Origin of the sequence: Paenibacillus sp. Dod16 (assembly GCF_049893405.1) — a bacterium.
Lineage (GTDB): Bacteria > Bacillota > Bacilli > Paenibacillales > Paenibacillaceae > Paenibacillus_AQ.
The window spans coordinates 1-42,309 of sequence record NZ_JBNDYG010000048.1 but is presented as its reverse complement, the minus strand read 5'-3'; the positions used below and the strand labels follow the sequence as shown (position 1 = coordinate 42,309).

Sequence of the window (42,309 nt, the reverse complement as noted above, 5' to 3'; positions counted from 1 at the left end):
CGCCTCTTTCTTGATCTCTTCCGAATACGTTTTATACTTTTGTCCCTTAATTGCCATACAAAAATGCACCCCCTAGAATTTCATCGGATAAACCAGGGGTTTATTCCAATGTCCATTCTAAGGGGTGCACTTCAGAGCTAGCAGGTGTCTTTTTTCTGGGTTTACATTAACTGGTTTTTCATGTCATATAAGTTAACATTGTTTTCAAAAATACCTTACATAGGTATTGACGTCAGGTTATCTCCCGGCATATAATGACGAAAAGAAATCGAAAGATTATGAACATTGTTAAGCTGTTTAAGTCTTAATGTTCGGAAATTGGGAGGAAGAGACATGTCGGTAGAGAAAGTATTGCAAACCATTAAAGAGAACAATATTGAGTGGGTCGATTTTCGTTTTGTAGACTTGTCGGGACGGGTTCATCATATTAGCTTGCCGGCTTCAGAAGTAGACGAAGAAACATTCGTGAACGGGGTAGCATTTGATGGATCTTCTATTCCAGGATTCCGCGGCATTGAAGAATCGGATATGGTTATGATGCCTGATCCGGAGTCTTGCTATATCGATCCGTTTACAGCACATCCTACGCTTAACATTATGAGCAACATCTATACTCCGGAAGGGGATGCTTACGAGCGTGACCCGCGCGGTATCGCAGCTCGTGCCGAGCAATACCTTCAGGAGGCCGGTATCGGAACAGCGGCATTCTTTGCACCGGAATCCGAGTTCTTCCTGTTTGATGAAGTTCGCTATGAAAGCTCCATGAACAGCTCCAGCTATTTCGTAGACTCCGAGGAAGCGCATTGGAATACGAACCGTAAGGAGGAAGGCGGCAACCTTGGCTTCAAAGTTGGCGTTAAGGGCGGATATGTTCCAGTAGCGCCTGTGGATACGCAGCAAGATATCCGCAGCGAAATGTGTCGTTTGCTTGATGAAGCAGGACTTCACGTTGAGCGTCACCACCATGAAGTAGCAACTGCCGGCCAAGCGGAAATCAACTTCCGTTTCGATACATTGAAAAAAACAGCTGACAATTTGTTGATCTATAAATATATCGTGCATAACACAGCGCGCCAATATGGCAAAACCGCTACGTTCATGCCGAAGCCATTGTTCGGGGATAACGGAAGCGGCATGCACGTTCACCAATCCATTTTCGATGGCGACACTCCATTGTTCTACGAGAAAGGCGCTTATGCGAACCTGAGCGAAACAGCGATCCACTATATCGGCGGTATTCTGTACCATGCGCCTGCATTGATCGCTTTGACGAATCCGAGCACCAACTCCTTCAAACGTCTGGTACCAGGCTATGAAGCACCGGTTAACCTCGTATTCTCGAAGGGCAACCGCTCTGCCGCAGTGCGGATTCCGGTTGCGGCCGTAACGCCTAAAGGCTGCCGCATCGAGTTCCGTACACCGGATTCCACGGCGAACCCTTACCTTGCATTCTCCGCTATGCTGATGGCTGGCTTGGACGGTATCAAGCGCAAAATCGATCCAACCGCACTCGGATATGGACCATTCGATAAAAACATCTACGAATTGTCTGACGCCGAGAAGAAAGAAATCCGCAGCGTACCGGGTTCCCTGGATGAAGCTTTGGATGCACTTCAAGCAGACTATGAATTCTTGACAGAAGGCGGCGTATTCACGCAGGAATTCCTCGAGAATTTCATCGAATTCAAGCGTGCCGAAGCTAAAGCGGTTAATATCCGCGTTCATCCGCACGAGTACTCCCTGTACTACGATCTGTAATAAACAACGTTAAAAAGCCCAGGGCATGATGCCCTGGGTTTTTTTTTGTACACATATAAGTCTGGCTAGGGTTTAGGTGCGGATTACCATGCCAAATGAGATCAAGGGCTATTTTCAAAGGCATGCATTACTAGCGCTGCTCTTAGCTAAAACATACCCGTCACTAAAGCTTTACTCTCAAAAGTAACCATAGTTATGCGTATTGCTTCCGCAAGATTCACGGACGATGAGCTCAGGCTCAACGACGAAGGAGCTCACGGGTGATTGCTTATGGATTAGGTCGTAGAGCATGAGCGCTGCCAGGCGGCCGATTTTCTCTTTATTTTGCCGAATCGTCGTTAATTTGGGAGTTGTATATTTGCACGCTTCAATGTCGTCACAACCGATGATCGATACATCGTCAGGGACATTCAGACCGTGTTCCTGAAGCGCTTGGATGGCTCCAATCGCAATCTGGTCGGAGGCTGCAAAGATCGCGCGGGGGAGAGAACCCGCTTGAATCAGCCGCGTCATGGCTTTATATCCGCTTGCCTCATGAAAATCCTCACCGTTCAGGAACCATTCCCCACGGGCCGGAAGCCCGAAGCTTTCCATGGCGTTACGATAACCGGCCTCACGCATGTTGGAGATTTCAGACTCCTTGCTGCCTCCGATGAACCCCAAGTCTCTGAGGCCTTGAAGATAGAAATGCTCCACGACCTTCGAGGACATTTTGTAATTATCGGACATGATATGCCCCGACATTTCGCCGAACAGTTCTATATCGACCCCAATGCACGGAATGTCGCTCTCATCAAGCTCCTTAATGGAGGGCTCGATTTCCTCGCCGGATATAATGACACAGCCATCCACCTGATAATGACGGCATCGGCCGAGGTAGTCGGCGTCATCCCCTTGGAATTTCTCATTCGAAAAAAACAGCAGATCGTAACCGAGCACCCCCATTTGCTTCTTAAAGGAATTGAGAACTTCAACAAAAAAAGGATGGGTAAAATCGACATTCAGCTTTCCCGCAAATATGATGCCGATTAAATTGGATTTTTTGGTTGCTAATGTTTTCGCGGAGTTCGAAGGGGTGTATCCCGTCTCTTTCATAATTTCCAACACCCGTGCTTTGGTTTCCTCGGACACATCACTGTAGTTGTTGATAATCTTGGAGACGGTGGATACGGATACCCCGGCCATTTTAGCGATTGTTTTAATGTTTAACGCCATGCGAAACGCCCCTTATTCTGTTTATGATGTCACTTCATAATTTTCGTAAGTTTTCGTTAATCATGATTGCCAATGATCTGTATGTGTAAGGTTAAGGAGAGAAAGAGCCGTTCTATACGTGTTTTTTGCTCGAAATATGTGGTTTAAGAACAAGATTTTATATGATCCGATAGAGTGATAACGGAAAATATATCAATGGAGCCTACCATTGTGATCAGTATTATCCAATCCGGTTGCAACGTATACAGCACATATCCGAAACTGTTTCGTAAATTAGTGTATCTGCTTTACCTAGGTAAGTCAATGAAGAGAATAACCAGGATGCTTGTGATAGAAAGGAATTATACTGAAATATGTTCAATAATGAAATATTGCGATAAAGAGAAAAAAAGCTTTGACAAACAAAAAATTATGAGTAATAATAGGCCTTGCGAAACCGCTTTCGGTATATTTCGCTAAATTACGAAAATTTATAATGAATGTTTCGTAACATCAAGATTATACTGGGCGAGAAAAGGCGAAAATGATGAATCCGGTTTCATAATGAATTGCACTTTAATTTCAGGGGGTAAAGAAATGATTAAGAAATTATCAGCAATACTTTTGGCGGGTGCTCTGACTTTCTCGCTAGCGGCTTGCGGAAGCAGCGATTCGGCCGATAAAGGTACACCTGCGAAAGGTGATAAAAAGGTCATCAAAATTTTACACTGGAAACAAGATAACATCAATAAAGCGGTTGAAGAGATCAACAAGAAATTTGAAGAGAAATATCCCGAGTATAAAATCGAGTATACCACTACGGGTCCTGATGACGAATACAAACAGGCGCAGAGAGCGAGAATTACCGCTAATGACGTCGACGTTTTGGCTGATTTATCGGGTATGAGACTCTCCCCGCAGGAATGGACACCGGGTGCGAAAGTGCCTGATTGGCAGCAGTGGATCGATACAGGCTTGATCGCTGATTTGTCCGACCAAGCCTTCATTAAGAATTATAACGCTAACGATATCGAAAAAGCCGGAACTTATAACGATAAAGTGTATGCTATCCCAACGGGCAAGGTTGCGATGTCCGGTCTGTTCTACAATAAGGAAATCTTCGAGCAGAATGGTTTGAGCGTACCGAAAACATGGTCTGAGTTCATCAAGCTGAACGATGATCTGAAAGCCAAAGGCATTACCCCGATTGTTGTTGCAGGTAAAGACGTATGGCCATTGAAACTTCCTGTTTTCGCGCTGCAAGCAAAAATTCTGGGCGGCGGAGATCAGCAGAAATGGATTGAAGGCGTTTGGAAAGGCGAGACGGCTTACAACGATGAAGAGGCAATCGAAGTATTGGAAAAAATGAAGACGCTTCAAGACAATTACATGATTGACGGATTCATGGGGATTGATTACGCAACGGCGCCTTCCTATTTTGCCACAGGAAAAGCAGCGATGCTGGCTGATGGCTCCTGGGATGCTCCAACCGTCGCAGCAGCGAATCCGGAGCTGAAATTCGGTTACTTCCCGCTTCCGGCTACGGAAGATGCAGCCAAGAATTCCTCCTTTGTCGGCAAGTATGACGTAACCTGGTATGCTGCCGAGAAGGGACCGAACAAAGAAGGGGCTCTAAAATGGCTTGAGTTCTTCTCCGAGCCGGAAAATTACACGACCTTCGTGAAAGCTGCCGGCTTCATCCCGACACAGGATAACATTCAGACGGAGAGCGACTTTATTGACAATGAACTGACTCCATATCTCGGAGAGTTCGAATTGGCGTACGAAATCATGATGATTAACCGTCAAAATATCGGCGAGCATCTGGCTGCAGAAGGCGTTCATACGGAATTCCTGGCACCGGGCGGCCCGTACAAAACAGCAAAAGAGCTGGCTGACATTCAACAAAAAGAATGGGAAGCTGCCGCTCCAAAATAAAGCTTCTTCTATTATAAAGAGACCTATATAGAATGAACCATACTGTAGTCGGGGTCTGTGCAGCAGGCCCCGACATTTATTGAAATGGGATTTGCGAGGTGAGAGAGATGTATCCATTTGGAAAAGGATTTAACCGATTCATCCCCTTATTGCTGCTGCTGATACCGATGGCGCTTTACATCGTCTTTTATTTTGGACCATCGATCCTGACGGTCATCTATTCCTTTACCGATGTCAAGAACCTCCCGGGCAGCACGTACCAATTTGTCGGGCTGGATAATTATAAGGAATTATTTTTCTCTGGGAACTCAGGAGAGCGGTGGCGTTCCATCGTAAACACCCTGATCTTTATGTTCGTTGTTACGATCGTGCAGAACGGGGTCGCTCTGTTTATCGCCGTCATCATTAACCAGCGCCTGAAAGGCGATTACTTCTATCGTGCCGTATTCTTCCTGCCGGTGGTTCTGGGCGTAGCTGTCGTCGCTCTGATCTGGGGCATGATGTTCGATCCGTTAAACGGACCGGTCAATCGACTCTACGACGCGCTCTTCGGCTATCAGGACATGTTCTTCGGGAGCTTTACTCATGCGTTCGGCTATATTATCTTCGTCCAGATTTGGATGTACATGGGCTATTCCATGCTGATCTTTCTGACCGGGCTCCAATCGGTCCCTAAAGATTTATACGAGGCGGGGCATATTGACGGCACCAGCAAGTGGCAGTCCTTCCGTCATATTACATTCCCTTTGATCGCACCGTCCTTCACGGTGAATATGCTGTTATCCATCATTGGCGCCATGTCGACCTTTGATATCATTTTGGCGACAACGGACGGTCGCTTCAATACAAGGACGATGGCGTATGACGTGTACAAAGAGACATTCCGGGGAAGTTTGGAAATGGGCCTTCCTTCAGCGTTATCCGTTGTTCAGTTCCTGATTATTCTCCTCTTTGTTGTGGTGGCGGTCAGACAGACGCGTAAGAGAGAGGTGGAGTATTGATGCGAAATTCCAAAACCACGCAAATTCTTTCTTACGCCGTCGTAGGTTTGCTGCTGATTCTGTATGTCGTTCCGCTGCTGCTTGTATTCAATGTATCGCTCAAATCCTTCAACGAGTATCTGCTCAACCCGATCGGGATCGTTCAGAACATGGAATGGGGCAATTACACGCAAGCATGGTCTGAAGGCAATTTCGCCGGTTATTTTGCGAACAGCTTGATATATACGGTAGCGGCGACGCTGCTGACCATCATTGTGTCGTTGTTTGCGGCGTTTCCGGTAGCGCGCGGATATGTGATGTGGAGCGGCTTTATTTATATGTTCTTTTTGCTGTCCCAGTTTCTTCCGAATCCGATGGTGGCCCAGTATAAACTCATGCTGTCCTTCAAGGAGAGCGTATCGTTCTTCGGGTATGATACCAAGCTCGGTTATATCCTGCTGAAAACGACGGGAACGGGAGTTGTGTTCATGATGTTTGTCGGCTACATCAAGTCGATTAGCCGCGATTTGGATGAGGCGGCAGGCATGGATGGTTCCGGTTATATCCGTTACCTGTTCCAGATCATTCTGCCGCTGATGAAACCGGTTATCGCAACGGGCGTCATTCTGACCGCGATCGGAATTTGGAATGATTTTGTCGGTCCGATCATGTATCTCCCAAGTCCGTCCAATTATCCCATTACGTTCGGCCTGAAGGAATTCAGGGGGCAATACGGGAATAACTGGCCGCTGCTTGCATGCGGAATTACGATCGTAGCCGCACCGTTGATCATTCTGTACACGTTTATACAGAAATATCTGGTAGACGGGGCGCTGGCGGGAGCCGTCAAATCCTAAGGTATAGAGGGGAATAAATCGCGATATGAAATCAACAGGATGGAAGTTTGAGGGGAACCAGGGTGTCTTTAAGATAAGTCATCCCGAACATCATAACTATTTATATTTTCCTTTAGTGAATGAGGCCGGCATGATGTCGGCCGTCACGCCGAATCTTCACGGTGAAATGACCAGCAGTCATAATACGTTTTTCATGCCGCCCGTTTCGGTGGAGGATCTTCACAATTCCAAGTCCGCGCGTAACTTTTGGGTGCATGTTGACGGGCATGGCGCATGGTCCGTAACCGGCAATTCAGCCAAGCAGAATGCAAGCCGGTTCATGAACGAGGAAGATGAAAGCCAGTTGGAAGCCGGGTTTTTATGGCATAAGCTGACGCGGATTAATGGAGAGGCCGGACTGCAAGCGGAAGTAACGAGTTTCGTTCCGGTAACGGATGACCAGGTCGAATTAATGAAAGTGAAGCTGACCAACGTAGGCGAGCAGACGCTAAAACTAACCCCTACCGCGGCGATCCCGTTGTATGGCCGTTCGGCAGACGACCTGCGGGACCATCGCCATGTGACATCTCTTCTTCACCGGATATTTGTCCATCGTAAAGGGATCGAAGTGCAGCCTGCTCTCTCATTTGACGAGCGGGGTCACCGTATCAATCACGTATCCTACAGTGTGCTGGGTGCGGAAGCGCACGGTGCGGAGCCTATTGGTTATTTTCCGGTGCTTGAAGAATTTATTGGGGAAGGCGGTGCGCTCGATTGGCCTGAGGCGGTCATTGCCAATAAGCAAGCGGTCGCGCAAGCAGGAGATTCCTTGGCGGGATACGAGGCCATTGGAGGCCTGCGGTTTGCGGGGGTGCAGCTGCAGCCTGGTGAATCGAAGGCTTATGTTATGGCGATGGTCATTTCGGAAGGTCGCGCCGAGATTGGAAGACTTGCCGAAACGTATTTATCGGTGAGACGCTATGATGAGCTGCTTGCGCAGAATGAAGCCTATTGGAATGATAAACTGAATGCCATATCCTTCCAGACCGGTGATCAGCAGCAGGACCTGTGGATGAAATGGGTAACCTTGCAGCCGATATTGAGACGTCTTTATGGCAATTCATTCCTTCCTTATCATGACTATGGCCGTGGGGGACGTGGATGGCGTGACCTATGGCAGGACTGCCTGGCATTGATGATCATGGAACCGTCCGAGGTCCGGTATCTGCTGCTTAATAATTACGCGGGTGTACGGATTGACGGAAGCAATGCAACGATTATCGGAACGAAGCCCGGTGAGTTCATCGCTGACCGGAACAACATACCGCGGGTGTGGATGGATCACGGTGCATGGCCATTCATGACCACGCTGCTTTATATGGATCAGAGCGGGGATTTGGATTTCCTGAATCAGCCGCAGACCTATTTCCGCGATGTATTCGTGAAACGCTGCCAGGAGAAGGACATCGGATGGCTGCCTGAGCACGGGAATCAGCTCTTAACCGTGGACGGTGAGGTATATGAAGGTACGATACTGGAGCATATGCTGCTGCAGAATCTGGTTCCGTTCTTTAATGTAGGGGAGCACAATAACATCAAGCTTGAGGGGGCAGATTGGAATGATGGTCTTGATCTTGCCCCGGATCGAGGCGAGAGCGTAGCCTTTACTGCGTTCTATGCAAGCAATTTGATGCAGCTTGGCGATCTGCTGCTGGCATGGCGGGACAGCGAAGGCGTGGAGTTAATTGAAATAGCAGAGGAAATGGCCGTGCTGCTCGATTCGCTAACGGCTCCCGTCTCATACGACGATGTGCAGGAGAAGCTGGGGCTGCTTGATCAGTATTATGAGTCCGTTAAAGTCTCCGTGACCGGAAACAAACGAAAGTTTAGCGTGGCGGATGTTGTGCAGGACTTGAAACGGAAAGCCGACTGGACCATCCGGCATTTGCGCGACAAAGAATGGATGACGAGCCAAGAAGGATATTCGTGGTTTAACGGTTACTACAATAACGATGGAGAGCGCGTGGAGGGTGATCATCCCCTTGGCGTCCGGATGACGCTCACTGGTCAGGTCTTTGCTATTATGGGCGGAATAGCGGACAATGAACAGGTAGGGCAAATAACGAAGGCGGTTGATCGGTATTTAAAAGATCCGAGCATCGGCTATCGCTTGAATTCGAACTTTGGCGAGATTCAGCAAAATCTCGGGAGGGCATTCGGGTTCGCTTTCGGCCATAAAGAGAATGGAGCTATGTTCAGTCATATGAGCGTCATGTACGCTAACGCTCTCTATAAGAGAGGTTTTGTCCGAGAGGGATATGAGGTATTGCAATCGATTTACGATTTAAGCAATGACTTTAAACGCAGCCGCATGTATCCGGGTATTCCCGAGTACATCAACGAGAAGGGGAGAGGGATGTATCCCTATCTTACCGGGTCGGCAAGCTGGCTTTTGCTGACCATGCTGACCGAGGTTTTTGGAGTAAAAGGAAATCTGGGACATCTGCTCCTGGAGCCGAAGCTCAGGCCTTCGCAGTTCGGAGCTGACGGTACTGCCGTTGTTCATACGCGGTTTGCGGGTAAAGAGCTTCAAATTGTATACAGCAATCCGAAGCGGCTGGATTACGGAAGCTATACGATTCAATCGGTTACGCTGAACGGCGAGAAGGTTCAGCTGCGCAGTCAGAAGCAGGAGGCTGCCGAACTGGATCGCAGCTTGCTGTCCCCGTTATCCGATGACGAGTGTCAGCGGATTCTTGTCGAGCTTGCCTGACACACGAGCATACAATATTTCGGAAGCCCTGGCAGGCAAATCGGCCGGGGCTTCTTCATCATGAATGGAGCGATTGTTTTGGGACATCAATTAGTAAATGGACAATTGGAAGTTGATATTGCGGAAATCGGCCGTTATCAAGGCACGCGTTTTGACCGGACCGGTTTCATTACCCAGGTCAAATTGACCAAGAGCGGTCACACCTTCTGTGTGCATGAGTTTGCAGATGGGTTTAACGCTCAGGGTGGGTCCGGATTGTGCAACGAGTTTGGACTGCATGAGGGGATGGGTTATGCAGAGGCCGAAGTAGGAGGATGGTTTCCTAAATTAGGGGTGGGGCTTCTTAAACGGGTCAGCGAGGACCCGTATCATTTTCAGTATACGTATCCGGTGGAACCTTTCGATATCGATATGACTTCGGATGATGTGAGCATTTCCTATACGATTCATCCAAAGAACGTCAAGGGGTATGCGGCAAAGCTCGTTAAGAAAATCTCGATTCAGGACACGGCAATGACGATAGATTATGAGCTCTGCAATGAAGGAAGCCAGAGGATCGATACGGAGGAGTATATTCATAATTTCATAGGGATTAACGAGGAGCTGGTAGGACCAGAGTATAAGCTGAAGTTACCGGTCCCTGTCCGTTTTACGGAGGTCGAATCGGATTATACATCGGATCTGCTATCCGTTCAGGATTGCGAGATAGGCTGGAACGCCAGACCGAACAAGCCTTTTTACGGAAGAATACAAGGCTTTAACGGCAGCGAGTTTCCTTATTCATGGGAGCTAACACACACTGCCAGCAGGGCGGGAGTAAGGGAGATCAGTGATTTTCCGGTTGCGTATATGGCTCTGTGGGGGACGGGCCATGTCATCTCGCCGGAAGTGTTTATTCAACTGAGCCTGGCTCCCGGAGAAAAGAGAACCTGGAGCAGAAAGTATCAATTCTTCTGTTGGTAGCCGGACAATTTAATGTGAATAATTACACTTGAAGGTCTATGGGATTGTTGCTATGATTAGCGTTAATTAGCATTCATAGTAGAGAAAGGGTGGAGAGTCTTTTGAGCAAGAGAGCATACAATTTTAACGCAGGACCTGCTGCATTGCCGCTTGAAGTGTTGGAGCGCGCCCAGGCCGAATTCGTCAATTACGGGGATACCGGCATGTCGATCATGGAAATGTCGCATCGCGGTGCTGTGTATGAAGCCGTTCATAACGAAGCGCAGGAGCGCCTGCTGTCCCTGCTGGGGAATCCATCCGGCTATAAGGTGTTGTTCATCCAGGGCGGTGCAAGCACACAATTTGCGATGATTCCGATGAACTTCCTGGGACAAGACCAGGTTGCGAACTATGTAATGACGGGAAGCTGGTCTGACAAGGCGATTAAGGAAGCCAAGCTGATCGGCGAAACTCATGTGGCTGCCTCTTCCGAGGAGAGCAAGTACATGGCTCTGCCTAGCCTTAAGGACATCCAGCTGTCGGATCGTGCAGCTTATCTCCATCTTACGTCCAATGAAACGATTGAAGGTACGCAGTTTAAGGAATTCCCGGATACCGGCTCGGTGCCGCTTATCTGTGATATGTCGAGCGATATTCTCAGCCGTCCGTTCGATTTGAACCAATTCGCCATGGTTTATGCGGGTGCCCAGAAGAACCTGGGGCCGTCCGGCGTTGCGGTTGTGATCGTTAGAGAGGATATGATTACAGATTCTCCTAAACATCTGCCAACTATGCTCCGTTACAATACGTATTTGAAAAATAACTCGCTGTACAATACGCCGCCGTCATTCGGCATCTATATGATCAACGAAGTGCTGAAGTGGATTGAGGAGAAGGGCGGCCTGCAAGGCGTTCAAGAGATGAACCGCAAGAAAGCCGCACTCATCTACGATGCCATCGATCACAGCGAAGGCTTCTACCGCGGCTGCGTGAATGCAGAGGTCCGTTCCGATATGAACATTACCTTCCGTCTTGCCTCCGAGGAGCTGGAGAAGGAATTCGTGAAGGCTTCGGAGCAAGCGGGCTTTGTCGGCCTGAAGGGTCATCGCAGCGTCGGCGGTTTGCGGGCTTCGGTCTATAACGCCGTTCCGTACGAGAGCGCTCAGGCGCTCGTAGAATTCATGCAGCAGTTTAAGAACAGTCATAGCTAATATTATATAAGGATTACACCACGATAACCTTCCGCCGTTCGGCGGAAGGTTATTTCTGGATATCCCGGGAAATCGGGAAGGAATCGGTTATAATAAAAATAAAACAGAAGAAAAGGTGGACTTATCAACATGGCATTACACATCGTACTAGTCGAACCGGAAATTCCAGCCAATACGGGCAATATCGCCAGAACTTGCGCCGCAACGGGCACACATCTGCACCTGGTCCGTCCGCTCGGCTTTAATACAGATGACAAAACCTTGAAACGGGCCGGGCTGGATTACTGGTATGCCGTACATATTGAATATCATGATTCCTTTGAGGAGCTGCAGGCACTTTATCCGGAAGGACGCTATTTCTACGCCACGACGAAGGCGACCAAGCGTTATATGGACATCGATTATCAAGACGGGGATTTTTTGGTGTTTGGCAAAGAAACCAAGGGATTGCCGCCGGAGCTGCTAGCCGCGAATCGTGAGCATTGTATTCGCATGCCGATGACCGATAAGGTGCGTTCTTTGAATTTATCCAACTCCGCAGCGATTATGGTATATGAGGCATTGCGTCAATTGGATTTCCCGGGTATGGAATAAGTTTTGCAAAACTTTGAGTTTTTTGGGGAATATCATCCAGTATACCTAGTTGATATTGAAAAAAACTAAGAAATTCTTAATTTCCAGCAGGATTCGACAACTTTTTATCGAACTATTATACTAGGCCCTTGTTATCAGTTCTGAACTGTGGTGTCAGAAATCACTTGTTGAAAATGAAAGAGGTGTACAATCGTTATGAAACCTGCTGGTGTTGTTCGTAAAGTGGATCAGCTGGGAAGAATCGTTCTGCCTAAGTCTCTACGCAAGAGATATCAAATGAACGAGGGGGATCCCGTAGAAATTCTTGTACAGGGGGACCATATCATATTGGAGCGCTATCGTCCGAAATGCGTCTTCTGTGGTTCTATGGACGGAGTAAGCGAGTTTAAAGAACGCTATATCTGTTCACAATGCATGTCCGAAATGCAGCAGCTTCCGAAACATGCCTAGGACCTTAAATGAATCACCTTTTGCGCATCGCTAATGAGCGGTGCCTTTTTTGTCCCTCAAAAAAATAAAACTCCCCCGATATACGAGGGAGACGCCTTACAGGCCTTTGGTTTTATCATCATTGTATGCCGCGGTCCAAATGCCAACCATGTAAAGGGCGAATACGAGCATGACGATCCAAAATGTTAATGAGAACGACATTCTTGCCACCTCCTGCTAAGCTAACCTTATTATAACCACCTTGAGCCAAAAAATAAACGAGAATATGAGGGCCGATTCTATCATTTGAAAAATAAGAAGTGCGTAGGTACCGGACGCAGACTTCCGTCCGATGGTTTGTTCACGATGCGGCCGTTTAGGATTAGGGATGCGGACCCGCCGCCATCCAGATTATAAGCATCGATCACGCCCAGCTTTTTAAGCTTGTTTTGCAGCTCTTGCAGCGTGGCTCCCGATTTGCCCTTCTCATCATATCCTTCGGTAACCAGGATGAGCAGCTGATCGTCTTTGTAGTTGCCGATGACGGTACGCGGTGCCCGGCCGGGGGTCGTTCTCCATTTCTCGGGAATTGTCGTTTTGCTGCCGTTTTGGAGCAGCACGGGGACAAAGGTAGCACCGAACATGGGATCGAGCCGGTCAAGCTCGCTCTGGCTGTAGAACTTGCCGCCGATCAGCTTGCCGGATTTGCTCATGCCGACAAAGGCAAGATCCTTAAAGCTCGGTTGAAACCCCGAGACGTATTTGCCATCATAATAGGTCGTGCTCAGCGGATGTCTGCCCCCGTTCCCGTCAGCGTATCCACCGGCATTAATCCCCGCGACCGCACCATGCCGGCTTACGGCACGCATGGTGGTTTCGACGGACCCGGGTCTGCCGCTTTCGCTGCCAAGCGACATCTTCATCGCGGAGGGATCCTTCAGTTTGACCTTCATCGCATAGCCGTGATAGGTGCCCGGATTGATCTTGTACAACTCGATTCGAATCCGGTCACTGTTGACCGTTTCAATAGGGACACCCAATTTGGTTGTGATCCGTCGATTATAGATTTGCTCCGGGCGCACGGCTTGCGATTCCGCTGTTTGCAGAATGGTTCCCACTGTGGCGGTCGTTTGCCGATAGAGCTTGGCCGTTTTTTCAATGGAGGATATCGTCTGTTCCGCAGAGACGGCGGCTTGATCCAAATCCTGTTTGATCACGGCTGATTGTTCCGATATGCTGCCGGATGGTATGTATTCGGCGGTGTCGTGCGACAGACGCGGCGGTTCCGTGATTAACCACATACACAGCAGCATTCCGATAAAAGGTGCAATGGCCAGCATAAACGTACGGTTTAACTGCTTGGGACGGATATACTTCAGTTTTCTCACTTCAGCAGCTCCATCTTGCGTTCCAGATCTTTCAGCTGTTTCTCAACTTGGCTTAGTTGACTGTACAGCTTGTTGCTGTTGTCTGTTTTGCCGCTAGCCTGATCCTTGGTAAAGGTCAGCAGCTCATTAAACGACTGAACCTTGCTCTGCATTTCGTCCATTTCCTGAACCAGCTCGTTAAACCTTTGGTCGTACTCTGCTTTGAATGACGCCATTTCCTGGCGCGTATCCTGCTGCAGCTGCACCACAACTTGCTCCTTCAAGTGATTGCTATATAGGTAGGCTGCGGTGGTACCCAGCCCGATGAGAACAATCCAAAATACCCAGAACCATTTGGTGGATGGCCCCTTTTGCTGCACTTCCTCACGGGATTTATAGGGGGTATTGTGTTCCTGGTCCAACATTGGCATTTCATCACCCCTCAAAAACTATCAATTTTTCCAAATTTCATTCTAACATGTCAGAATTACTTTCGCAAAGACGAACCAATAGCACTTGTTTTTATGAAAAATAGATTGCCTAGAAAGATAGAGTGGGATACAATCTGTATAGATTTGATTATCAAATAGGATACATATAAGACATTCGCCATGCATACCGTCAAAGGCCCTGCGCCTATAGGATTAATTAACCTAATTTCTATACGTATAACGGCTCTAAATTGCGTCTATCCATATCTGCAAACAACGAAGATTCGCAATACCGGATATGTAGGAAATTGACGGCGCTTACTTAATAGAGACACTAGAGATTCAAGTTTGTTGATACAGGAGGTCTATTAGAAAATGAATCAGGTTTGGCGGGTAATTATCGTCGGCAGTCAACCTACAAGCATGCTGGGAACAAAATTGATTTTGGAAGAGCAGCAGGATCTGCTCGTTGAGGGAATGACATCCTCGGATTCAGAAGGGCTTCGAATGGTCGGGGATTTGCTTCCTGACTTGGTACTATTGGATTATCATTTGTCGGAACATACCTCGGAAGCCGTATTGGAGCAGATGAAGCAGCTGTCCCCGAAGACCCATGTCGTCATTATGACTGACAATGATGGCCTTCCTTTGCTGCAATCCTTGATCAGCCGAGGGGCAAGCGGCCTATTGTCCAAGCAGGCATCCACATTTCAGCTCATACATATGATTACCGGACTCCGGGAAGGCGTTGCCTCACTGCCGCTCGACTGGGTAAGGCAAGGCATCTGGCCGTTAACGGCCTCTGCAATGAACGAGGGCGGACTCCAGCTCTCCGAGACGGAGGCTTTTATAATGGAACGGATTGTCCAGGGCATTACATACGACAAAATCGCCATGGAAATTCAGGTGAGCCGCCGCTCGATTGACAATTACCTTCGTAAAATCTACGTGAAGCTCGGGGTATCCACCCGTGCACAGGCGATCGAGAAGTATGCGCTGTATACCCGTCAAGGCAGACAAATATATGCCTAATGCAGGATTAAGGTATAATATATACATATCAGGAATACCTTTTAGAGGTTGTTAAGAGGCTCCTGAATACAAAACCGAGGTTTTGATAACGGTTAGAGGAGGGACTTCCATGCAGTATTCCTTTGCTTCCCGTGCACAGACCCTTTTGTCATCCCCGCTGCGCGATATCAGGGAACTTGCGAAGCGGGATTCTTTTATTTCCTTGGCAGAAGAGCTGCCGGCCGAAGAGTTATTTCCTTTGCATTCACTGGCAGAAGCGGCGACCTCGGTGCTCTCCGAGGACCCGCTCGCCTTGCAGTACGGTGAGGCTGAAGGTTATGGACCGCTGCGCGAGTGGCTGAGCGAGGACTTTTCCCGCCGTAAAGGCCTGAGCATCCAGCCGCAGCATATTCTGCTGACTACAGGGACGCAGCAGGCCATCGATTTGCTGGTCAGGGTGTATGTGGACCCGGGCGATCCGGTGCTGGTGGAGAACCCCACCTCACCGGGACTGCTCCAGGTGCTGCGTCTCCAAGGTGCCGTCATCGTGCCTGTGGAGGGAGATCAAGATGGGATGCTGCCAGAGCACCTGGAGGCCATGATCCGGCAGCACAAGCCGAAGCTGCTTATGGCTGCGCCCAATTTTACCAATCCGACAGGCGTGATGTGGAGCTTGGAGCGGCGTCAGCAGGTGCTGGAACTGTGTATCTCGCATGGACTTCTTATCGTGGAGGATGATTCTTACGGCGATCTTTATTTTGCGGACGCCAAGAATCCGAAGCCCCGAATTCCTTCCATCTTCTCACTAGAGGAGCCGCAGGGAGGACATGTTCTGTATGTGGGCTCGTTCAGTAAAACGGTAGCGCCGGCGCTGCGTACGGGATGGGCTGCCGGGAACCGGCGCTTGATTGAGATGATGACGGCCGTGAAGCAGATGGCCGACTGGCAATCCAGCATGCTGAACCAGCGGATGCTGCACCATCTGCTGGAATCGAAGCATTTCAAGCTGGAGGACCATATCGGCATGCTCAATCGGGAATACGCAACGAGGCTCAAGCTGATGGTGGAGCTGCTGAAACGCAGCGCGTGGAAGGATTCGAAGTATGCGGTGCCTCCCGGGGGGATGTTTCTCTGGGTACAGCTGCCTCCGGGCTTGAATGGGGATGCGCTCCTAAGAGCCGCTCTATTAAAAGGAGCCGCTTTCCTGCCAGGCTCGATGTGCTCGGCGGCAGATCGTACCCGTGAGTGTATCCGGCTGAATTTTACGCATCCGGGGCGGGATGAGCTGCTGCTCGGCATGAATCTCATCAGCGAAGCCGTGATGGAGTTTACAGCCCGGAATTAGACATGGAAGGTTTCTTTATGCGAATCGTGTATAACATAGCAAAGCTGCTGATTGAGCCTGATTTCAGGTTCGGAATAGAATCAGCAGCTTTTTTTCATGGGCGAATATGTACTTGTTCGGAGTTCTGCCTGCAGAATCTATGATTTCAATACGGAAGCATAGTCTGCCAGAGCCTGTACGCCGGCCGGTGTCAGCACGTAGCGACCGCGGCTCACCCGACGGAACCAGCCATAGTAATTGCGCTGCAGAATGTCAGCCGCCGATCCCACGCCGCTTCGATCCCGCACGGCCGCGGGAGAAATACCGGACAGCACCGATGGGGCATGCCCTTCTTGGAGCTCATGCCCCTCCTGTAGTTCGCGCGAGCTTCGCTGCTCTACTTCGGCCGCACTCATGGCAGCAGCAACGCGCAGCGTCTTCTCGCGATAAGCGGTAACCAGCTTGGCTCTCGTCACCCCGCCCGTGTTGTAATCGCCGCTGCGCTCCCGAAATTCATACAGCAGGCGTTCCTTGCGCCTGATGGCGGTGCGGCCCTTCTGCACGGCGATCTCCGGCTCGCAGAGCACCTCGACGAAGGGCGCTTTGGTTTTGTAGAAGGTGACCGTAATGAGTCCTAGTCCCAAACGTCCGCAGAGCCCCGTCAGCTCCGCCCAGCGCTGATTGACGGCTCCTTTCTTCGCCCGGCTCTTTTCGACGGCAAGGTAAACGTAGGGGGTCAGCTTTAACCGCTCGATGCCCTGGAGCAGAAGGGCCAGATTGAAGGTTTTTTTCAGCTCCACGATCAGTGGTTCATCGGCGCCCTCTTTCATGCCGACAAGATCACAATTGCGTACTTCACCCTTCACTTCATAACCGTTTAGTTCAAAAAAGGCCTTCAGGGGAGCGTACAGTTCGGCTTCATGCTTTATCGCCATGATGACTCTCCTTTATTCGAAAGATGCTTTAATGTCAAGTTAATGTAATTTCAGTATAGCATGGGGACGGCTCGCATGGCGTACCCGAGTGTAGAATGGACCGGTGGTTAGATAAAATTGCATGCGCATGACTTCGAAAATAAGGTCAACTATTCCAAGCAAGTCGCATAGGTATGTAATACACTTTTTCGAAAATGGAATGTTTTCTAATGACGCTGTGGAATGGAAGCCAATCCCCATAAACAGACTCATAGGAGGTAGCGAAATGGATATTTTCGAACGCATAGCATCGTATCGGGCAGAAGGCGACCGTTTGGCGTGGAGCGGCACATTCAGGGAATATATTGAAATACTTAAGAAGGATCCCTCTCCAGCCATGACGGCACATGCCCGTGTATATGACATGATCGAATCCTACGGTTTCGAAGAGAGCGGGGGCCAGAAAAAATATAAGTTTTTTGAACAGGAAATCTTCGGTCTCGACCGAGCTGTTGAGAAACTCGTTGAAGAATATTTCCATTCCGCGGCCCGCAGGCTGGATGTGCGCAAACGCATACTGCTGCTTATGGGGCCTGTCAGCGGCGGAAAATCCACGCTGGTCACGCTGCTGAAGCGCGGCCTGGAGAAGCACTCCCGTACCGATCGGGGAGCCATATACGCGATCTCCGGCTGCCCAATGCAGGAAGAGCCGCTGCATCTTATTCCGCTGGAGCTCAGACCGGAAATCGAGAAGGAGCTTGGCGTCCGAATCGAGGGCAATTTGTGCCCGGCCTGCCAGCTTCGCCTTAAGACCGAATACGGCGGAGATATCGAACAAGTCGAAGTCGAGCGGGTATTAATCTCCGAGGAGAACCGCGTCGGCATCGGTACATTCAGTCCGTCCGATCCCAAGTCGCAGGACATTGCCGATTTAACCGGCAGCATCGATTTCTCCACCATTACGGAATACGGCTCGGAATCGGATCCGCGGGCCTATCGCTTTGACGGTGAGTTAAACAAGGCCAACCGCGGTTTGATGGAATTCCAGGAGATGCTGAAATGCGACGAAAAATTTCTGTGGAATTTGCTCTCCCTGACCCAGGAGGGGAATTTTAAAGCCGGCCGGTTTGCACTGATTAGCGCGGATGAGCTGATCGTGGCTCACACCAACGAATCCGAGTACAAAGCATTTATCGCCAATAAGAAAAACGAGGCGCTGCAATCCCGGATGATTGTCATGCCGATTCCGTATAATCTACGAGTCAGCGACGAGGAGAAAATCTACTCGAAGCTGATCGGCCAAAGCGATATGAAGCATATCCATATCGCGCCGCACGCGCTTCGTTCTGCCGCGATATTCTCCGTCTTGACTCGTCTGAAGGAAACGAAGAAGCAGGGCATGGATCTGATCAAGAAGATGCGCATGTACGACGGTGTGGAAGTCGAAGGGTATAAAGAAGCGGACCTGAAGGAGATGCAGAATGAATATCTGGAAGAAGGCATGTCCGGGATTGATCCGCGGTATGTCATTAACCGGATATCCAGTGCTTTGATTAAGCAGGATCTTCAATGCATTAACGCGCTGGATATGCTGCGGGCGATCAAGGATGGGCTGGATCAGCATGCCTCGATTGCCAAGGAGGAGCGGGAGCGCTATCTGAATTTTATTGCCGCCGCACGCAAGGAGTATGATGATCTGGCGAAGAAGGAAGTCCAGAAGGCCTTTGTGTATTCCTTCGAGGAGTCTGCCAAGACGCTGTTCGAGAACTATTTGGATAACATCGAAGCATTCTGCAACTGGACGAAAATCCGCGATCCGTTAACCGATGAGGAGATGGATCCGGACGAAAGACTGATGCGTTCGATCGAGGAGCAGATCGGCGTCTCGGAAAACGCGAAGAAGGCTTTCCGGGAGGAGATCATGATTCGCATCTCGGCTTATTCCCGAAAGGGCAAAAAGTTCGAATATCACAATCATGAGCGCCTGCGCGAGGCGATTGAGAAGAAGCTGTTCACCGACCTGAAGGATATCGTCAAGATTACAACCTCGACGAAAACGCCGGATGCCGTGCAGTTAAAACGGATCAACGAGGTGAGCTCCAGACTGATCGAGGAGCATGGGTACTGCCCGGTATGCGCGAACGAGCTGCTGCGTTATGTGGGCAGTCTGTTGAACCGGTAATATCGGATAGAATAACGGAATGCCGTGAGAAACCACCTGTGAAGTTAGGGTGGTTTCTCATGCTTTGGGATGAAATGGCCCGGTTGGGTGGTGTAAATATACACACAATTAGGACTTTAGCATTATGTCTGCATGGTAAATATAGTCTATAATGGACCCTAAGTACTTGAACCTGTGATATGGATCACGCTATTTAGGAGTGGAGTTATCGAAATGATTGATGTTTCCCCGAAAAGACGCCAACAGTTGGAGTATATCGGATTGGATGAACAAGGGCTGGAGCTGCTGGCCAATCATCGCGACGTGTTTGCGAAGGTGGTTGAAGAGGTCGTTAACCGGTTTTACGCGCAGATCGGGACGCAGCCGCAGCTGATGCAGATTATCGAGCGCACCTCGACCGTGGAACGGCTTAAGGAGACCCAGCGGGTATATTGGATGTCCCTTGCGGCAGGAAGAGTGGATGAAACTTATATTGCCGAACGGATTAAGATCGGACAAGTTCACTCCAGAATCGGCCTGAAAACGGATTATTACCTTGGAAGCTACATGGTTTATCTGGATATCGCCACTGATTTACTGAAGCAAATCGTACCGGATCAGTGGATTCAAGTGGTGCATGCGCTGAGCAAGATGTTTAATTTGGATTCCCAGCTCGTTCTAGAAGCTTACGAAATGAAAGAGAAAGAGAAAATCAACAATTTGGTATCGGATCAACAAAGAATGTTGGAAGCGATTACAAACGCAGTTCAAGAATTGACGGCCATGATCGTGGAGCTGGATCAAAGCGCGGCGATAATGGCTGACAATGCGATCAAAACAGCGGAAGCACAGGAAAAAGCGCATACGCTGACTTCCGAGCTGGGCGAAGAAATTCTGCATATTGAGCAGATGGGAAGCTTGATCAGGGAAATCTCGGATCAGAGCCACTTGCTCGGTCTGAATGCGGCGATTGAGGCTGCTCATGCCGGAGAATTAGGCAGAGGCTTCGAGGTGGTTGCCGGGGAAGTTCGAAAGCTGGCCACCCATTCCAAGAAGGCGATGGACGAGATTCAGGACAAGGTCAGCGGCATTATCCGCAAGCTGGGGCTTGTGGAGCAAGAATCAGAGAAAACATCCTTGAACGCACGAAATCAGGCGGCAAGCTCGCAGGAATTGGCTGCTTTTGTGAAAATGATGGAAAAGCTGGCCGATGATTTGGAATCACTTCAGCATGAATATGATGTTCAGAAGCATGATGTCCAAGAGGGAGCCATATCCCAGAAGGTAAGTGTATAACAGGGATCCAAGAAGCGAACAGATTAAGGATATCCCTAAACAACAGCAGCACCCGCGCATGGAGGAATCCCCCAACGCGGGTGCTGCTGCTTTATGCCGCCATAATGGCCTTCAAGGGCTGCGTTGTTAAATAAATCGCCGATGAAGCTTCTTGCCGTCGTAGGAGAACAGGATCGGTTTGCCCTCGATCATGCTGTGCAGATGCACGGGTTTGCCCCAGAGGCGGTAAACATAAGGGATGGTACGCTCCATATATTTCAGGTCAAGCTCAATGCCCTCATACAGATGCTTGATCATCAGCTCACCGGAGCGAAGATGATCGCCATCGGTTACCACGAGAAACGGCGAGCCGCCATTTACGCGGGAGACGACCAGCTGGTCGCGGATATTTTCCCACGCCTTGTCGGTGATTTTCCACTCCGGTCCTTTTTTCTCGAAGACATAGAGGTCCAGGTCCTCCACGAGTTCCTTCGTTAAATAATTGCGCAGGAAGGAAATATCGGAGTCGTATTCGCGTACATCAAACATCTTCTCCCGATCCCAGCGGCGTTCGATATCCTCAAAGATCTTCAGCCCAAGGTAGTAAGGGTTCAGGCTGTGGCGCGACGGCTGCACGACCGAGGCGTTGAGCTTGGCGAATTCCACCGTTTCCTCGCTGGTCAGGTCCATCTCCCGCAGAATGCGCTGATGCCAGTACGAAGCCCAGCCCTCATTCATGATTTTGGTTTCCATCTGCGGCCAGAAGTACAGCATTTCCTCGCGCAGCATACTCATAATGTCCCGCTGCCAATCCTCCAGAATATCGGAGTGCTCCTGAATGAACCACATGATGTCTTTCTCCGGCTCGGGCGGGAAGCGTTTGGGTGCTGCCGGTGTTTTATCGGCTTTGTCTTCGCCGTCTTCATCCATATCCCACAAATCATCGTACCGGCCAGGAGGCTTCTGCCGTTTGGCTTCCTCCTTACGCTCCAGCACCCGCCGTGCATTGTACCGTTGCTTATCGAGTTTATCCGGTCTTATGATATGCGGATCCACATGCTCTTGAATCGCCAGCACAGCGTCGATAAACTGCTCCACCGCCTCCGTACCGTGCTCAATCTCATAACGGGAGATGCGCTCGGCAGTAGCCGACATGCTCTCAACCATATTACGGTTGGAGACGGAGAAGCGGGCGTTGTTTTTAAAGAAATCGCAGTGTGCAAGGACATGGGCCACAATGAGTTTATTTTGAATCAGGGAGTTGCCGTCCAGAAGAAACGCATAACATGGATTGGAGTTGATCACGAGCTCGTAGATTTTGCTAAGGCCGAAGTCGTACTGCATCTTCATTTTATTGAAGGTTTTTCCGAAGCTCCAGTGGCTGAACCGGGTAGGCATGCCGTATGCGCCGAAGGTATATATGATGTCTGCCGGGCAGATCTCATATCGCATAGGGTAAAAATCAAGGCCAAAGCCTGTAGCGATCTCGGTAATCTCCGCAATGGAACGTTCCAGTTCCGCGATCTCGTCTTGGTGCACGAGAATCCCCCCTTCGTTATTAAAAACATGGTTCTTATCATTTATATGGAATCTTGCTGCAGATATGCGGGCTGGAAAGGGAATCCATGAACGGATGATGGATAAACGTACAGGCTTTGGGTCAAAAAAAGAGCTGTTCTCGTTCCTCAGACGCAGCGAGCTGCCAGACCATGTAACGATGCCCCTCGGAAAGCTTTGCGTTATAATGGGATTAATCCAGCGGTTTGGCAGACTTCTCCATTTATTAACCGATGGATAATAAGATGAGGTCAGGGAGGCAAATGAATGATCGAATTTCCTAAACCCGATGTGGAGCAATTTTTTCAAACTTATGGCATTCGTACCTTCGGAATCAGCGCAGACGAGTCACGGCTCGTGTTCAGCAGCAGCCTGAACGGAAAGTTCAATTTATGGGCCATGGAGTTAGAAGGGGAGACGTCCTACCCTTATCCGCTTACATACAATGACCAGATCGCAAGCTTTATCAAGCTGGACCCGGAAGGGCGACATATCCTAACGGCATTTGACCGTGACGGGAATGAGAACTATCAGTTTCATGCGCTGCCTTGGAATGGTGGCGAACCGATGCCTTTGTTCGAAGGGGCGGATGCGGATGACAAACATTATTTCGTGCATCTGTCGGAGGATGGCAAGCGATTGTATTACGTCACGTCGAAGGGGAATCCGTCCTTCCTGAATTCGCGCGTATATCATCTGGACACCAAGGAGGATCATTTGCTGCATGAAGGCGAGGTGACGTCGACCGAAATGTGTGCCGTGAGCCCCGACGAGAAAACCATCGCATATACGAAAATGTATGCCAACACCTACTATGTCAGTTACGTGAAGCGTGAAGGCGGCGAGCCGCTCTGCTTGACGCCTTCCCCTGATCAGGTTCACATCTCGGGTGATGTGCTGTTTGCCAGCAATGACCAGGTCATTTTCGCAACGGATTACGAATCGGAATTTTCATATGTAGCCACTTACGACATTCCTCAGCAGAAGCTTGAACCGCTGTGCCGTTTCGACCGGGAGAGCATCCAGCTCTTGCGCTACCATAAGGATTCACGGACTCTCTATATCGTCACGGAAAAAGGGGTGGAGGATCGACTGTATGCCTATTCGCTCGACAGCGGCGCATTAACCGCCATTCCTCTTCCATCGGATATCGTGGAGCAGCTGAACGTGACAAAGTCCGGCAATCTGTACCTGCTTGCCCGCGGCGCCGTGAAGCCGCTTAACATTTACCGTTACGCCGGCGGCGCATGGAGTTTGATCACGAAGAACGTATTGACAGGATTAACCGACGAGGACATGGTGACGCCGGAGGTTGTGACGTATCCTTCTTTTGACGGCATGGAGATCGAAGCGCTCCTGTTCCGAGCCAAAGACCATGTGGCGAACGGTTATACGGTTTTTTGGCCGCATGGCGGCCCGCAAGCCTCGGAACGCAAGCAGTTCCGTTCCATGTTCCAGTATATTCTGGCCAAAGGGTATCACATCTTCTGTCCGAACTTCCGGGGAAGCACGGGTTACGGCAGCTCCTTCGTGAAATTGGTGGAGCAGGATTGGGGCGAGGGACCGCGCAAGGACTGCTTGGCAGGCATGGATTGGCTGTTTGAGCAAGGCATTTCAAGCCGTGAGAAGCTCTTCGTGATGGGCGGAAGCTACGGCGGGTATATGACTCTGCTGCTGGCAGGACGTAATCCGGAGTATTTCAAAGCGGCCATTGATATCGTCGGGGTCAGCAACCTGTTTACCTTCTACAACTCGGTACCCGAGCACTGGAAGCCGATTATGGAGCGCTGGATAGGCGATCCGGAACGGGATAAAGAACGCTTTATCAAGGATTCGCCGATTACGTACCTGGATGATATGGTGAACCCGATGCTGATCATCCAAGGGGCTAACGATCCGCGTGTCGTCAAAGAGGAATCTGACCAAATCGTCGAAGCCTTGAGGGCGAAAGGCCGTGATGTGGAGTATCTCGTGTTCGATGACGAGGGGCATGGCATTACGAAGAAGGCCAACGAAAAAATCGCTTATGCGCGGATGGTCGAATTCCTGAAGCGCAATCAGTAAGAAGCCGTATGAAAAAAGAGGCGTACCCAAGGTCCATTCGGACTCTGAGGTGCGCCTCTTCCCTTTAGTTATCTATAGTCTCGCTCGGATTCCAGAGCTTGATTCCATCGTCCTCCAGGATGCCTAAGGTCACATCCGAAATGTTCGGATCCTGGGTCAGCAGGGCGTTGATTCTCATTTTGGAATGGCCGGCCTCGGCCAGGGTCATCCCTTTCTTCAGTTCAATGTAGGCCTCCACATGATAGTTGCGGCCTTCCTGCAGGATGCGAAGACGATTGATGTCGCGGACATCCGGATCGCCGAGTATGATCTGGGAGATCTTCTCTTCTACTTCATTCGGAGCGGCGACGCCGATTAAGCCGACCATATTGTCATATCCGACCTTAAAGGCTACGCCCACCATCAGACAGCCGATCAGGATCGTGGCGATTCCGTCCAGGATGAGGAAATTGAAGAAATGCGCGAACACAATGGCGATCAGCGCGAAGAGGGCGCCAAGCGTAGCCACGATGTCTTCATAGAACACAAGCCGTGTAGGCGGGGCAGCGCGGCCGGCATTTTTGAAAGCGGCGGGCAGCAGGGCAAATCCGGATGCTTGAACACGGGTTTCCTTCATAATCTCTTTCATAGCTTTCATCAGGATAGAGCCATCAATGATAACGGCAATGGCCAGCACAATGAAATTAAGCCAGAAATTCGTGGCTTCTTCCGGATGCTTTAACAGCTTGAAGCCTTTCAGTATCGTTTCGTAGGCCATGATGGTGACCACGATCACCGCGACCATGCAGACCAGATTAATGACCCTGCCGAATCCGGTGGGGAACTTCTTGGTCGGCTTTCGCTCGGCCAGCACGCTGCCTACGAATACAAACCCCTGGTTTACGGCATCGGCCACCGAGTGCATGGCGGATGCAAACATCGTACCGCTGCCGCTAACGGACGCCGCTATCCCTTTGATTATGGCCAATCCCGTGTTGCCCAGTGCTGCAATGGCGGATGAGGTGTTTCCTTTCTTAATAAGCTGCCATGTGTTCTTCAATCCGAACCCTCCGTCTATTTTGTCGATTTCGATTTAAATCCGAAGTATATATTATCATATCATGCCAAATTAAGGGTATCCCCAATCCTCACGTGAAACATGATGTCATACATATTACTTAACATGTTTTTTGTTACATTAATCATGATTTACTCATATCTTCATTTCTTACCCAATACATTAAGAATATAGTGGAAAATAAAGGGATGTATGTAGTGAACAGGGTTGGTAAGTGGTCTTTAGGAGGATGTGGCGAATCGAGTTACCGCTGGATGACAAAGCGTAAACTGCCTTGCAGCAAAGTGAAAAAACATAAGGAGGAAATGTTATGAAAGCGTTAACAAGTCCGGAGGCAGCGAAAGGCAAGGCGAATGAGGAATGGGGCCTGATTATATGCTCCAGATGTGATGAAATGGTGGACACGATTCCAACCGACGGAGTGAAGATCATTTATGGATATTGCGGAAAAGGGGAATGCAAAGGCACAGACCCTCAAAATTAATGGATGATCGTTAGCGGAATGTAAACAAAGCATGCTTTTTTGGGAGAAATCTTCCAGAAAGCATGCTTTTTTATGGATTTATAACCTTTTTTGATGGGTATTAAAAAAATGATTGATACCTAATTATGCATTTTTTAGACGAAAATATGTTGCATATATATTATATATGACGTATTATATCGGCAAGTAGAGGAAATGCACGCAGGAGGGATCACTATCGAACTGACGACAAGGCAGCAGGATATCGTCGATATCGTAAAAAAACATGCACCCATTACAGGAGATCAGATTGCGGAGATGCTGAATGTCAGCCGAGCCACCCTTCGTACCGATTTATCCAAACTGGTGGTTCTGGATTATATTGATGCCAAGCCAAAGGTCGGGTACTTTCTGGGAAAGCGGGGAACGCGCGACCGGGAGGAGAAGTTCCGCCTTCTCAAAATGAAGGTAGGCGATCTGCACGGTGTTCCGGTTATAGTGCGTGAGACCACGACGATTCATGAAGCCGTTGTATCCTTGTTTCTGGAGAACGTGGGGAATCTGATCGTTACCGATGCCGATGGTCATCTGGCCGGGATTGTGTCCCGCAAGGATCTGCTTAAGGTAACGCTTGGCAACCCGACGGCATCCTCCATGCCGGTAAGCCTGATCATGACCCGCCGGGCTAACGTGACAACCGTGCAGCCGGAAGATACGGTGCTGGATGCCGCCCGGAAAATCATCAACCATCAAATCGATAGCCTGCCGGTTGTCGTTCCGTCCGCTACGGGGAATCCGGGGGAACACTGGAAGGTTGTCGGTCGGATCACAAAAACGAATATTATCAAAATGCTGCTCGACATGGTAGCCGAGGAATAATGGGAGGAATCGGATGAATCAGGCATTAACTCATTTCATAGCAATCTGTTCGGACTCCATCGGGGAGACGGCTGAAGCAGTTGTGCAAGCTACCCTGCGCCAATTCGAGCTTCCGAATACAGAGATTAAACGTTATATGAACGTTCGCGACGAGGATGAATTGACCGAATTGATGGAAGAGGTGGCGCGGCGCGGAGGCTTTGTAGCCTACACGCTTGTGCAGCCGGAGCTTCGCGAGGTCATACGGGAGGAAGCCGTGCGGCTCAACATTCGTACGGTGGATATTATGGGGCCGATGATGCAGGCCTTTGCCGATACGTTCAACGACTATCCCAAACGGCTGCCGGGGCTGCTGCATCGCCTGGACGACAGCTATTTCCGGAGGGTCGACGCGATGGAATTCGCTGTCCAATATGACGATGGCAAGGACGTTAGCGCTATTTTGAAGGCGGACATCATATTGCTGGGCGTATCTCGAATCTCCAAGACGCCGCTATCGATGTTTCTCGCTCATAAAGGCTACAAAACGGTCAATTTCCCGATCGTGCCGGAGATGTCGCCGCCGTCGCAGCTCAGAGAAGTCACGAACGGGACGATCATCGGGCTTACGATCGAGCCGGAGCATCTTCTCAAAATCCGCAGCGAGCGCTTAAAGGTCATGGGACTGCCGCATCAGGTGCAGTATGCAGCCCTTGAGCGGATACAAGAGGAACTGGATTATGCCCTGTCGCTGTATGCGGAGCTTGGATGCCCCGTCATTGATGTTACCGATAAGGCGATTGAGGAATCCGCAGGACTGATTATGAATTATCTGAAATAAGGTGCATCGGTAAGGAAAAAAGCTGAAGGAGGGATTCATTCATGGAGAGTTCATTAGCATTGGAGCTTGTAAGAGTGACGGAGGAAGCGGCGCTGCAATCCGCCCGGTGGACAGGAAGAGGGGACAAGAACAGTGCTGATGAAGCCGCGACGGTTGCCATGCGCAAGCATTTTGATTCCGCAGCGATGGATGGTGTCGTTGTTATAGGGGAAGGCGAGATGGATGAAGCGCCCATGCTGTATATTGGAGAGCGCGTAGGGAACCGCAAAGGTCCGAAGATGGACGTGGCGGTAGATCCGCTCGAAGGAACGGAAACGGTGGCCAGCGGGCTGAACAACGCGTTATCCGTAATCGCCGCAGCTCCCCGAGGCACCCTTCTACATGCGCCCGATATCTATATGCATAAGCTCGCGGTTGGACCCGAGCTTGCGGGCAAGCTGAGTTTGAATGATCCGATTGAGGTCACCCTTCGAAAAGCATCGGAGATCTTATCCAAGCCGCTGTCGGAGATGACGGTATCCATTCTCGATCGCGAACGACACAGCGCGATGATCAAGGCTTTGCGAGAGTCCGGGGTAAGAATCAAGCTGCTGAGCCATGGGGATGTCATGGGAGCAATCGAGACCTGCACGGACAGCGAGGTCGATCTCTATGTGGGCTCAGGAGGAGCTCCGGAAGGCGTTCTCGCTGCCGCTGCTTTGAAATGCCTGGGCGGGGAAATCCAGGGACGGCTCATACCGGAGACACCGGAGGATTTCATCAGATGCCAGGACATGGGGTTGAAGCATCCCGAGCAGCTGCTGACGATGGAGGATATGGTAGGCGGCGAAGGCGTATTATTCGTGGCTACGGGCGTGACGGCTGGCGATTTCCTGCGCGGCGTGAAGTTTATGCCGGGTGAGCGGGCCGAAACGCATTCCGTCATGATGTATTCCGGCACTAGAACCGTCCGGTATATCCGGAGCGTTCATCATCTGTTTCAAAGCAGTGAGACTTTAGCTGCCGCTGCATCTTCTTAATGCATAAGCAGGGTATCCATAATATAAAGGCACTCCAAAGGTTAGCTAACCTTCGGAGTGCCTTTATGCGTTGTTAACGGATTGGCGCTGCCGGATGCTTAACCGTGTCTCTTCCGTCCGAGCATCAGCCAAGCTCCGCCAAGCACAAGCAGCACAGCGATGACAGGCTGCACGACGGACAGATAATTCAGTACCGGTCCGATTGAGAATACCACGAAGAACAGCAGCGACAATACGGTCAGAATGTTAATCGGGATGAGCAGCCACTTGTTACGCGATCCGAACCAGTAGAACTCGAACAGCCCTGCCGCAACGGCCAGGATAAAGCCGGGCCACATGGAACCCCACGAGTCAAACAAGGAAGCGATTTGGCTGACAATACCGGCTGTGAGCAGAATGCCGCCCGGTATCAACAGTCCGATACCCTGTCGTCCAACCAACGAGAAGTACATCCAGTGAAAAAACAGACCTAACGGGATCACGAACAACGTAGGCCAGAATGTGGCGAAGATGGAACCGGCGCCAACTGTTCCGCCTTGGTTTAAGAGCAAGTATGCGCCGAGCAGGATGAGCAGCGGTGCCAAGATTGTACGTTTCGTCATACAAACTTCGTTCCTTTCCTTTTGTAGATTGATTAATCCAAGAATACCATGCAATGAATGGGGATGTCCTCGGTCCTGCGGGGAATGTTTCACCTAGACTTTAGTCTAGGATGGCATGTTTAGCCAATAGGCAGGCCGTTTAATAAGGTGCTAAGCGGCTGTTAGGCAAGCCTGAATAAAGAAAAAACAGTCCTGCAGCAAAAGGGTTTCATAGCAGGGCTGTCTTTTCCCATTGAAGGATATTATGAAGGCTTCTTGGTATACATGAGTCCAACGGTTTGAGGACCGCAGTGGCTGCATATGACGCAGCCCGCCGTAGAAATGCTAACCTGCCGTGCGCCTGTTTTCTCCTGCAGTTGCTTTTGCAGGAAGCGGGCTTCCTCCTCGGCCATGGTATGTACAACAACGATCAGATCATTGTCCATCTTATTCACTTGAGCCAGCGCATTCTGGATCATCTGATCCAGTGCCTTCTCTTTTTTGCCGCGTACCTTGTAAGCGGGGATCATACCGCCGTCCACGACTTTGATAACCGGACGGATTTTCAGCAGGCTGCCGATGATGTTTTGCATGCCCGAACAGCGTCCGCCTTTATACAAGTAATCCAGCGTATCGACAACGAATTCGCACTCCACTTCATTTACGGTGCGGCTTAATAACTCCACAATTTGCGGTATGGATGAACCTTCATTGGCTGCATGAACAGCCTTCATAACAAGCAGGCCGATACCGGAGGAAAGATTGCGTGAATCAAACACGGTAACCCGGCCCTCGGGCAGCTCACCTGCGGCGATCAACGCATTTTGGTAGGTGGAAGAAAGCTCTGATGAAATGCTTAGGAACAGGATATCCTCGCCTTGCTCAATGGATGGCGTGAAGGCCGAAATAAAGTCGGACGGAGAAGGTGCCGCTGTTTTGGGCAGGCTGCCGATCTGGTCAACTTTGGCGTATAGCTGTTCCGGCGTGATGTCGACTCCGTCGCGCAAAGATTGTTCTCCGAATACGACGTAGAGCGGAACGATGCCGATATTATATTCTTCTATCCATGAAGGTGGTAAGTCGCAAGTACTGTCAGCAAAAATTCTAATTTTACCAGACATGAACATCTCCCTTTATCAACTAATTGAATCTTGTACTACTAGAATACCTTGTTTGATGAGAAAAGGGAATGCTCTTGTCGTTTTGGGTCGAGAGCTGAGCATACTCCAAAAAAGGCTGTAATTGTGCAACATATTCCATAAGTTTCCCGTTAATTCTAATGGAGGTGGTTTTATGGCTAAGCATAAGCATTTGAGCAAAATGATCGCATTAACGACCGCTGCAATGCTGCTGATGGCAATAACGGCATGTGGAGGTGAAAACCCAACTTCTCAGCCGCCGGCTAATCCGAATCCCATAGCGGATGATGTCAAGGAACCGGCTGAACCCGTCGAAGAGCCGAAGATCGAGATCAAGCAGGGTACCGGTACCTATGTAGGTCAAATCGATAACAATTCCATTGAAATTGAAACAGCAGACGGTCCTACCGCGTTCCGGCTGGACGAAGGTATGGAGCAAGTCATATCCAAACTACAGGGAGATGAATCCGTCTCGTATGAGTATTGGGAGCAGCCCATTGAGGGTGAAGAAGAATTGAAACAGCTGATTCTCACCAAGCTGACGGTGGAAGAGGAAGGCGGGGGCAAGGGTTCGGAGACCGCGCAGCTGCCTGCAACCAAAGAGTTTGAGCTTGAGCTGGAGGGCATGAAAGAGACCAAAACAGCTAAACTGGCAGAGGGCGACGGCTACGCGCTGTATATTTTTGATATCTTTTCCTTTGATGCAAAGACCAATAAGCTGACCATGAATGTGGATCAAGATTATTATGTTGAGATTACGAAGCTGCCTTCGGATTATAACGAGGATGAACTCAGGCTGGAAGCGAAGAAGGAGCTTGCCGATGCCGGTAAGGTTCGTGAAGCTGGCGACAATGAGAAGCATAAGGTCATGGAGGGTGCATCCTTGTATATGATAGGCGAAGGTGAGAGCCTGACCAAGATGTACATTGTGGATGAGATTGACGGACAGGGATATATCTTCCGCGTCAATAACCCTCACCGCGAACCTTCCGAAGGATTTGCTACGCATGCTTTTACATCCTTGAGCTCGATTATGAATCAATAATACTCGCAAAAACAGCCTCTGCTGTTTGGCCATAAGGCTGAGCAGCGAGGCTGTTTTGTTATTCATATCGGATGGATGCATTCATTATTGCTTGGAGGTCTCCAAATATTGCTTAATAAAGCGCAGTGCATTTGCGTCACGTTCCGTGCCTTCACGAATGCCCGCAAACATTTCTTTCTTAAGGACAGGCAGTTGTTCGCCGAGCGGGCTGCCCATAATATCCACGGCATACACATGCTCCGAACCGTCTTCCTCATTTTTCCCCTTTACCAGCATCTCCGGCGTGAGCAGTTCCTTCAGCTCGCCTTCAACCTCGGCTTCGAGGGGGCGCACCATCCCTTGATTGCCAACCCAATCAAAGGCGGTCTGATCCATAATGTACAGGTCCGGGCGCTCGGTGGACAGTACAAGCAGTGCCTTTTGCAGCATGGCTGCATCCTGCGGATTGTTGGAATCCAGAGGCGGTACATAGTTAATGTTAACGGTTACGCGTTTCCAATCGGGGAATTGCGCCAGAATCGCATCCTCGATTGGTTTGAGGTCCTGTCCACCATCCTGATTCATATAAGATCCGAGGAACATGACTTCCAGATCAACCGGGGGCAGATTGGCCAACCGTTCTTTTTCGGCCTGATGGTTGAAAATACTGATCACGATATAAATGAGGACGCCGACTAGAGCAATACCGCCGAGCACATGAAATTTATAATAACGGAAGAAATGATCGGTTTTCTCCGCTGTCCCGGCAAACCTTTTGTATTTGCCGTACCGTTTCTGATCCATCTCTTCCAAAGCTTTACGGTTCTCTTCTTCAAGGATGAATTTATAGGCTTTGGTGATGTCGGCAAACTCGTCTTCGATCTCCTCCGCCCGGTCCGGCTCCCGCCTTTGATGTGAGCGGGTTTGGCGCATGAGCAGCGTGTACCGGTCGTCTAGCTGTTCCTTGGTTGCATCCTCCGGCAGACCCATTCGCTCATAGGCTTCTTTCAATTGGTCCATTCATGTCACCTCTTCTATACTGTGAGAGTTTCCTATTTACCAGTATATAGTGTAGAGGCGGCAGGTTACAAACGTTTATGTGATGTTTCGACACTAGTTGTCTTGATAATGGGTAAACTGTCAGGAATAAGGAAGAAACGCGAAAATGGATATCATGGGATATGGTAAATGATTCATTGTCTCCCTGAATGATTGTGAATGTTTTTGAAAGTTTTAGATTGTTTTTTGGTATGTTTATGTTACTATATGCTTTGAGGGGGGATTCACATTATGCTGACGGAAGAAAGATACCGAATCATATTAGAGCGCTTGCAAGAACGTGGCGTCGTGAAGCTGCAGGAATTGGTTGAACTCCTTGAAGCTTCGGAATCAACGGTACGGCGTGATTTGATCGACCTTGAAGAACGTCAATTATTAAAGCGCATTCATGGCGGAGCCGCGTTGCCGAGCCCAAAGATACAGGAACCTGGAATTGAGGAAAAAACGTTCAAAAACATTCAACAGAAAAATACCGTTGCCCGGTTAGCGGCAGCCCAGGTGGAGGATGGAGAAAGCATCTACCTCGATGCGGGAACGACCACGCTGGCGATGATACCGTTCATCGACGCGAAGGACGTTACGGTGGTAACGAACGGTTTATCCCATATCGAAGCGCTGGTAAGCAAACGAATCAAAAGTTATCTACTGGGCGGCATGATGAAAATTCATACCAAAGCCGTCATCGGAAGCATAGCGCTTCAAAATATGGACAACTTCCGCTTTGACCGCTGCTTTCTCGGCACGAACGGTGTGGATGTAGAGATGGGCTACACCACGCCCGATCCGGAAGAAGCCTTGATCAAGCGGCGAGCCCACCAGCTGTCCGCCTCCAGTTATGTCCTTGCGGATTCAAGCAAAATAGGAGAGGTTTCCTTTGCCAAATTACTGGATCTGAACGAAGCGACGCTGATTACGGAGTCCTTATCGGAATCCTGGAAGAAGGCTATTTCACAGAAAACCAAAATAATTGAGGGATCATGATGATATATACGGTAACACTGAATCCTTCCATCGATTTCATCGTGGAAGTTGAACATATCGAGCTCGGCGGTTTGAACAGAATGACCCGGGACTTGAAATTTCCGGGAGGCAAAGGAATTAATGTATCGCGGGTGTTGAACCAGCTTGGAGCTGATAATACGGCCATTGGTTTCCTGGGCGGATTCACCGGTCGTTATATAGACGAGATGCTGGGCAAGGAAGGAATCCGCACCGATTTCGTGAATATCGCGGACGATACCCGCATCAACGTCAAACTTAAGCATGGCGACGAGACCGAGATTAACGGCCTGGGTCCTATCATCCGCGAGGAAGAAACGAAAGAACTGCTTCATAAGTTGTCACAGCTTCAAGCAGGGGACATCGTTGTGCTGTCCGGCAGCGTCCCGCCTTCGCTGGGACCTGATTTTTATGGCCTTCTTATCGAAACGTGCCGGAAGTGCGGTGCCGAATTCGTGATGGACACCACTGGAGAGGCGCTGATGAAGGCATTGGCCTGGAAGCCGCTCCTCGTAAAGCCGAATCATCACGAACTGGCCGAATTATTCGGCGTTGTTATCGATTCAAGCGAGAAGCTTGTAGAGTACGGCCGAAAGCTGCTCGAGGAAGGAGCGCAGCATGTTCTTATCTCCATGGCCGGCGAAGGGGCGCTGTTCATCACGGCCGATCGGGTATATCACGCGAGCGTACCGTCAGGTACAGTCCGTAATTCCGTCGGGGCCGGTGATTCGATGATTGCCGGATTCGTCGGTACGCTAGCGATGGGCAAGGATCCGATCGAGGCATTCCGGACAGGGGTCGCCTCGGGTAGCGCGACGGCGTTCTCGGACGATTTGGCTGTGCGGGAAACGATTGATCGACTTCTTCCGCAGGTTAGGATCACGGAGTGGTAAGCCGCTTTACATCGATTACGCGGTTATGATGCGGCCGGCTATGGCGTGGCAGTCATCACGAGGATATCAAGGGAGTGTGAACCAGCATGAAAATTACGGATTTAATGATACAAGAAACGATGATCATGGACCTGAAGGCGGTCACGAAGGAGGCAGCCATTGATGAACTGATCGCAAGCCTGGCTGCAAGCGGGCGGATCAACGATCCGGTCTTGTTCAAAGAGATGATTCTGAAGCGTGAAGCCGAATCCAGTACGGGAATCGGAGGCGGCATCGCGATGCCGCACGCGAAGACGGAAGCGGTTAATGAACCGACCGTCGTGTTTGCCAAGAGCAGTCAGGGCGTGGATTTCGAAGCGCTGGACGGAGAGGCGGCGTATGTGTTTTTTATGATCGCAGCTCCGGAAGGAGCCGGAAATACCCATCTCCGTACGCTTGCCGCACTATCGCGGCTGTTGATCGATACCGAATTTATCGCACAATTGATGAATACGAAGACGCCCGGGGAAGTAACGGCGTTATTTGATTCGAAACAGGCAGTGGAAGAAGCTGCCAAGGCGGAGAAGGAAGCGGCCAAGAGAAGGGAAGCGGCAAAAAAGGAATCGGAGAAGGCTCCGGAATCCGATGTCACTTCCGAATCTGACCCCAAGAAGGTTGCTGACGGAACCTCGGATGCTTTTGTTGTTGCCGTAACGGCGTGTCCGACCGGTATTGCCCATACGTTTATGGCTGAAGATGCCCTGAAGAAGAAAGCTCAGGAAATGGGCGTCGAGATCCGGGTGGAGACCAATGGCTCGGAGGGTGCGCAGAACGTGTTGACGGAAGAGGAAATCCGCAGGGCGGCAGGCGTCATCATTACCGCCGACAAAAACGTGGAAATGGCTCGCTTTAACGGGAAGCCTGTGCTCCAGCGACCGGTCAGCGACGGTATCCGTAAATCGGAGGAGCTGATTCGCAAAGCGATGAGCGGCGATGCCCCCATCTACCGGAGCGAAGGCGGCGGTGAGTCGCAGGCGAAGGACGCGGAGAAGGGCAGCATAGGCACGAAAGTGTATAAGGACCTGATGAATGGTATTTCGCATATGCTGCCATTCGTCGTGGGAGGCGGTATTCTTCTGGCTATCTCCTTCCTGATCGAGCAGCTTGCAGGTGACAATCATCCCCTCTTCCAGCTGCTGCAGACGATTGGCGGGGGAGACGGCGCCTTCCACTTCCTCATACCGGTTCTGGCAGGATTCATTGCGCTCAGCATAGGTGATCGTCCGGCATTGATGCCCGGTATGGTCGGAGGGCTAATGGCCCTGAATTCTAATTCAGGATTTCTTGGAGGGCTAGCGGCAGGTTTCTTGGCGGGTTATGTGGTGATCCTGCTGCGCAAAGTCTTTGCTGGTCTGCCCAAAGCGCTTGACGGCTTAAAGCCGATCCTGTTGTACCCGGTTGTCGGCCTCCTTGTCACCGGAACGATCATGTTCTATCTGTTTGATCCGTTCTTCAGCTGGATCAATCTCGGCCTGATTGATATTCTGAACAATCTGGGTACTGGAAACGCGGTGATTCTCGGTCTTATTCTGGGCGGAATGATGTCGATTGACATGGGTGGACCCTTCAATAAAGCGGCATATGCATTTGCGATCGGCGTCTTTACATCCAGCGGCAATACGAACGGAGCCATGATGGCCGCGGTTATGGCCGGCGGTATGGTTCCTCCGCTTGCTATTGCGCTGGCGACGACGTTTTTCAAGCATAAGTTTACGGAGCAGGAACGAAAGTCCGGCGTGACCAACTACGTGATGGGACTTTCCTTCATTACGGAGGGCGCGATCCCGTTCGCCGCTGCCGATCCGCTGCGCGTGCTGACATCTTGTATCCTCGGCTCGGCGGTTGCCGGCGGGTTGACGCAGCTGTGGAGCATCAACGTCCCTGCTCCTCACGGGGGGATATTTGTTGCGGCTCTGGCCAACCATGCACTTCTGTTCTTGCTGGCCGTCCTGATTGGCGCGGTGATATCAGGCCTGCTGCTTGGTCTGTGGAAGAAGCCTCTTGAGCGTAAATAGATTCATACAGATGAGACAATACGAGTTTGGAGTGGGCATTTCTGCTTACTTCGGACTCGTTTTTTTCATAGTCGGTTGGATCATTTCTGCAGTTGACCGCATGTTATAATCTAGTCATGATCGAAAATGGAAGGAGAGAGAATAGAGATGATGGAACAGAACAGCAAGGGTCGAGGTCCCGAGGAGCTTATCGAAGAAATCAACCGGACGTCCACAGCCGAAGGAATGGCGGCGGTATGGTTTCTGGGACAGGAGAGCGTTGTCCTTAAGGGCGGGGAGGTTGTCATCTATATCGATCCTTATATGTCCGATGATCTGGAACGCAAAGCGGGATTCAAGCGCGCATTTCCTGCACCGCTGACCCCGGAGCATATCACGAATGCGAACGTGGTGCTGATCACCCATGAGCATGACGATCATATGGATCTGGGTACGATTGCGGTCATAGCCAAACAGAATCCGGAGACAGTTTTTGTCGCACCGGCTTGCTGCCATGAAGCGATGAGAGAGGCCGGTGTCGCGCCGGAGCGTTTGTACGCGGCGATGTGCGATGAATGGCAGCAGTTTGAGGGCTTCCGACTGATGGCGATTCCGGCTGCCCATGAAACTTTGGATGAGCATGAACAGTTCGGGCACCGATATGTCGGATATTTGGTGGATATCCAGGGCGTGTTGATCTACCATGCGGGAGATACCGTCGTTTACCCTGGTTTGGTTGAAAGGTTACAAGCGTATGCGATTGATATCGGGATGGTGCCGATCAACGGGGGAGATGCCTTCCGCCGGAAAGACGGAATCGTTGGAAATATGGGCTTTCGGGAGGCAGCAGAGCTTGCCGCAGCATCGGGATTCGATCTGACCATTCCCATGCACTATGATATTTTCCCTTGGAATGGAGAGAAGCCGGGGTATTTTGTGGATTATTGTTATGAGAACTATCCCTATATGAAGACCAAGGTGATGGCACGGACCGAGCGTTTGATTTATGTAAAAGATTAATAGCGAAAGGTATCCGAATCGAGCTCGGTGGAATTTTTTTCAAATGCGGGACAGCAAGTCCGCAATTTTTCGAAATGACAAGCATATAAATGAGACATGCCCTTATAAATGGAGATGGGGAAATGGTGTCATTTCGAAAACATGTCATTATCGTGATCGGCAGTTTTCTGATCGCGATGGGGACCAATTTTTTTCTTGTCCCGCATAAAGTTTTGGATGGTGGAGTTATCGGCATCGCTCTGATAGCTAACTATGTGTTTGATCTACATATCGGATTCGTCATCATTTTGTGCAGCATTCCCATGTTTATCGCAGCCTGGATATTAAATCGCGAAATTTTTTACAATAGTCTGTCAGGCATGCTGATATCTTCATTTATCATCGATTTGCTTTCACCGCTGCAACCGGATTTTTTGCGATTTTTTGCCCCGAATGTCATCCTGAGCGCGCCCCTGGGCGGGGCTTTGATCGGAGCCGGACTTGGGTTTATGCTAAGAAACAATGCAAGCACGGGCGGAACGGATCTGTTGGCGCATTTTCTGGCTAAATATTTGCCGTTAAATGTAGGCGTCATTATTTTGCTGATGGATGCCGTGATCATTGGTTTCGGAGGTATCCTGCTGTCGGGAAGCACCTTCATGTATTCTGTTCTGACGATCGTAGCGGGCGGCTTTACGACAGGAATGTTCACTCAGAAGCGTTGGTTCAAAAAGAGACGGACTAAATAAACAGACAAGCCTATCAAGTTGACTCTTGATAGGCTTGTCTGTTTATGAAAATCACGATATTTGCATTTTTTATCTTTGCGATTGAGCTTCCTTAAAGGCGTTGATATAAGCCCGTGCCTTTTCTGTAATCAGATTGAAGTCACCGCTCTTCAATGCGTCCTTGGTCAGATCCGATCCGATCCCGACCGCAAACGCGCCGGCCTTGATCCATTCATGCAGATTGTCCAGATTTACGCCTCCGGTTGGCATGATGTTAGCCTGCGGGAGCGGACCCTTCAGAGATGGAATGACGGATGGAGAGTACAGATTGCCCGGGAAGAGCTTGATGACATCGACGCCAAGCTCAAGAGCGGCAACGATATCATGAACGGTTACGGCGCCCGGCATAACCGGGATGCGGTAACGATTGCTGAGCATAATGGTATCGCGGTCGAAGCCCGGTGAGACTACAAACTCAGCACCGGCAAGAATGGTGATTCGAGCTGTTTCAGCATCGAGAACCGTGCCTGCGCCAATGATGGCATAGTTATCCGCTTGCGGGTCTTTAGAGGAGTACATTTTGGCCAGCGTCGTAATGGCTTCGGTAGCGAACGGTACGGTCATGGTTACTTCGATAACCTTGATACCGCCTTCAATCGCACGTTTGGCAATCTCGACAACCTCTTCGGGGGAATCTCCGCGAAGGACAGCGACGACACCCGCATGATGAATTTGTTCGATCAGTCTTAGCTTTTTCATGTTACACACTCCTTCTCGTCTATAAATGGATTAGAAAGATGGCTCGTTTAAAGAACAGGAGTTAACGCTCGATATGAGCAGCATTTCCGCGCCGCTGTTGTACCTCTTCCCAGGTCGGAAGTGCTTCCCAATCACCGGGCGCTTGGATCACCAGCGAACCGGTTAAGCCGCCCAGCGAGAGAGCCTCTTCGGGTGTCCAGCCCTTGGCGATACCGGCAAGGAAACCGGCACAGAATCCGTCGCCTGCTCCCACGGTGTCCACCACTTGGTCCACCTGTTCAAAGGGAAGGGAGTAGGTGTGGCTCTTGTGGACAATGACATTGCTCCCATTGAAACTTTTGATAACGGACATTCCGGGAAGCTGTCGCAGACGATCCAGTATCACCTGCTCGTCCTCTGTTTCGAACAGCAGCTTGCATTCATCATAGCCCGGAAGAAAATAATCACAGGCTTCCGCAAGCTCCAGCAATACAGGGCGAGCTTCCTCGATATTCCATAGCTTGAGCCTGAGGTTAGGGTCAAAGCTGATCAGGACGCCACGCGCTTTGCATATGGAAATGACATGCCGTATCGTCTCCAGGCAGCTGCTGCTTAGAGCTGCGGTGATGCCTGTAAAATGAAGGATGCGGGCATTGGCTATGTATTCGGAGTCTACATGGTCCGGCATCATGTGGCTGGCGGCGGAGCCTTTGCGGTAGTAATAGACGGAGGATTGACCGCGAACGTTCTGGCGCAGCATAAGGCCGGTCGGTGCAGCATCCGTTTGTCTGGCGGCGGAAATGTCGACACCTTCTCCTCGAAGCGTTTTCAAAATACCGGTTCCGATCGGATCGTTACCGAGTTGACCGAACCATCCGCTGCTGCAGCCAAGCCGGGAAAGTCCGATGGCGAGATTGCTTTCGGCACCGCCGAAGGATTGTGCCATGCTTCCTCCTTGTCCTATGCCCCGTGTACCTTCCGGATATAATAATCCCATCGATTCACCGAACGTGATGACATCGATAGGACGCGTTTCATTCTTCATCGAATCTACCCCCTTGAATTCAGTCGCCGTTATTAACACTTTACCCTGATGGGGAGGATAACTCAATAATAAATAACACAATATAAAGTACCTCCTATCAGGGGAAGATAGGAGGTAGGCATGGGCTTACATGTGATGGAGCAAACTAAAAACAAATGTTTAGAAACCTTTATACTGAGGCTCTTCTTGTTCAAGCTGCTGAACCCGCTGGGCCACTTGATCCACGACTTGCTGTGTTTGTTGTGCTGCGGCCGTGAACAAATCCTTGGCATTTTGATCTTGCGTGGACAGTGCAAATTGCTCAAGGCTGGCCTGAGCACTTTTTAAGGATGAGAGACATGTTTTAACATCGGAAGCTACGGTCATTGGTTTTTATCACTCCTTTCATGCGTAATAATGTACGCATTTTGCACAAGAACATGCATGGAGTCGGTTCAGGGAAATAATGGAGTGATTTCTAAAGGGATATTTGACAATAATCTATAGAGTGATTATTTAGTCAAGACATGAAATGAGGAGGCTTTATTGTGGCCGAGTGGTTGGAAATTGTACTTAGAACCTTATGTGCTGTGGTCGTGTTGTTTCTGATGACGAAACTGCTGGGCAAGCGGCAAATTACGCAGCTATCTTTTTTTGAATATTTAACGGGGATTACGATCGGCAGCTTGGCCGCCTACATCTCCCTGGATCTTGATGCGAACTGGTATTTGGGATTAGTAGCGCTGGGCGTATGGGTAGCCTGTTCATTACTTATTGAATTCCTGACAATCAAGAGCAAGAAGGCCAGGGACTTTATCGATTTTAAGTCGACCGTGCTCATTAAAGACGGCAAGATATTGGAAGATAATTTAAAGAAAGAAAAACTGTCTTCCGATGAGTTAATGCAGCAGCTGCGGAAAAAAGACGTGTTTCAGATCGCTGACGTGGAATTTGCCATTATGGAGTCCAGCGGGGAAATTAATGTTCTGCTGACGCGTGAGAATCTGCCTTTAACTCCTAAAGATCTTGGTGTCCAGGTAGCGCCGGAAAAGCCCGGACAGGTTGTCGTCATGGATGGTGAAGTCATGGATGAACCGCTGCGCGTCGCAGGCTTCAATCATGGATGGCTGGTGGAAGAACTGGACAAGCAGGGCGCTAAGATCAAGGATGTATTTCTCGCACAGGTAGACACTTATGGACAACTAACCGTCGATTTGTATGATGATCAGATTCAGGTTCCCCAAAATGAGGAGCGGAAACTGCTCTATGCCAATTTGAAAAAATGTCAGGCGGATCTGGAGTTATTCAGCCTCAGTACAAAGAGTAAGAAGGCAAAAAAAATGTATGAAGAAAGCTCCAAACAGATCGAGAAGATTATAGCCGAGGTAAAGCCAATCCTAAATACTTAATTCGGGAGCCACCGAGTCATAATTCCGTAAAAATCGGAATAGGATATTTTTGTGTATTACAAAAGGAGCCGGTTGCCGCCGACTCCCCGCACAGCAGATCATTACCTGCAAGGTGGATATTTGCTTGCTACCAGACGTAAGAAATAGATTCATCTGTACAAGGGACGGGTCTATTTCTTATTATGGAAGGCAAGGATCGAGACGACCAGAGTGGCGAACGATATCATTAAAGCCAAAGCTTCATTCACGCCCATGCCTATCACCTCCTGCTGCCACCCTTGCCAGCTGGTCTACTGTACTATATAATATGCCAATTGCTTACAATAAAAGAACCTTTTTGTAGGAAGCGCTTACGTAATAATTTCATCATTATGCACAGAGATTTTCAAATTTTCTATTTTTCCAAGTTCTCATATCGTAAGGCTGTTGCACTTTTGATCCTTAATGAAGGACCTTTCGGGCTTTTAGGTCATCGCAACTTTCCTCAGAACTTTTCAGTTGAATTAAAAAGAGTATCCTAATGCTGGTATTATCCCCTCATGGTAGACAGTGAAAAAAGAGGACATGTTACAATGAACTCAAATACTGGATACCGGAGGGGATTTTTGTTATGTCAGCGAAGAAAGGCCAAACCTTTAATCGATATACCTTTAATCGATATAGCGAAGAAACGAAGAAAGAAGCCG

The 42,309-nt window shown here is 49.8% G+C and carries 38 protein-coding genes; 25 read left to right on the top strand and 13 right to left on the bottom strand.

Features of this window, described 5'->3' with window-relative positions; translation table 11 throughout:
• Positions 1-333: 333 nt before the first annotated feature.
• Positions 334-1,758, top strand: a complete 1,425-nt coding sequence (gene glnA / locus ACPV3A_RS29955) for a type I glutamate--ammonia ligase (protein ID WP_426203301.1) — start codon at positions 334-336, stop codon at positions 1,756-1,758.
• 177 nt (positions 1,759-1,935) lie between these two features.
• On the opposite strand, the gene ACPV3A_RS29950 is transcribed toward glnA, so the two are convergent.
• Positions 1,936-2,973: a LacI family DNA-binding transcriptional regulator gene (locus ACPV3A_RS29950; protein WP_426203298.1), complete on the bottom strand. Its 1,038-nt coding sequence runs from the start codon at positions 2,971-2,973 to the stop codon at positions 1,936-1,938.
• A 576-nt stretch (positions 2,974-3,549) separates the two neighbouring features.
• On the opposite strand from ACPV3A_RS29950, the gene ACPV3A_RS29945 reads away from it, so the two are divergent.
• The 8 genes from ACPV3A_RS29945 (at position 3,550) to ACPV3A_RS29910 (ending at position 12,676) form a co-directional block, all read left to right on the top strand.
• Positions 3,550-4,890, top strand: a complete 1,341-nt coding sequence (locus ACPV3A_RS29945) for an ABC transporter substrate-binding protein (protein WP_071217868.1) — start codon at positions 3,550-3,552, stop codon at positions 4,888-4,890.
• 107 nt (positions 4,891-4,997) lie between these two features.
• Positions 4,998-5,891, top strand: a complete 894-nt coding sequence (locus ACPV3A_RS29940; protein WP_426203294.1) for a carbohydrate ABC transporter permease — start codon at positions 4,998-5,000, stop codon at positions 5,889-5,891.
• Entirely contained in the window at positions 5,891-6,727 is an 837-nt protein-coding gene (locus ACPV3A_RS29935) for a carbohydrate ABC transporter permease (protein WP_071217870.1), read from the top strand. The genes ACPV3A_RS29940 and ACPV3A_RS29935 overlap by 1 nt, the downstream gene beginning before the upstream one ends.
• A 25-nt stretch (positions 6,728-6,752) precedes the next feature.
• Positions 6,753-9,479: a GH36-type glycosyl hydrolase domain-containing protein gene (locus tag ACPV3A_RS29930; RefSeq protein WP_426203291.1), complete on the top strand. Its 2,727-nt coding sequence runs from the start codon at positions 6,753-6,755 to the stop codon at positions 9,477-9,479.
• A gap of 60 nt (positions 9,480-9,539) precedes the next feature.
• Positions 9,540-10,442 carry a hypothetical protein gene (locus tag ACPV3A_RS29925; RefSeq protein ID WP_426203288.1) on the top strand — a complete coding sequence of 301 codons (903 nt, stop codon included), beginning with the start codon at positions 9,540-9,542 and terminating at the stop codon, positions 10,440-10,442.
• Positions 10,443-10,543: 101 nt separating this feature from the next.
• Complete coding sequence (serC, locus tag ACPV3A_RS29920) at positions 10,544-11,632, top strand: 3-phosphoserine/phosphohydroxythreonine transaminase (RefSeq protein WP_260068135.1); 1,089 nt, start codon at positions 10,544-10,546, stop codon at positions 11,630-11,632.
• A gap of 129 nt (positions 11,633-11,761) precedes the next feature.
• Positions 11,762-12,226, top strand: coding sequence for a tRNA (uridine(34)/cytosine(34)/5-carboxymethylaminomethyluridine(34)-2'-O)-methyltransferase TrmL (gene trmL, locus ACPV3A_RS29915; RefSeq protein WP_194544294.1), 465 nt, complete (start codon positions 11,762-11,764; stop codon positions 12,224-12,226).
• 195 nt (positions 12,227-12,421) lie between these two features.
• Entirely contained in the window at positions 12,422-12,676 is a 255-nt protein-coding gene (locus ACPV3A_RS29910; protein ID WP_009595823.1) for an AbrB/MazE/SpoVT family DNA-binding domain-containing protein, read from the top strand.
• A gap of 281 nt (positions 12,677-12,957) precedes the next feature.
• Here ACPV3A_RS29910 and ACPV3A_RS29905 read toward each other — a convergent pair whose 3' ends face one another.
• Positions 12,958-14,043, bottom strand: coding sequence for a phosphodiester glycosidase family protein (locus ACPV3A_RS29905; protein WP_426203285.1), 1,086 nt, complete (start codon positions 14,041-14,043; stop codon positions 12,958-12,960).
• On the bottom strand, positions 14,040-14,447 hold the full coding sequence (locus ACPV3A_RS29900; protein ID WP_426203302.1) for a hypothetical protein: 408 nt from the start codon (positions 14,445-14,447) through the stop codon (positions 14,040-14,042). The genes ACPV3A_RS29905 and ACPV3A_RS29900 overlap by 4 nt, the downstream gene beginning before the upstream one ends.
• A 381-nt stretch (positions 14,448-14,828) precedes the next feature.
• On the opposite strand from ACPV3A_RS29900, the gene ACPV3A_RS29895 reads away from it, so the two are divergent.
• A complete protein-coding gene (locus ACPV3A_RS29895) occupies positions 14,829-15,485 on the top strand; it encodes a DNA-binding response regulator (protein ID WP_426203283.1) in 657 nt (218 codons plus the stop codon).
• Positions 15,486-15,594: 109 nt separating this feature from the next.
• On the top strand, positions 15,595-16,809 hold the full coding sequence (locus ACPV3A_RS29890; RefSeq protein ID WP_426203281.1) for a PLP-dependent aminotransferase family protein: 1,215 nt from the start codon (positions 15,595-15,597) through the stop codon (positions 16,807-16,809).
• A gap of 137 nt (positions 16,810-16,946) precedes the next feature.
• Here ACPV3A_RS29890 and ACPV3A_RS29885 read toward each other — a convergent pair whose 3' ends face one another.
• Positions 16,947-17,723: a DUF2161 family putative PD-(D/E)XK-type phosphodiesterase gene (locus ACPV3A_RS29885; protein WP_426203278.1), complete on the bottom strand. Its 777-nt coding sequence runs from the start codon at positions 17,721-17,723 to the stop codon at positions 16,947-16,949.
• Between the two features lie 265 nt (positions 17,724-17,988).
• Between ACPV3A_RS29885 and ACPV3A_RS29880 the strand changes: the two genes are divergently transcribed.
• Entirely contained in the window at positions 17,989-19,884 is a 1,896-nt protein-coding gene (locus ACPV3A_RS29880; RefSeq protein ID WP_076324448.1) for a PrkA family serine protein kinase, read from the top strand.
• A gap of 213 nt (positions 19,885-20,097) precedes the next feature.
• Positions 20,098-21,159 carry a protoglobin domain-containing protein gene (locus ACPV3A_RS29875; RefSeq protein ID WP_426203276.1) on the top strand — a complete coding sequence of 354 codons (1,062 nt, stop codon included), beginning with the start codon at positions 20,098-20,100 and terminating at the stop codon, positions 21,157-21,159.
• 126 nt (positions 21,160-21,285) lie between these two features.
• Here the strand turns inward: ACPV3A_RS29875 and ACPV3A_RS29870 are convergent, their stop codons facing one another.
• Entirely contained in the window at positions 21,286-22,677 is a 1,392-nt protein-coding gene (locus ACPV3A_RS29870) for a SpoVR family protein (protein ID WP_426203273.1), read from the bottom strand.
• A 285-nt stretch (positions 22,678-22,962) separates the two neighbouring features.
• On the opposite strand from ACPV3A_RS29870, the gene ACPV3A_RS29865 reads away from it, so the two are divergent.
• Positions 22,963-24,759, top strand: a complete 1,797-nt coding sequence (locus tag ACPV3A_RS29865; protein WP_426203270.1) for an alpha/beta fold hydrolase — start codon at positions 22,963-22,965, stop codon at positions 24,757-24,759.
• A 64-nt stretch (positions 24,760-24,823) separates the two neighbouring features.
• Here ACPV3A_RS29865 and ACPV3A_RS29860 read toward each other — a convergent pair whose 3' ends face one another.
• Positions 24,824-25,798 carry a cation diffusion facilitator family transporter gene (locus ACPV3A_RS29860; RefSeq protein ID WP_426203268.1) on the bottom strand — a complete coding sequence of 325 codons (975 nt, stop codon included), beginning with the start codon at positions 25,796-25,798 and terminating at the stop codon, positions 24,824-24,826.
• A 328-nt stretch (positions 25,799-26,126) separates the two neighbouring features.
• On the opposite strand from ACPV3A_RS29860, the gene ACPV3A_RS29855 reads away from it, so the two are divergent.
• The 4 genes from ACPV3A_RS29855 to glpX all read left to right on the top strand — a co-directional run bounded on the left by ACPV3A_RS29855 (position 26,127) and on the right by glpX (position 28,997).
• Positions 26,127-26,300 (top strand): GapA-binding peptide SR1P, encoded by a 174-nt coding sequence (locus ACPV3A_RS29855; protein WP_074961774.1) that lies wholly within the window; start codon positions 26,127-26,129, stop codon positions 26,298-26,300.
• 195 nt (positions 26,301-26,495) lie between these two features.
• Positions 26,496-27,158, top strand: coding sequence for a helix-turn-helix transcriptional regulator (locus ACPV3A_RS29850; protein WP_194544283.1), 663 nt, complete (start codon positions 26,496-26,498; stop codon positions 27,156-27,158).
• A gap of 13 nt (positions 27,159-27,171) precedes the next feature.
• Positions 27,172-27,978 carry a pyruvate, water dikinase regulatory protein gene (locus ACPV3A_RS29845; protein WP_071217883.1) on the top strand — a complete coding sequence of 269 codons (807 nt, stop codon included), beginning with the start codon at positions 27,172-27,174 and terminating at the stop codon, positions 27,976-27,978.
• 41 nt (positions 27,979-28,019) lie between these two features.
• Entirely contained in the window at positions 28,020-28,997 is a 978-nt protein-coding gene (gene glpX, locus ACPV3A_RS29840) for a class II fructose-bisphosphatase (protein ID WP_426203265.1), read from the top strand.
• Between the two features lie 98 nt (positions 28,998-29,095).
• On the opposite strand, the gene ACPV3A_RS29835 is transcribed toward glpX, so the two are convergent.
• Positions 29,096-29,599 (bottom strand): hypothetical protein, encoded by a 504-nt coding sequence (locus tag ACPV3A_RS29835; RefSeq protein WP_009595848.1) that lies wholly within the window; start codon positions 29,597-29,599, stop codon positions 29,096-29,098.
• 242 nt (positions 29,600-29,841) lie between these two features.
• A complete protein-coding gene (locus ACPV3A_RS29830) occupies positions 29,842-30,699 on the bottom strand; it encodes a DegV family protein (RefSeq protein ID WP_426203262.1) in 858 nt (285 codons plus the stop codon).
• Positions 30,700-30,871: 172 nt separating this feature from the next.
• On the opposite strand from ACPV3A_RS29830, the gene ACPV3A_RS29825 reads away from it, so the two are divergent.
• Positions 30,872-31,762: a hypothetical protein gene (locus ACPV3A_RS29825; protein WP_426203260.1), complete on the top strand. Its 891-nt coding sequence runs from the start codon at positions 30,872-30,874 to the stop codon at positions 31,760-31,762.
• A gap of 84 nt (positions 31,763-31,846) precedes the next feature.
• On the opposite strand, the gene ACPV3A_RS29820 is transcribed toward ACPV3A_RS29825, so the two are convergent.
• Positions 31,847-32,761 carry a J domain-containing protein gene (locus ACPV3A_RS29820; RefSeq protein WP_426203258.1) on the bottom strand — a complete coding sequence of 305 codons (915 nt, stop codon included), beginning with the start codon at positions 32,759-32,761 and terminating at the stop codon, positions 31,847-31,849.
• Positions 32,762-33,031: 270 nt separating this feature from the next.
• On the opposite strand from ACPV3A_RS29820, the gene ACPV3A_RS29815 reads away from it, so the two are divergent.
• The 5 genes from ACPV3A_RS29815 to ACPV3A_RS29795 all read left to right on the top strand — a co-directional run bounded on the left by ACPV3A_RS29815 (position 33,032) and on the right by ACPV3A_RS29795 (position 38,473).
• Positions 33,032-33,781 carry a DeoR/GlpR family DNA-binding transcription regulator gene (locus tag ACPV3A_RS29815; RefSeq protein ID WP_071217888.1) on the top strand — a complete coding sequence of 250 codons (750 nt, stop codon included), beginning with the start codon at positions 33,032-33,034 and terminating at the stop codon, positions 33,779-33,781.
• The gene (gene pfkB, locus ACPV3A_RS29810) at positions 33,781-34,692 is read left to right on the top strand and encodes a 1-phosphofructokinase (protein WP_220684080.1); all 912 of its coding nucleotides are present in this window, start codon (positions 33,781-33,783) and stop codon (positions 34,690-34,692) included. The genes ACPV3A_RS29815 and pfkB overlap by 1 nt, the downstream gene beginning before the upstream one ends.
• A gap of 86 nt (positions 34,693-34,778) precedes the next feature.
• The gene (locus ACPV3A_RS29805; RefSeq protein ID WP_426203254.1) at positions 34,779-36,746 is read left to right on the top strand and encodes a PTS fructose transporter subunit IIABC; all 1,968 of its coding nucleotides are present in this window, start codon (positions 34,779-34,781) and stop codon (positions 36,744-36,746) included.
• 147 nt (positions 36,747-36,893) lie between these two features.
• Positions 36,894-37,745 carry an MBL fold metallo-hydrolase gene (locus ACPV3A_RS29800; protein ID WP_426203253.1) on the top strand — a complete coding sequence of 284 codons (852 nt, stop codon included), beginning with the start codon at positions 36,894-36,896 and terminating at the stop codon, positions 37,743-37,745.
• A 122-nt stretch (positions 37,746-37,867) separates the two neighbouring features.
• Complete coding sequence (locus ACPV3A_RS29795; protein ID WP_216530568.1) at positions 37,868-38,473, top strand: YitT family protein; 606 nt, start codon at positions 37,868-37,870, stop codon at positions 38,471-38,473.
• A gap of 69 nt (positions 38,474-38,542) precedes the next feature.
• On the opposite strand, the gene ACPV3A_RS29790 is transcribed toward ACPV3A_RS29795, so the two are convergent.
• The 3 genes from ACPV3A_RS29790 to ACPV3A_RS29780 all read right to left on the bottom strand — a co-directional run bounded on the left by ACPV3A_RS29790 (position 38,543) and on the right by ACPV3A_RS29780 (position 40,601).
• Positions 38,543-39,211 carry a bifunctional 2-keto-4-hydroxyglutarate aldolase/2-keto-3-deoxy-6-phosphogluconate aldolase gene (locus ACPV3A_RS29790; protein WP_194544273.1) on the bottom strand — a complete coding sequence of 223 codons (669 nt, stop codon included), beginning with the start codon at positions 39,209-39,211 and terminating at the stop codon, positions 38,543-38,545.
• Between the two features lie 61 nt (positions 39,212-39,272).
• The gene (locus ACPV3A_RS29785; RefSeq protein WP_426203250.1) at positions 39,273-40,235 is read right to left on the bottom strand and encodes a sugar kinase; all 963 of its coding nucleotides are present in this window, start codon (positions 40,233-40,235) and stop codon (positions 39,273-39,275) included.
• A gap of 159 nt (positions 40,236-40,394) precedes the next feature.
• Complete coding sequence (locus ACPV3A_RS29780) at positions 40,395-40,601, bottom strand: DUF1657 domain-containing protein (protein WP_053491912.1); 207 nt, start codon at positions 40,599-40,601, stop codon at positions 40,395-40,397.
• Between the two features lie 161 nt (positions 40,602-40,762).
• On the opposite strand from ACPV3A_RS29780, the gene ACPV3A_RS29775 reads away from it, so the two are divergent.
• Positions 40,763-41,623 carry a DUF421 domain-containing protein gene (locus tag ACPV3A_RS29775; RefSeq protein ID WP_194544271.1) on the top strand — a complete coding sequence of 287 codons (861 nt, stop codon included), beginning with the start codon at positions 40,763-40,765 and terminating at the stop codon, positions 41,621-41,623.
• A gap of 170 nt (positions 41,624-41,793) precedes the next feature.
• On the opposite strand, the gene ACPV3A_RS29770 is transcribed toward ACPV3A_RS29775, so the two are convergent.
• A complete protein-coding gene (locus tag ACPV3A_RS29770) occupies positions 41,794-41,877 on the bottom strand; it encodes a putative holin-like toxin (RefSeq protein WP_223260591.1) in 84 nt (27 codons plus the stop codon).
• Between the last annotated feature and the right edge of the window lie 432 nt (positions 41,878-42,309).

Bases quoted from the DNA above. Each gene is read 5' to 3' on its own strand.
- ACPV3A_RS29790 (WP_194544273.1), bottom strand. From the start codon at position 39,211: ATGAAAAAGCTAAGACTGATCGAACAAATTCATCATGCGGGTGTCGTC.
- ACPV3A_RS29925 (WP_426203288.1), top strand. From the start codon at position 9,540: ATGAATGGAGCGATTGTTTTGGGACATCAATTAGTAAATGGACAATTG.
- ACPV3A_RS29900 (WP_426203302.1), bottom strand. From the start codon at position 14,447: ATGTTGGACCAGGAACACAATACCCCCTATAAATCCCGTGAGGAAGTG.
- ACPV3A_RS29945 (WP_071217868.1), top strand. From the start codon at position 3,550: ATGATTAAGAAATTATCAGCAATACTTTTGGCGGGTGCTCTGACTTTC.
- ACPV3A_RS29935 (WP_071217870.1), top strand. From the start codon at position 5,891: ATGCGAAATTCCAAAACCACGCAAATTCTTTCTTACGCCGTCGTAGGT.
- ACPV3A_RS29890 (WP_426203281.1), top strand. From the start codon at position 15,595: ATGCAGTATTCCTTTGCTTCCCGTGCACAGACCCTTTTGTCATCCCCG.
- ACPV3A_RS29850 (WP_194544283.1), top strand. From the start codon at position 26,496: ATGCACGCAGGAGGGATCACTATCGAACTGACGACAAGGCAGCAGGAT.
- ACPV3A_RS29820 (WP_426203258.1), bottom strand. From the start codon at position 32,761: ATGGACCAATTGAAAGAAGCCTATGAGCGAATGGGTCTGCCGGAGGAT.
- glnA (WP_426203301.1), top strand. From the start codon at position 334: ATGTCGGTAGAGAAAGTATTGCAAACCATTAAAGAGAACAATATTGAG.
- ACPV3A_RS29835 (WP_009595848.1), bottom strand. From the start codon at position 29,599: ATGACGAAACGTACAATCTTGGCACCGCTGCTCATCCTGCTCGGCGCA.
- pfkB (WP_220684080.1), top strand. From the start codon at position 33,781: ATGATATATACGGTAACACTGAATCCTTCCATCGATTTCATCGTGGAA.
- glpX (WP_426203265.1), top strand. From the start codon at position 28,020: ATGGAGAGTTCATTAGCATTGGAGCTTGTAAGAGTGACGGAGGAAGCG.
- ACPV3A_RS29855 (WP_074961774.1), top strand. From the start codon at position 26,127: ATGAAAGCGTTAACAAGTCCGGAGGCAGCGAAAGGCAAGGCGAATGAG.
- ACPV3A_RS29930 (WP_426203291.1), top strand. From the start codon at position 6,753: ATGAAATCAACAGGATGGAAGTTTGAGGGGAACCAGGGTGTCTTTAAG.
- ACPV3A_RS29865 (WP_426203270.1), top strand. From the start codon at position 22,963: ATGATCGAATTTCCTAAACCCGATGTGGAGCAATTTTTTCAAACTTAT.
- ACPV3A_RS29940 (WP_426203294.1), top strand. From the start codon at position 4,998: ATGTATCCATTTGGAAAAGGATTTAACCGATTCATCCCCTTATTGCTG.
- ACPV3A_RS29770 (WP_223260591.1), bottom strand. From the start codon at position 41,877: ATGGGCGTGAATGAAGCTTTGGCTTTAATGATATCGTTCGCCACTCTG.
- ACPV3A_RS29800 (WP_426203253.1), top strand. From the start codon at position 36,894: ATGATGGAACAGAACAGCAAGGGTCGAGGTCCCGAGGAGCTTATCGAA.
- ACPV3A_RS29880 (WP_076324448.1), top strand. From the start codon at position 17,989: ATGGATATTTTCGAACGCATAGCATCGTATCGGGCAGAAGGCGACCGT.
- ACPV3A_RS29825 (WP_426203260.1), top strand. From the start codon at position 30,872: ATGGCTAAGCATAAGCATTTGAGCAAAATGATCGCATTAACGACCGCT.
- ACPV3A_RS29895 (WP_426203283.1), top strand. From the start codon at position 14,829: ATGAATCAGGTTTGGCGGGTAATTATCGTCGGCAGTCAACCTACAAGC.
- ACPV3A_RS29780 (WP_053491912.1), bottom strand. From the start codon at position 40,601: ATGACCGTAGCTTCCGATGTTAAAACATGTCTCTCATCCTTAAAAAGT.
- trmL (WP_194544294.1), top strand. From the start codon at position 11,762: ATGGCATTACACATCGTACTAGTCGAACCGGAAATTCCAGCCAATACG.
- ACPV3A_RS29875 (WP_426203276.1), top strand. From the start codon at position 20,098: ATGATTGATGTTTCCCCGAAAAGACGCCAACAGTTGGAGTATATCGGA.
- ACPV3A_RS29795 (WP_216530568.1), top strand. From the start codon at position 37,868: ATGGTGTCATTTCGAAAACATGTCATTATCGTGATCGGCAGTTTTCTG.
- ACPV3A_RS29885 (WP_426203278.1), bottom strand. From the start codon at position 17,723: ATGGCGATAAAGCATGAAGCCGAACTGTACGCTCCCCTGAAGGCCTTT.
- ACPV3A_RS29815 (WP_071217888.1), top strand. From the start codon at position 33,032: ATGCTGACGGAAGAAAGATACCGAATCATATTAGAGCGCTTGCAAGAA.
- ACPV3A_RS29785 (WP_426203250.1), bottom strand. From the start codon at position 40,235: ATGAAGAATGAAACGCGTCCTATCGATGTCATCACGTTCGGTGAATCG.
- ACPV3A_RS29845 (WP_071217883.1), top strand. From the start codon at position 27,172: ATGAATCAGGCATTAACTCATTTCATAGCAATCTGTTCGGACTCCATC.
- ACPV3A_RS29805 (WP_426203254.1), top strand. From the start codon at position 34,779: ATGAAAATTACGGATTTAATGATACAAGAAACGATGATCATGGACCTG.
- ACPV3A_RS29830 (WP_426203262.1), bottom strand. From the start codon at position 30,699: ATGTCTGGTAAAATTAGAATTTTTGCTGACAGTACTTGCGACTTACCA.
- ACPV3A_RS29910 (WP_009595823.1), top strand. From the start codon at position 12,422: ATGAAACCTGCTGGTGTTGTTCGTAAAGTGGATCAGCTGGGAAGAATC.
- ACPV3A_RS29950 (WP_426203298.1), bottom strand. From the start codon at position 2,973: ATGGCGTTAAACATTAAAACAATCGCTAAAATGGCCGGGGTATCCGTA.